The 51,690-nt window shown below is 64.5% G+C and carries 64 protein-coding genes and 1 other RNA gene (1 of these 65 running past the window's edge); 40 read left to right on the top strand and 25 right to left on the bottom strand.

What is annotated here, in order from left to right:
• The first annotated feature begins 258 nt into the window (after nucleotides 1-258).
• Together N5D30_RS08965 and N5D30_RS08960 are read left to right on the top strand one after the other, a co-directional pair.
• The gene (locus N5D30_RS08965; RefSeq protein WP_279908690.1) at nucleotides 259-1,533 is read left to right on the top strand and encodes a hypothetical protein; all 1,275 of its coding nucleotides are present in this window, start codon (nucleotides 259-261) and stop codon (nucleotides 1,531-1,533) included.
• Nucleotides 1,533-2,561 carry a tyrosine-type recombinase/integrase gene (locus N5D30_RS08960; RefSeq protein WP_279908689.1) on the top strand — a complete coding sequence of 343 codons (1,029 nt, stop codon included), beginning with the start codon at nucleotides 1,533-1,535 and terminating at the stop codon, nucleotides 2,559-2,561. Before N5D30_RS08965 ends, N5D30_RS08960 begins: the two co-directional genes overlap by 1 nt.
• Before the next feature lie 19 nt (nucleotides 2,562-2,580).
• Here N5D30_RS08960 and ssrA read toward each other — a convergent pair.
• Nucleotides 2,581-2,937: a transfer-messenger RNA gene (gene ssrA / locus N5D30_RS08955) on the bottom strand.
• Nucleotides 2,938-3,081: 144 nt separating this feature from the next.
• On the opposite strand from ssrA, the gene N5D30_RS08950 reads away from it, so the two are divergent.
• On the top strand, nucleotides 3,082-5,994 hold the full coding sequence (locus tag N5D30_RS08950) for an ATP-binding protein (protein WP_279908687.1): 2,913 nt from the start codon (nucleotides 3,082-3,084) through the stop codon (nucleotides 5,992-5,994).
• Here the strand turns inward: N5D30_RS08950 and N5D30_RS08945 are convergent, their stop codons facing one another.
• The 5 genes from N5D30_RS08945 to N5D30_RS08925 all read right to left on the bottom strand — a co-directional run bounded on the left by N5D30_RS08945 (nucleotide 5,995) and on the right by N5D30_RS08925 (nucleotide 12,749).
• Nucleotides 5,995-6,240: a hypothetical protein gene (locus N5D30_RS08945; protein ID WP_279908686.1), complete on the bottom strand. Its 246-nt coding sequence runs from the start codon at nucleotides 6,238-6,240 to the stop codon at nucleotides 5,995-5,997.
• Nucleotides 6,241-6,326: 86 nt separating this feature from the next.
• A complete protein-coding gene (locus N5D30_RS08940; RefSeq protein WP_220811125.1) occupies nucleotides 6,327-6,602 on the bottom strand; it encodes a hypothetical protein in 276 nt (91 codons plus the stop codon).
• A 203-nt stretch (nucleotides 6,603-6,805) separates the two neighbouring features.
• Nucleotides 6,806-9,622, bottom strand: a complete 2,817-nt coding sequence (locus N5D30_RS08935; protein ID WP_279908685.1) for an FAD-binding and (Fe-S)-binding domain-containing protein — start codon at nucleotides 9,620-9,622, stop codon at nucleotides 6,806-6,808.
• Between the two features lie 157 nt (nucleotides 9,623-9,779).
• Entirely contained in the window at nucleotides 9,780-10,925 is a 1,146-nt protein-coding gene (gene lldD, locus N5D30_RS08930) for an FMN-dependent L-lactate dehydrogenase LldD (RefSeq protein WP_279908684.1), read from the bottom strand.
• Nucleotides 10,926-11,063: 138 nt separating this feature from the next.
• Nucleotides 11,064-12,749 (bottom strand): lactate permease LctP family transporter, encoded by a 1,686-nt coding sequence (locus tag N5D30_RS08925; protein ID WP_220811122.1) that lies wholly within the window; start codon nucleotides 12,747-12,749, stop codon nucleotides 11,064-11,066.
• Between the two features lie 313 nt (nucleotides 12,750-13,062).
• Between N5D30_RS08925 and N5D30_RS08920 the strand changes: the two genes are divergently transcribed.
• On the top strand, nucleotides 13,063-13,830 hold the full coding sequence (locus N5D30_RS08920) for an FCD domain-containing protein (protein ID WP_279908682.1): 768 nt from the start codon (nucleotides 13,063-13,065) through the stop codon (nucleotides 13,828-13,830).
• An 84-nt stretch (nucleotides 13,831-13,914) separates the two neighbouring features.
• On the opposite strand, the gene smpB is transcribed toward N5D30_RS08920, so the two are convergent.
• Nucleotides 13,915-14,397, bottom strand: a complete 483-nt coding sequence (gene smpB, locus N5D30_RS08915) for an SsrA-binding protein SmpB (RefSeq protein WP_220811120.1) — start codon at nucleotides 14,395-14,397, stop codon at nucleotides 13,915-13,917.
• Between the two features lie 129 nt (nucleotides 14,398-14,526).
• On the opposite strand from smpB, the gene N5D30_RS08910 reads away from it, so the two are divergent.
• Nucleotides 14,527-14,961, top strand: coding sequence for a type II toxin-antitoxin system RatA family toxin (locus N5D30_RS08910; protein ID WP_279908681.1), 435 nt, complete (start codon nucleotides 14,527-14,529; stop codon nucleotides 14,959-14,961).
• Nucleotides 14,954-15,262: an RnfH family protein gene (locus N5D30_RS08905; RefSeq protein ID WP_279908680.1), complete on the top strand. Its 309-nt coding sequence runs from the start codon at nucleotides 14,954-14,956 to the stop codon at nucleotides 15,260-15,262. The genes N5D30_RS08910 and N5D30_RS08905 overlap by 8 nt, the downstream gene beginning before the upstream one ends.
• 282 nt (nucleotides 15,263-15,544) lie before the next feature.
• Here the strand turns inward: N5D30_RS08905 and N5D30_RS08900 are convergent, their stop codons facing one another.
• A complete protein-coding gene (locus tag N5D30_RS08900) occupies nucleotides 15,545-16,063 on the bottom strand; it encodes an outer membrane protein assembly factor BamE (RefSeq protein ID WP_279903377.1) in 519 nt (172 codons plus the stop codon).
• A 97-nt stretch (nucleotides 16,064-16,160) separates the two neighbouring features.
• Between N5D30_RS08900 and fur the strand changes: the two genes are divergently transcribed.
• Nucleotides 16,161-16,571, top strand: a complete 411-nt coding sequence (gene fur, locus N5D30_RS08895; RefSeq protein ID WP_220811116.1) for a ferric iron uptake transcriptional regulator — start codon at nucleotides 16,161-16,163, stop codon at nucleotides 16,569-16,571.
• A gap of 63 nt (nucleotides 16,572-16,634) precedes the next feature.
• Here fur and recN read toward each other — a convergent pair whose 3' ends face one another.
• Nucleotides 16,635-18,308 (bottom strand): DNA repair protein RecN, encoded by a 1,674-nt coding sequence (recN, locus tag N5D30_RS08890; RefSeq protein ID WP_279908679.1) that lies wholly within the window; start codon nucleotides 18,306-18,308, stop codon nucleotides 16,635-16,637.
• 116 nt (nucleotides 18,309-18,424) lie between these two features.
• Here recN and grpE point away from each other — a divergent pair, with 116 nt between their 5' ends.
• The 3 genes from grpE to dnaJ all read left to right on the top strand — a co-directional run bounded on the left by grpE (nucleotide 18,425) and on the right by dnaJ (nucleotide 22,292).
• Nucleotides 18,425-19,027: a nucleotide exchange factor GrpE gene (grpE, locus tag N5D30_RS08885; RefSeq protein ID WP_279908678.1), complete on the top strand. Its 603-nt coding sequence runs from the start codon at nucleotides 18,425-18,427 to the stop codon at nucleotides 19,025-19,027.
• A gap of 99 nt (nucleotides 19,028-19,126) precedes the next feature.
• Nucleotides 19,127-21,043 carry a molecular chaperone DnaK gene (gene dnaK, locus N5D30_RS08880; protein WP_220811113.1) on the top strand — a complete coding sequence of 639 codons (1,917 nt, stop codon included), beginning with the start codon at nucleotides 19,127-19,129 and terminating at the stop codon, nucleotides 21,041-21,043.
• Nucleotides 21,044-21,161: 118 nt separating this feature from the next.
• The gene (gene dnaJ / locus N5D30_RS08875) at nucleotides 21,162-22,292 is read left to right on the top strand and encodes a molecular chaperone DnaJ (protein ID WP_279903383.1); all 1,131 of its coding nucleotides are present in this window, start codon (nucleotides 21,162-21,164) and stop codon (nucleotides 22,290-22,292) included.
• Between the two features lie 178 nt (nucleotides 22,293-22,470).
• Here the strand turns inward: dnaJ and N5D30_RS08870 are convergent, their stop codons facing one another.
• The 14 genes from N5D30_RS08870 to N5D30_RS08805 all read right to left on the bottom strand — a co-directional run bounded on the left by N5D30_RS08870 (nucleotide 22,471) and on the right by N5D30_RS08805 (nucleotide 31,334).
• On the bottom strand, nucleotides 22,471-22,833 hold the full coding sequence (locus tag N5D30_RS08870) for a Mor transcription activator family protein (protein WP_279908677.1): 363 nt from the start codon (nucleotides 22,831-22,833) through the stop codon (nucleotides 22,471-22,473).
• Nucleotides 22,830-23,273: a regulatory protein GemA gene (locus tag N5D30_RS08865; protein WP_279908676.1), complete on the bottom strand. Its 444-nt coding sequence runs from the start codon at nucleotides 23,271-23,273 to the stop codon at nucleotides 22,830-22,832. The genes N5D30_RS08870 and N5D30_RS08865 overlap by 4 nt, the downstream gene beginning before the upstream one ends.
• On the bottom strand, nucleotides 23,270-23,485 hold the full coding sequence (locus N5D30_RS08860) for a hypothetical protein (protein ID WP_279908674.1): 216 nt from the start codon (nucleotides 23,483-23,485) through the stop codon (nucleotides 23,270-23,272). Before N5D30_RS08860 ends, N5D30_RS08865 begins: the two co-directional genes overlap by 4 nt.
• Nucleotides 23,485-23,934 (bottom strand): hypothetical protein, encoded by a 450-nt coding sequence (locus tag N5D30_RS08855; protein ID WP_279908673.1) that lies wholly within the window; start codon nucleotides 23,932-23,934, stop codon nucleotides 23,485-23,487. The genes N5D30_RS08860 and N5D30_RS08855 overlap by 1 nt, the downstream gene beginning before the upstream one ends.
• A 2-nt stretch (nucleotides 23,935-23,936) precedes the next feature.
• A complete protein-coding gene (locus N5D30_RS08850) occupies nucleotides 23,937-24,152 on the bottom strand; it encodes a hypothetical protein (RefSeq protein ID WP_279908672.1) in 216 nt (71 codons plus the stop codon).
• Nucleotides 24,153-24,154: 2 nt separating this feature from the next.
• A complete protein-coding gene (locus tag N5D30_RS08845; RefSeq protein WP_279908671.1) occupies nucleotides 24,155-24,862 on the bottom strand; it encodes a DUF2786 domain-containing protein in 708 nt (235 codons plus the stop codon).
• Nucleotides 24,862-25,383: a host-nuclease inhibitor Gam family protein gene (locus N5D30_RS08840; RefSeq protein ID WP_279908670.1), complete on the bottom strand. Its 522-nt coding sequence runs from the start codon at nucleotides 25,381-25,383 to the stop codon at nucleotides 24,862-24,864. The genes N5D30_RS08845 and N5D30_RS08840 overlap by 1 nt, the downstream gene beginning before the upstream one ends.
• A gap of 146 nt (nucleotides 25,384-25,529) precedes the next feature.
• Nucleotides 25,530-26,096: a hypothetical protein gene (locus tag N5D30_RS08835; protein ID WP_279908669.1), complete on the bottom strand. Its 567-nt coding sequence runs from the start codon at nucleotides 26,094-26,096 to the stop codon at nucleotides 25,530-25,532.
• Nucleotides 26,093-26,455 carry a hypothetical protein gene (locus N5D30_RS08830; RefSeq protein ID WP_279908668.1) on the bottom strand — a complete coding sequence of 121 codons (363 nt, stop codon included), beginning with the start codon at nucleotides 26,453-26,455 and terminating at the stop codon, nucleotides 26,093-26,095. Before N5D30_RS08830 ends, N5D30_RS08835 begins: the two co-directional genes overlap by 4 nt.
• A complete protein-coding gene (locus N5D30_RS08825; RefSeq protein ID WP_279908667.1) occupies nucleotides 26,456-27,715 on the bottom strand; it encodes an AAA family ATPase in 1,260 nt (419 codons plus the stop codon). It lies immediately after the preceding gene.
• 11 nt (nucleotides 27,716-27,726) lie between these two features.
• Nucleotides 27,727-29,502 carry an integrase gene (locus tag N5D30_RS08820; RefSeq protein WP_279908666.1) on the bottom strand — a complete coding sequence of 592 codons (1,776 nt, stop codon included), beginning with the start codon at nucleotides 29,500-29,502 and terminating at the stop codon, nucleotides 27,727-27,729.
• Nucleotides 29,503-29,528: 26 nt separating this feature from the next.
• Nucleotides 29,529-30,524 (bottom strand): hypothetical protein, encoded by a 996-nt coding sequence (locus N5D30_RS08815; RefSeq protein ID WP_279908665.1) that lies wholly within the window; start codon nucleotides 30,522-30,524, stop codon nucleotides 29,529-29,531.
• 16 nt (nucleotides 30,525-30,540) lie between these two features.
• Entirely contained in the window at nucleotides 30,541-30,858 is a 318-nt protein-coding gene (locus N5D30_RS08810) for a hypothetical protein (RefSeq protein ID WP_279908664.1), read from the bottom strand.
• On the bottom strand, nucleotides 30,855-31,334 hold the full coding sequence (locus tag N5D30_RS08805; RefSeq protein ID WP_279908663.1) for a hypothetical protein: 480 nt from the start codon (nucleotides 31,332-31,334) through the stop codon (nucleotides 30,855-30,857). Before N5D30_RS08805 ends, N5D30_RS08810 begins: the two co-directional genes overlap by 4 nt.
• A 126-nt stretch (nucleotides 31,335-31,460) precedes the next feature.
• On the opposite strand from N5D30_RS08805, the gene N5D30_RS08800 reads away from it, so the two are divergent.
• On the top strand, nucleotides 31,461-31,673 hold the full coding sequence (locus N5D30_RS08800) for a hypothetical protein (RefSeq protein ID WP_279908661.1): 213 nt from the start codon (nucleotides 31,461-31,463) through the stop codon (nucleotides 31,671-31,673).
• 84 nt (nucleotides 31,674-31,757) lie between these two features.
• Here N5D30_RS08800 and N5D30_RS08795 read toward each other — a convergent pair whose 3' ends face one another.
• The gene (locus N5D30_RS08795; RefSeq protein WP_279908660.1) at nucleotides 31,758-31,985 is read right to left on the bottom strand and encodes a DNA-binding protein; all 228 of its coding nucleotides are present in this window, start codon (nucleotides 31,983-31,985) and stop codon (nucleotides 31,758-31,760) included.
• A gap of 108 nt (nucleotides 31,986-32,093) precedes the next feature.
• Here N5D30_RS08795 and N5D30_RS26110 point away from each other — a divergent pair, with 108 nt between their 5' ends.
• From N5D30_RS26110 to N5D30_RS08665, 26 genes are all read left to right on the top strand, one after another.
• Complete coding sequence (locus tag N5D30_RS26110) at nucleotides 32,094-32,567, top strand: helix-turn-helix transcriptional regulator (protein WP_347881188.1); 474 nt, start codon at nucleotides 32,094-32,096, stop codon at nucleotides 32,565-32,567.
• 3 nt (nucleotides 32,568-32,570) lie between these two features.
• Nucleotides 32,571-33,062 (top strand): hypothetical protein, encoded by a 492-nt coding sequence (locus N5D30_RS08785; protein ID WP_279908658.1) that lies wholly within the window; start codon nucleotides 32,571-32,573, stop codon nucleotides 33,060-33,062.
• 9 nt (nucleotides 33,063-33,071) lie between these two features.
• Nucleotides 33,072-33,464, top strand: coding sequence for a hypothetical protein (locus N5D30_RS08780; RefSeq protein ID WP_279908657.1), 393 nt, complete (start codon nucleotides 33,072-33,074; stop codon nucleotides 33,462-33,464).
• 104 nt (nucleotides 33,465-33,568) lie between these two features.
• Nucleotides 33,569-33,775, top strand: a complete 207-nt coding sequence (locus tag N5D30_RS08775) for a hypothetical protein (RefSeq protein ID WP_279908656.1) — start codon at nucleotides 33,569-33,571, stop codon at nucleotides 33,773-33,775.
• Nucleotides 33,765-33,980, top strand: coding sequence for a hypothetical protein (locus N5D30_RS08770; RefSeq protein WP_279908655.1), 216 nt, complete (start codon nucleotides 33,765-33,767; stop codon nucleotides 33,978-33,980). Before N5D30_RS08775 ends, N5D30_RS08770 begins: the two co-directional genes overlap by 11 nt.
• A 143-nt stretch (nucleotides 33,981-34,123) precedes the next feature.
• Entirely contained in the window at nucleotides 34,124-34,591 is a 468-nt protein-coding gene (locus N5D30_RS08765; protein ID WP_279908654.1) for a structural protein, read from the top strand.
• On the top strand, nucleotides 34,588-34,800 hold the full coding sequence (locus N5D30_RS08760) for a hypothetical protein (protein ID WP_279908653.1): 213 nt from the start codon (nucleotides 34,588-34,590) through the stop codon (nucleotides 34,798-34,800). The genes N5D30_RS08765 and N5D30_RS08760 overlap by 4 nt, the downstream gene beginning before the upstream one ends.
• 180 nt (nucleotides 34,801-34,980) lie before the next feature.
• Entirely contained in the window at nucleotides 34,981-35,586 is a 606-nt protein-coding gene (locus tag N5D30_RS08755) for a lysis protein (RefSeq protein ID WP_279908652.1), read from the top strand.
• 5 nt (nucleotides 35,587-35,591) lie between these two features.
• Complete coding sequence (locus tag N5D30_RS08750; protein ID WP_279908651.1) at nucleotides 35,592-35,822, top strand: TraR/DksA C4-type zinc finger protein; 231 nt, start codon at nucleotides 35,592-35,594, stop codon at nucleotides 35,820-35,822.
• Entirely contained in the window at nucleotides 35,819-36,112 is a 294-nt protein-coding gene (locus N5D30_RS08745) for a DUF2730 family protein (protein ID WP_279908650.1), read from the top strand. Before N5D30_RS08750 ends, N5D30_RS08745 begins: the two co-directional genes overlap by 4 nt.
• Nucleotides 36,109-36,402 (top strand): ArsR family transcriptional regulator, encoded by a 294-nt coding sequence (locus N5D30_RS08740; RefSeq protein ID WP_279908649.1) that lies wholly within the window; start codon nucleotides 36,109-36,111, stop codon nucleotides 36,400-36,402. Before N5D30_RS08745 ends, N5D30_RS08740 begins: the two co-directional genes overlap by 4 nt.
• Before the next feature lie 2 nt (nucleotides 36,403-36,404).
• The gene (locus tag N5D30_RS08735) at nucleotides 36,405-36,950 is read left to right on the top strand and encodes a phage protein Gp27 family protein (RefSeq protein WP_279908648.1); all 546 of its coding nucleotides are present in this window, start codon (nucleotides 36,405-36,407) and stop codon (nucleotides 36,948-36,950) included.
• Nucleotides 36,947-38,566, top strand: coding sequence for a hypothetical protein (locus N5D30_RS08730; RefSeq protein WP_279908646.1), 1,620 nt, complete (start codon nucleotides 36,947-36,949; stop codon nucleotides 38,564-38,566). Before N5D30_RS08735 ends, N5D30_RS08730 begins: the two co-directional genes overlap by 4 nt.
• Nucleotides 38,563-40,065 carry a DUF935 family protein gene (locus N5D30_RS08725; protein WP_279908645.1) on the top strand — a complete coding sequence of 501 codons (1,503 nt, stop codon included), beginning with the start codon at nucleotides 38,563-38,565 and terminating at the stop codon, nucleotides 40,063-40,065. The genes N5D30_RS08730 and N5D30_RS08725 overlap by 4 nt, the downstream gene beginning before the upstream one ends.
• A gap of 1 nt (nucleotide 40,066) precedes the next feature.
• Nucleotides 40,067-40,888, top strand: a complete 822-nt coding sequence (locus N5D30_RS08720; protein ID WP_279908643.1) for a phage minor head protein — start codon at nucleotides 40,067-40,069, stop codon at nucleotides 40,886-40,888.
• Nucleotides 40,885-41,367: a phage virion morphogenesis protein gene (locus tag N5D30_RS08715; RefSeq protein WP_279908642.1), complete on the top strand. Its 483-nt coding sequence runs from the start codon at nucleotides 40,885-40,887 to the stop codon at nucleotides 41,365-41,367. The genes N5D30_RS08720 and N5D30_RS08715 overlap by 4 nt, the downstream gene beginning before the upstream one ends.
• A gap of 240 nt (nucleotides 41,368-41,607) precedes the next feature.
• Complete coding sequence (locus N5D30_RS08710) at nucleotides 41,608-42,630, top strand: peptidase (protein ID WP_279908641.1); 1,023 nt, start codon at nucleotides 41,608-41,610, stop codon at nucleotides 42,628-42,630.
• A gap of 8 nt (nucleotides 42,631-42,638) precedes the next feature.
• Nucleotides 42,639-43,007 carry a head decoration protein gene (locus tag N5D30_RS08705; RefSeq protein WP_279908640.1) on the top strand — a complete coding sequence of 123 codons (369 nt, stop codon included), beginning with the start codon at nucleotides 42,639-42,641 and terminating at the stop codon, nucleotides 43,005-43,007.
• Between the two features lie 9 nt (nucleotides 43,008-43,016).
• Nucleotides 43,017-43,997: a major capsid protein gene (locus N5D30_RS08700; RefSeq protein ID WP_279908639.1), complete on the top strand. Its 981-nt coding sequence runs from the start codon at nucleotides 43,017-43,019 to the stop codon at nucleotides 43,995-43,997.
• A 3-nt stretch (nucleotides 43,998-44,000) separates the two neighbouring features.
• Entirely contained in the window at nucleotides 44,001-44,225 is a 225-nt protein-coding gene (locus N5D30_RS08695) for a hypothetical protein (protein ID WP_279908638.1), read from the top strand.
• A gap of 8 nt (nucleotides 44,226-44,233) precedes the next feature.
• Nucleotides 44,234-44,668, top strand: coding sequence for a DUF1320 domain-containing protein (locus N5D30_RS08690; RefSeq protein WP_279908637.1), 435 nt, complete (start codon nucleotides 44,234-44,236; stop codon nucleotides 44,666-44,668).
• The gene (locus N5D30_RS08685) at nucleotides 44,665-45,135 is read left to right on the top strand and encodes a Gp37 family protein (protein ID WP_279908636.1); all 471 of its coding nucleotides are present in this window, start codon (nucleotides 44,665-44,667) and stop codon (nucleotides 45,133-45,135) included. The genes N5D30_RS08690 and N5D30_RS08685 overlap by 4 nt, the downstream gene beginning before the upstream one ends.
• The gene (locus N5D30_RS08680; protein ID WP_279908635.1) at nucleotides 45,132-45,347 is read left to right on the top strand and encodes a hypothetical protein; all 216 of its coding nucleotides are present in this window, start codon (nucleotides 45,132-45,134) and stop codon (nucleotides 45,345-45,347) included. The genes N5D30_RS08685 and N5D30_RS08680 overlap by 4 nt, the downstream gene beginning before the upstream one ends.
• Nucleotides 45,344-46,768, top strand: a complete 1,425-nt coding sequence (locus N5D30_RS08675; protein ID WP_279908634.1) for a phage tail sheath subtilisin-like domain-containing protein — start codon at nucleotides 45,344-45,346, stop codon at nucleotides 46,766-46,768. Before N5D30_RS08680 ends, N5D30_RS08675 begins: the two co-directional genes overlap by 4 nt.
• Nucleotides 46,768-47,292, top strand: coding sequence for a phage major tail tube protein (locus N5D30_RS08670; protein WP_279908633.1), 525 nt, complete (start codon nucleotides 46,768-46,770; stop codon nucleotides 47,290-47,292). The genes N5D30_RS08675 and N5D30_RS08670 overlap by 1 nt, the downstream gene beginning before the upstream one ends.
• Before the next feature lie 139 nt (nucleotides 47,293-47,431).
• Nucleotides 47,432-47,770 carry a phage tail assembly protein gene (locus tag N5D30_RS08665; protein WP_279908632.1) on the top strand — a complete coding sequence of 113 codons (339 nt, stop codon included), beginning with the start codon at nucleotides 47,432-47,434 and terminating at the stop codon, nucleotides 47,768-47,770.
• Between the two features lie 35 nt (nucleotides 47,771-47,805).
• On the opposite strand, the gene N5D30_RS08660 is transcribed toward N5D30_RS08665, so the two are convergent.
• A complete protein-coding gene (locus N5D30_RS08660; RefSeq protein WP_279908631.1) occupies nucleotides 47,806-48,144 on the bottom strand; it encodes a hypothetical protein in 339 nt (112 codons plus the stop codon).
• Here N5D30_RS08660 and N5D30_RS08655 point away from each other — a divergent pair.
• The 3 genes in view from N5D30_RS08655 to N5D30_RS08645 are tightly spaced (each overlapping or abutting the next) and all read left to right on the top strand, a layout consistent with a single transcriptional unit that may run on beyond the window.
• On the top strand, nucleotides 48,131-50,665 hold the full coding sequence (locus tag N5D30_RS08655) for a phage tail tape measure protein (RefSeq protein ID WP_279908630.1): 2,535 nt from the start codon (nucleotides 48,131-48,133) through the stop codon (nucleotides 50,663-50,665). The genes N5D30_RS08660 and N5D30_RS08655 overlap by 14 nt on opposite strands.
• Nucleotides 50,665-51,552, top strand: coding sequence for a phage tail protein (locus tag N5D30_RS08650; RefSeq protein ID WP_279908629.1), 888 nt, complete (start codon nucleotides 50,665-50,667; stop codon nucleotides 51,550-51,552). Before N5D30_RS08655 ends, N5D30_RS08650 begins: the two co-directional genes overlap by 1 nt.
• Nucleotides 51,552-51,690, top strand: the 5' portion of a protein-coding gene (locus N5D30_RS08645) for a tail protein X (RefSeq protein WP_279908628.1). 71 nt of this gene lie beyond the right edge of the window; 139 of the gene's 210 nt are visible here — the first part of the coding sequence; its start codon is at nucleotides 51,552-51,554; its stop codon lies off the right edge, out of view. The genes N5D30_RS08650 and N5D30_RS08645 overlap by 1 nt, the downstream gene beginning before the upstream one ends.

The following is a 51,690-nucleotide window of genomic DNA, read 5'->3' as shown; positions in this document are numbered from 1 at the left end:
CGAATGGCATTTCTGCCGCATCAGCGATTCATGCTACGCCGTCACCTGGGGCTGTTTCTCAGCCAGTTGGTGGTGGTGTCCGTGTGACTGTTGTGAGCGATAGCGAGTATTCGTCTCGCCCTTGGCGGTAAGCGCGCGCCGACGCGGCTCGGTTCAGAGCGGAGGCGCGCGCGCGCCGCCCGGGCGCTGACGTCCCTGTAACACGTCAGATAAACGAATGTGAAAAAGGCCAATTTGGGTCAATTAAGGAAAAAAAAGATGGTTAAGGACTTTGCTCGTCTTGGATTGAATGCTCTCCCTGATGACTGTGGTCGGGTTTTTGTTGATCCCAGCACGGCACGTATCGTTGACCTTTCTAAGGTTCGCATTCTGCGCTGTGGCGTGGATACCGTGCGCCAGTTGTATCGCGGGCTGATCCGTCCGGAAACCATGGTCCTTTTCGAGAAGCCGGGCGCCATGGTTGAGTTCGCTGGCCAGCGCTGGCATTCGGGGCGGGTGGGTAAGGATTCGGGCTACCAGTACAAGCTCCAGAATGCAGACCTGGGCTTTGTCCTTCTGGTGAAGAATTTCAACGCCAAGCTGGATGCCATTGGTCCGCACCTCAAGATTGAGGTATCGCCGCATGCTATCGATAGCCTGAGTCCCGAGCGCCTTCAGGCTCGTCTCGATTTCTATGCCGGTGAGCTGTTGACGCATGTGAATCTGAACCAGTGTGCGGTGCATTTGGCCCTGGACGTACAGGGCTGGACGCCGCCTCATGATTTGGTCGCTCGCATGCACTGTCGGGCGCGAACGCACCGGGATATTTCGGGCATCAATCAGATTGAGTGGGCGAGCAAGTCTAGCGTCTACGGACGTGGCGAAACCTCCATGTTTGGCTCTGCTGGTAGCGTCCAGCTGTGTATCTACAACAAGACCGAACAGGCCAGAGCGACCGACAAGCTGGACTATTGGGATGGTGTCTGGAAGCGCCGTGACAGCTTCGACGAAGGCGACCCGGAGAACTACAACCCCGCCCAGGATGTTTGGCGTGTCGAGCTGCGCTACCACCATTCCGTCATTCAGCAATTCGCCAGCGGCTCTGTCGATCTGCGGTCCGGCTCGATCATCGATACTCACTCATTCGACGCACTGTCGGGCCATCTGGACGGCCTGTGGCGCTACGGCTTGCGCCAGTTCAAGCTACTTGCTCGCCCTGGTTATTTTGAGCCTATCTGGACCTTGATCCGTGATGACGTGCGCGTTGATGTGGCTGCCGATTCGCTGCTGGAGGAGACGGAGTACAAGCGTCACTACAAGACGGCTCGCGGCTTCTCCGGCAAGAACGTGGAACTGTTCCTGGGTAACTTCGTCAGCCTGCTGGCAAGGGAAAGGGTGGGGGCAAAAAAGGCGTTTGACCGGCTTGTTGAGTGGGAATGCTGGCCGGTGATCCGTGACCACTATGCCGCCAAGGGAATGACCTCACGCGACCTTTACTGCCATATCCGTGACCTGTTGGCCGAACGCCATATCCGGTGGGGTAGGGCCGTCTGATGGCGATAGAGCAACTGTCTGATGGCCGTTGGCGTGTTGATGTAGAGCCAATCAAGGGCACGCGCTTTCGCAAGAAATTTAAGACCAAGGCTGAAGCTATTCGCTTTGAGGCCACGTGCCGCTCAAGGCTGATCGATACGCCTGAATGGTCGCCGAAGCCTGCTGATAGTCGTCGACTCTCGGCCTTGATCGCTTCCTGGTATGAACTGCACGGCTATGCGTTGCGTGACGGTGAGCGCAGGCGTTCGAAGCTGGATGCACTGTGCAAGGCGCTGCGCAATCCTGTTGCGGCCAAGTTATCGCCAGATGCCTATGCGCATAACAGGCGTATCCGCCTCCAGTCCGGCACGTCTGGCAAGACGCTCAATAATGAGTTGGGCTATCTGCGTTCGGTCTACAACGAACTGCGGTCACTCGGCCAGATCGACTATGCCAATCCGCTGTCCCTGGTGCGTCCGCTTCGTTTGCAGGAGCGTGAATTGTCATGGCTGACGTTTGAGCAGGTCGGTGAGTTGCTGGCGTCGATCCGGGAAGGCTGTGATAACCCGCATACTGAGCCGGTCACGCTGATATGTCTGGCAACGGGTGCTCGATGGTCAGAGGCTGAGCGGTTGCCTCCGGCGTCTCTGCGTTCTGGTGTCGTTACATTCAGTGGGACGAAAAGCGGCAAGGTGCGTGCTGTTCCTATTCGGCCCGACCTCGAAGCGCTGTTGTGCAATCATTGGAAGCGTTACGGCCAGTTCACCGGCTGCATCACGTCATTTCGGCGTGCCCTGGATCGTACGTCTATCGAGCTTCCGAAAGGCCAGGCTACTCATGCGCTACGGCACACGTTCGCCAGTCACTTTATGCAGAACGGCGGGAACATCCTCACGCTGCAGAAAATCCTGGGGCATTCCAGCCTGGCTATGACCATGCGCTATGCGCACCTGTCGCCGGATCACTTGGCGGATGCAATCCGTCTCGGGCCGCTGTCGGGCTTCGACACTTTTTCGACACTCAAAGAAAAAGCCCTTGAAAATCTCTAGGAAATTCAAGGGCTTATGTTGGTGGAGCCGGGGGGATTTGAACCCCCGTCCGCCAGCTCTCCGCTATCGGTTCTACATGCTTAGCCATCTCTACTGAGTTAACTCCGCGCGGCCCGAGTGGCAGGGCGCTTGGAGCGAGCTGCATGAGTTTTAGCCGTTACACCTGCAGCGAGCTTGGCGGCGATCCTGTTCTATCTGACTGACCAAATCTTCGGGTTTACAGGCATCCCCTAGGGTCAGCTGGCGCCCTTAGGCGGCCAGAGCGTAGTTGTCGTCGTTGGCAACTATGAAGTTGTGGCAGCGGATTTACGAGAACTGTCACCTACTCGGCATGCCCCTCAAGTTTTGCTACCGGCGTCGAATCCTAATCGGCCCCAGAACGGGTCTTGCGAGGTTGGACGCGCAGTGTACGGCAAAGGTTCATCAGCGTCGACCACCGGCTGCCGCTACAATGCCCGACCGGCACCGTCGCTCGTCGAGCCCGTGCCATCCACATCTGAGCAGATTTAGAGGACGACGGATGCCGACCGCACCGCTCAAGCCCTTGCGCCGCTGGATCTGGCGGGCCTTCCTGCAGAGTTCGCTGATTCCGCTGGTGCTGGTGGAATCGGTGCTGATCGGCGTCTATCTCTACACCAACGAATCCATCCGCGAGTCCCAGGTCGGCTATCTGCAGACCAGTGCCCTGCAGGACCTGGGCAGCGCCGTGCGCCGGGAAGGGCAGGTGATCGACGGCCGCCTGCGTGCCATCGAGACCCAGGTGGGCATCTACCGGGATGCCGTGGCCGAGGCGCTGGGTGACCAGCGTTATGCGCCGGACGAACTGGAGCGCCGGCGTCACGCGAGCACCCCGGAGGGGGTGTTCTACAGCCGCAGCGACGACGGTCGCGCCGCCTCCTTCTATTCCGCCAGGACTGCCAGCCAGGACCGCGAGAAGGCCCTGCGCCTGTCGCGGGTGGATTCGCTGATGCGTTCGATCCGCCAGGCCGACCCGCTGGTGGCGGCGGTCTACTTCAACAGCTGGGACAGCTACAACCGCATCTATCCCTACTTCGACGTGCTGCAGCAGTATCCGCACGACATGGACATCCCGAAGTACAACTTCTATTACCTGGCCGACGCTACACACAACCCCGAGCGGCGCCCGGTATGGACCGAGGTCTACCTCGACCCGGCGGGTCAGGGCTGGATGATGTCCGCCATCGCCCCGGTCTATCGCGACGACTTCCTCGAGGGCGTCGCTGGCCTGGACGTTACGGTGGGCCAGATGCTCGCCGAGATCGGCAACCTGCAGGTGCCCTGGCAGGGGTATGCGCTGCTGGTGGGGCGCGACAATGCGATCATGGCGCTGCCCGCCGCGGGCGAGAAGGATTTCGGCCTGCGCGAGCTGACCAGCTATTCCTACGCCGAGGCCGTCAGCCGCGAGGTGCTCAAGCCTGCCGACTTCAAGCTGGACCGGCAGGAAGGGCTGCGGCCGCTGCTCGACATCATGGCCACCCGGCCCCATGGCGTCGTCGAGGTGCAGTTGGGCGGGCGTGGCCAGCTGATGGCCTGGAGCGAGATTCCGCAGACCGGCTGGCGCCTGATGCTGGTGGTGGACGAGGCGAATATCTTCAGTGAGACCAACCGCCTGGCCGAGCAATACCAGATCATCGGCTATCTGCTGATCGCCGGCCTGGTGTTTTTCTACCTGTTGTTCGGCACCTGGATGTGGCTGCGCTCGCGGCGCCTGAGCGATGAACTGGCCCAGCCCATCACCGGTATCGTCGGCATGATGCGCAGTCTGGCGGTGGGCGACTACAAGCCGGCGGCGCCGCCAACGGTGATCGCCGAAATGGCCGAGATGGCGGTGGAAGTGGAGCAGACTGGCCGCCAGTTGCAGGCCAGCGACGAGAGCCGCCGGCATGCCCAGCGCACCTTGGAACTGGTGCTGGAGAGCACCACAGAGAGCCTCTGGGAGGTCGACGCGGCCAGCCTCAGCATCCGTATCAGCGAGCGCTTCGTGCGCCGCTTCGGATTGCCTACCGACTGCATGCCCTTCGCCGAATTCAACCTGCGCGTCCACCCTGACGACCTGCCCCGGGTGCGCCACCTGAGGCTGAGCATGGCCGACGAGGGGGCAGTGGATTTCTTCGAAGCCGAATACCGCTATGCCGATGCCCAGGGCCGCTACGCCTGGCTGCTGAGCCGCGGCAAGGTGATCGAGCGCGACGCCGAAGGTCGTGCGATGCGGGCGGCGGGCACGCATGTCGACATCACCCGGCTCAAGCAGGTGCAGGACGAGCTGCGTCGCACCAGCCTGGAGGCCCAGGCGGCCAGCCAGGCCAAGAGCCGCTTCCTGTCCAGCATGAGTCACGAACTGCGCACGCCGCTCAACGCTATCCACGGTTTCGCCCAGCTGATCGAGCTGGAGGCCCAGGACCGACCCGAGCGCAACCAGGAGGTGGAGTACGCCCGGGAGATCGTCCTCGCCAGCCGCCATCTGACCTCGCTGGTGGACGACATCCTCGACCTGTCCAGCATCGAGAGCCGCCAGCAGCAACTACAGCTGCAGCCGGTGGATATCGGGCCGCTGCTGCGCGGCTGCGCGGAGCTGATCCAGCCGGAGGTGCAGCAGCGCCGTCTGCAGCTGCAGGTGCAGGCCGAGGCGAACCCGCCGCTGTTCGTCATGGCCGATCCGCGGCGCCTGCGCCAGGTGCTGCTCAACCTGCTGTCCAACGCGATCAAGTACAACAGTCCGCAGGGCCTGATCCGGCTGGGCTACGAGGTGCGCTCCGGCGGAGTGCGGCTATGGGTCGACGACAGCGGTTCGGGGCTCGATGCCGAGCAGCAGTCGCAATTGTTCCAGCCGTTCCAGCGCCTGGGACGGGAGAACTCCAGCATTCCCGGCACCGGTATCGGCCTGGTGCTGTGCCGCGAGCTGGCCGAGCTGATGGGCGGCGAGATGGGCGTCACCAGCGAGGCGGGCATGGGCAGCCGTTTCTGGATCGAGTTGCCCAGCGCGGCCGAACCGCCGGTCGAAGGGGGCAGCGAAAGCACTACGGAGCCGCCGCCGTCGCGGCCCCTGGCCCGGCTGCTCTGTGTCGAGGACCATCCGGCCTGCATGAAGGTGCTGCAGGAGGGGTTGCGGGAAATGGCCGTGGTCGATGGCGCCGGCTCGGTGCGCCGCGCGTTGCTGCTGCTGGCCGAGCAGACCCCGGCGCTGGTGCTGCTGGACCTAGACCTGCCGGACGGCAACGGCCTGGAGGTACTGGCCCACATGCGCGGCGATTCGCGCCTGGCCGATGTGCCGGTGCTGGTGGTGAGCGCGGCGGTCGACGAGGAACTGCTGGCGGAAGCCCGCGCCAAGGGCGCGCAGGCCTGCCTGCTCAAGCCCGTCGATCTCCAGCAGCTACGCCAGCTGGTGCTGTCGCTGCTCGGCCGGCAGGGCTGACTACTCGCTGGCCTGGAGGAGGTTGAGCGCCTGCTCCAGCACCTTCACCGACTCCTCGTGGTTGCCGGCCTTGTGCAGTTCCTCGCCCTCGGCGCGCAGACGTTGCACTTCTGCCAGCACCTCGGGGTCGGCGGGCGGTTCGGTCTTGAGCAGTTGATCGATCCTGGCCATTTCCTGGGGGCAGTGCATGGCGTAGAGCGGGGTGCTCAGCAGCAGGGCGGCGAGCAGGATGGCGGCGTGGCGCATGATCGACCTCCAAGGATGGTGGAGGCCTGAGTATAGGCGGGGCTGGAGCGGGTAACGGCGGAGCCCGGAGGCCCCGCCGGCGCACATCAGTTGGCGCCGCCGCCTTCGCCGCCCGAGTCGGCCTTCTGCAGCAGCATCAGCGCCTGGTCGGCATTGGAGGCGCAGTCTTCGGTTCTGCCGGCGGCCTGGTCGTCCTTGGCCTTCTTGTGCAGGTCTTCGACCTGGGTTTTCAGCGGATCGGTCAGGGTCGCCTTGGTGGTGACGGCGTCGTCCAGCTTCTGCAGGTTGACGGTGCACAGGTCGTTGGCGAATACCGGCGCGGCCATCAGGGCGCAGGAAAAGAGCAGGGCAGTACGTTTCATTGAGGTGGTCCTCTTCCGTCCTATCGGGGCCCGGTGGCTCGTTCGCGGTTGGGCGAAGCGGGCGGTCCGGTCGCGACGAGCGCCCTGTCGGGGCGGCGCGTGGCGAGCCAGCGCATCCGGGATGGCAAGGGGCCCGTTGCCTCGGGCCCTGATCGATGGACTTTTACCGTCGCGCCGGGGTTCACCTTTTCTTGCGGACGGCCTCAGTGCGCGGAGGCGCGGGGGCGGGTGACGCGGTTCACCAGATACACCAGCCCGTGGTAGTCGATGCCGCTGTGGGTGGACAGGCCGATCTCGCAAGTGCGACTGGTGGAGATACCTTCCTCGCAGATCTGCACCGCGTCCTTCAGCGAGCGTAGCGAGTGGGCGTTCAGTTCCGGCGTGGTGAAGCCCTTGTCGCCGGCGAAGCCACAGCAGTGGATACCCTCGGGGATCACCACTTCCCTGGCGCAGCGCCTGGCGATGTCGATCAGCCCCTGGGCCTCGCCCAGGTGTTGGGTGGAGCAGGTCACGTGCACCGCCACCGGCTTGTCCTGCGGTGTGAATTCCAGGCGCTCGAACAGGTGCTCGCGGATGAACTTCACCGGATCGTGCAGGCGCAGCCGCGAATCGAGGCCGTCCTGGATCAGGCGCAGGGTGCAGGGGCTGGTGTCGCAGTAGATCGGGTCGAGGCCGCCGCGGCTGACCTTGAGCAGCGCGTCGACCAGCTCCTGCTTCTTGCGCTCGGCCTGTTCCGGGTAGCCCTTGGAGGCGAACGGCTGGCCGCAGCAGAGGTTGTCCGAGTCCTCGGGGAACACCACCTGGAAGCCGGCCTTTTCCAGCAGGCGGCGGGTCTTGTCGATCAGCGGCGTCTGCTCGGCGTCGGCGAAGGCTGGGCCCATGGCGCGCGAGATGCAGGCGGCGAGGTAGACCACCCGTGGCCGCGCATCGTCGCTGAACGCCGGCAGATCGAGGTTGCGCACCGGCTGCGGCATGGCCGGCGTCCACTGCGGCACGCGGCCGGCGCTGGCCTTGTGCAGCAGGGCCGAGGTTTTGCCCAGCAGCGGCGCGCCCATCAGCATGCGCGCGCCGTTGGCCACGTGCAGCAGCACGCGTGCGCCCTGCAGGGTGCGGTGGAAGTGCGCGGCCAGCCAGTCGGCGCTGCGTCCGTGTTCGGCATCGCGGGCGCGCAGCTTGCGCACCAGGTCGCCGGTGTTGATGCCCACCGGGCAGCGCTGCGAGCACAGGCCGGTGGCGGCGCAGGTATCCACGCCCTGGTAGTGGTAGGCGGCTTCCAGTTCCGTGGTGTCGATGCCGGCGCGCTTGCGCGCCTGGATGTCGCGCCAGATGACGATGCGCTGGCGCGGGGTCAGGGTCAGTCCCCGGGAGGGACAGACCGGCTCGCAGAAGCCGCACTCGATGCACTTGTCGACGATCTCGTCGGCGGCCGGCAGCGGCTTGAGGTTCTTCAGGTGGATCTGCGGATCTTCCGACAGCACCACGTCCGGGTTGAGGATGCCCAGCGGGTCGAACAGGCGCTTGATGGTCCACATCAGCTGGTAGGCCTCGCTGCCCCATTCCAGCTCGACGAAGGGCGCCATGTTGCGCCCGGTGCCGTGCTCGGCCTTGAGCGCGCCACCGAACTCCACGGCCACCAGCTGCGCCACGTCCTGCATGAAGGCCTCGTAACGTGCGACCTGCACCGGATCGTCGAAGCCCTGGGTGAAGACGAAGTGCAGATTGCCCTCCAGGGCGTGGCCGAACAGGATGGCCTCGTCGTAGCGATGCTTCTCCAGCAGCTCGATCAGGCGATTGACGCCCTCGGCCAGGCGTTCCACCGGGAAAGTGACGTCCTCGATGATCACTGTGGTGCCGGTCTGGCGCACCGCGCCGACGGCGGGGAAGGTTTCCTTGCGGATCTTCCACAGCTGGTTGTAGACGGCCGGGTCTTCGCTGAAGTCGACCTGCTTCTCCACCGGGAAGTGGGCGATGGAAGCCATGATCTGGCCGATCTGCTCGTGCAGCAGCGACTGGCTGGCGGCGCGCGATTCGATCAGCAGGGCGCAGGCGCCACCCGACAGGCTCTGCACCCACTCGGGCATGCCTTTCATGTTCTCCACCGAGCGCAGGCTGCGGCGGTCGAGCAGCTCCACCGCGGACACCGGCTGCTGCTTGAGCAGCGGCACGGCTTGGCAGCAGCTCTCCACGTCGGGGAAGACGATCAGCGCGCTGGCCTTGTGAGGGTGCTCCGGCACGGTGTCGTAGGTCACTGCGCTGATAAAGCCCAAGGTGCCTTCTGACCCGACCATCAGGTGGTTGAGGATGTCGAGCGGCTCGTCGAAGTCGACCAGCGCGTTGAGCGAGAAGCCGGTGGTGTTCTTCAGCCGGTACTTGTGGCGGATCTTGTCGGCCAGCGCGGTGTTGGCGCGGGTCTGCCGTCCCAGCTCGGCTAGGGTGTCGAGCAGCTCGCCGTGGCGGACGCGGAAAGCTTCGATGCTGGCGGCGTCCTCGCTGTCCAGCACGCTGCCGTCGGCCAGCACCACGCGCAGGCCGGCGAGGGTCTTGTAGGTGTTCTGGGCCGTGCCGCAGCACATGCCGCTGGAGTTGTTGGCGACGATGCCGCCGATCTTCGCCGCGTTGATCGAGGCCGGGTCGGGGCCGATCTTGCGTCCCAGCGGCGCCAGCCAGGCATTGGCCTGGGCGCCGATCACGCCGGGCTGCAGGCGGATCTGCGTGCCGTCTGCGCGGATGTCTTTGTGATTCCAGTTGTCGCCGAGGACGATCAGCACCGAGTCGCTGATGGCCTGGCCGGAGAGGCTGGTGCCGGCGGCGCGGAAGGTCACCGGCACGCGCTGGGCGCTGGCCAGCTCGAGCAGGCGCACCACCTCGGCCTCGGACTCGACCCGCACCACCAGCTTGGGAGTCAGCCGGTAGAAGCTGGCGTCGGTGCCGAAGGCCAGGGTCGACAACGGGTCGTCGAACAGGCGCTCGCGCGGGATCAGGCGGTGAACTTCGGCGAGGAAGGTGGCGGGCAGGCTCATTGCGTGCTCCATTTTTCACGGTAGGTGCGGGCCGCTTGTGGCGGCCCTGCTTGTTATTGTCGGCTACGCCGGACGGGCTTGCCCGCCTGGCTGCGCTGCGGCGCGGGTGTGCGTCGGCAGCGTTTCCGCGCCCGGGTAGGGCGTGGAAGGCTGGGCGTCAGACGCCCAGTTCACGCACCAGCGAGTCGCGGCTGATATCCGCGATCGACTTGGCGCCGGTCAGGACCATGGCCACGCGCATCTCCTTCTCGAACAGGTCGAGCAGGTTGCTCACCCCGGCGCCACCGGCGGCGGCCAGCGCGTAGACGAAGGCGCGGCCGAGCATCACGCCGTCGGCACCGAGGGCGAGCATGCGCACCACGTCGAGGCCGGTGCGGATGCCGGAGTCGGCGAGGATCTTCAGCTCGCCCTTCACCGCGTCGGCGATGGCCGGCAGGGCTCGGGCGCTGGACAGCACGCCGTCGAGCTGGCGGCCGCCGTGGTTGGACACTACGATGCCGTCGGCGCCGAATTTCACTGCGTCCTTGGCGTCTTCCGGATCGAGGATGCCCTTGATCACCATCGGACCTTCCCAGAATTCACGGATCCACTCCAGGTCCTTCCAGGAGATCGACGGGTCGAAGTTGGCGCCGAGCCAGCCGATGTAGTCGGCCAGGCCGGTGGGATTGCCACGGTAGGTGGAGATGTTGCCGAGGTCGTGCGGCTTGCCCAGCAGACCCACGTCCCAGGCCCAGGCCGGGTGAGTGACGGCCTGCAGCATGCGCCGCAGCGGCGCGTTGGGGCCGCTCATGCCGGAGTGGGCGTCGCGGTAGCGGGCGCCGGGGGTGGGCATGTCGACGGTGAACACCAGGGTGGTGACGCCGGCGGCCTTGGCCCGCTCCAGGGCGTTGCGCATGAAGCCACGGTCCTTCAGCACGTAGAGCTGGAACCACATCGGTCGGTCGATGGCCGGCGCCACTTCCTCGATCGGGCAGACCGAGACGGTGGACAGGGTGAAGGGGATGCCCTTGGCCGCCGCCGCCTTGGCCGCCTGCACCTCGCCGCGGCGGGCGTACATGCCGGTCAGGCCGACCGGGGCCAGGGCCACCGGCATGGCCAGCTTCTCGCCGAACAGCACGGTTTCCAGGCTCAGCTCGGACATGTTCTTCAGCACGCGCTGGCGCAGGGCGATGCCGGCCAGGTCCTCGACGTTGCGCCGCATCGTGTACTCGGCGTAGGCGCCGCCGTCGATGTAGTGGAACAGGAACGGCGGCAGCTTGCGCTGCGCGGCGGCACGGTAGTCGGTGGAGGCTGAAATGATCATGGGCGTCTCATCGTGGTGTGCTTGTCGGTGTGCGGCGGTTCGCCTCTTCCAGCGTCACCCCCGCGAAGGCGGTGACCCAGGTAAACCATGGCTGGTCTGGCTGGGCTCCCGCCTTCGCGGGAGCGACGGCTTGCGGGGTCAATGCACCAGCATGCCGGTCAGCCAATAGGCCTGGACCAGGGTGATCACGCCGACCATGGTGGCAAAGATCAGGCTGTGCTTGAGGGTGAAGCGGAACAGGTCCGATTCCTTGCCGACCATGCCGGTGGCGGCGCAGGCCACGGCGATGGATTGCGGCGAGATCATCTTGCCGGTCACGCCGCCGCTGGTGTTGGCCGCTACCAGCAGGGTGTCGTTGACCCCGATCTGGTGCGCGGTGGTGGCCTGCAGCGAGCCGAACAGGGCGTTGGACGAGGTGTCCGAGCCGGTCAGGAACACGCCCAGCCAGCCGAGGAACGGCGAGAAGAACGGGAACAGCGAGCCGGTACCGGCCAGGACCAGGGCCATGGTGGTGGACATGCCGGAGAAGTTGGTGACGAAGGCGAAGGCCAGCACCATGCCGATGGACAGGATCGGCCACTTCAGCTCGATGAAGGTTTCCTTGAAAGTGGTCAGACCAGTTTTGAGGTTGATCTTCAGGATGATCATGGAGATCAGCGCGGAGAAGAAGATCGCGGTACCGGTGGCGGAGATCGGGTCCAGCTTGAACACGGCCGGGATGGCGGTGGGGGCGGCGACGATCGGTGCGACCTTCATCACCAGCTGGTCCAGGTGCGGAATGGCGAACAGGAAGACGAAGCTCTCCAGCGCGCCACCCGGGGCGAACAGGGCCTTGAACGGCTTGAGGGTCCAGATGGTGACCAGCACGGTCAGCACCAGGAAGGGCGACCAGGCCTTGAGGATCTGGCCGAAGCTGTAGGGCGACGGGGTGGCGCCGCTCTTGCCGCCGAAACCGCCGGCCACCGCGGCACCGCCGGAAACGCCGACCACTTCGCTGTCCTCGGCGCGGCGAGGGCTCCAGACCTTGAGGAACAGGGTCAGGCTGATCAGGCTGACCAGGGCCGAGGTGATGTCCGGCAGTTCCGGGCCGATGAAGTTGGAGGTGAAGTACTGGGTGACGGCGAAGCTGCCACCGGCGACCAGCGCGGCCGGCCAGGTTTCCTTCACGCCTTTCCAGCCATCCATCATCGCCACCAGCCAGAACGGCACGATGATCGACAGCAGCGGCAGCTGGCGACCGGTCATGGCGCCGATCTTGAAGGCGTCTATGCCGGTGACCTGGCCGGCCACGGTGATCGGGATGCCCAGGGCGCCGAAGGCCACCGGCGCGGTGTTGGCGATCAGGCACAGGCCGGCGGCGTACAACGGGTTGAAGCCGAGGCCGACGAGCAGGGCGGCGGTGATCGCCACCGGCGCGCCGAAGCCGGCCGCGCCTTCGAGAAAGGCGCCGAAGGAGAAGCCGATCAGCAGCACCTGCAGGCGCTGGTCGTCGGTGATCGACAGCACCGAACTGCGGATCACCTCGAACTGGCCGCTCTTGACCGCGAGTTTGTAGAGGAACACCGCGGCGACGATGATCCAGGCGATCGGCCAGAGGCCATAGGCGAAGCCATAGCCGGCGGCAGCGAAGGCTTTTTCGGCCGGCATGCCGAAGGCGAAGATCGCCACCAGCAGCGACAGCGCCAGGGTGATGGTACCGGCGATGTGGCCCTTGAGGCGGAACACGGCCAGCGCCAGGAAGAAGAATATGATCGGAATCAGTGCGGCGAGCGCTGACAGGCCGAGGCTGCCAAGCGGGGTGTAGATCTGTTGCCAGGTTTGCATGCGGGTGGCTCCCTAATTGTTTTTGGAGGTGCCTCGGCCCGGGGAGCGTCAGGCTTTTGGCCTGGCGGCAGAGTCCGGTCCTCTCGATCCAGTTTTCGCCTTAATTGGTATTACCAATTTACAAAAGCGATGGCTCAGGGTAAAAGCCCTGCTTGTGCCATGTCAATTTGCCCGCCTTCGACTTTGGTCGGGTGGGGTGGACGAAAGACTAGGCTTGTCGGGAGGTATGGGGCTGGGTAGGCTGCCGCCGCAATCACCGCGGACAGCGAGCCGGATGCTTGCCACGCGGCAAACGAACAGGATGGAAACTGGTATGACATTCGGTCAGGTGCGACAGCGCCGTCTGTCGGACGACATCGTCAGTCACCTCGAGTCGATGATCCTCGAGGGTACGCTCAAGCCCGGCGAGCGACTGCCGGCGGAGCGGATTCTTGCCGAGCAGTTCGGCGTGTCACGTCCGTCGCTGCGCGAGGCGATCCAGAAGCTGGTGGCCAAGGGGCTGCTGATCAGCCGCCAGGGCGGCGGCAACTACGTGGCATCGGAACTGGGCTCGACCTTCAGTGATCCGCTGCTGCACCTGCTGGAAAGCAATCCAGACGCCCAGCGCGACCTGCTGGAGTTCCGCCACACGCTGGAGGGCTCCTGTGCCTACTACGCGGCGCAGCGGGCCACGCCGGTCGATCACGAACGGCTGCAGGCGGCCTTCGACGAACTGCAGCGCTGCTATGCGCCGGACAGCAAGGCCAGTCGGGCGGAGGAGGGCGCGGCCGACGCGCGCTTCCACCTGGCCATCGCCGAGGCCAGCCACAACGCAGTGCTGCTGCACACCATCCGCGGGCTGTTCGACCTGCTCAAGCACAACGTGGTGACCAATATCGGCGGCATGTACCTGCAGCGCAGCGAGACCCGTGACCGCCTGCGCGAGCAGCACCAGGCGCTGTTCGAGGCGATCATCGAGCGGCGCGCCGACGAGGCGCGCGACCTGTCGCATCACCATATCCACTACGTGCAGGAAGTGCTGGCCGAGGCGCAGCAGGAGGCCAAGCGGCTGGAGCGGGCGCAGCGGCGCCAGGGATTGTAGGGCGGGCTTGCCTGCGGGGGCTGGTCGGTAGCTTCGCGGCCAAGGCCGCTCCCGCGGAAAAAAGGGCGGATGATCCGCCCTTTTCTATTCTTCCTTGCCCTTGCTGCGCATGGCGCGCTGGACCTCTCGGTCGGCGTCGCGCTCTTTCTCGGTATGGCGCTTGTCGAAGTCCTTCTTGCCCTTGGCCAGGGCGATCTCGCATTTGATCAGGTGGGCTTTCCAGTAGATCGACAACGCCACGCAGGTGTAGCCCTTCTGCTGGACCGAGCCGAACAGCTTGTCCAGTTCGCGTTTGTTCAGCAGCAGCTTGCGGGTGCGCGTCGGGTCGGCGATGACGTGGGTGCTGGCCGTCTTCAGCGGGGTGATGTGGCATCCCATCAGCCAGGCTTCGTCGTCTTTCAGCAGGATATAGCTGTCTACCAGTTGCGCCTTGCCGGCGCGCAGGCTCTTCACTTCCCAGCCGGACAGGACCAGGCCGGCCTCGAACTTGTGCTCGATGAAGTAGTCGTGCAGCGCCTTCTTGTTAAGCGCGATGGTCCCGGTGGGGTGTTTCTTCTGTTTGGCCATAGGGCGCGCATTATAGGGAGTCGCCGCGCCCGTGGCGACAGGTACGCTTGAGGGGGCTGGTCGAATTCCGCACAATGCGCGCTCCGTGGCGCCGGCAGGCCGGCGCGGCAGTTCAGGAATCCAAGGCTGATGAGCACCCGTATCCAACGCTCGGCCCTGTTGCCCTATCCGGCGCAGGCCCTCTATGACCTGGTCAACGATGTGGCCGGCTACCCGAAGTTCCTGCCCTGGTGTTCGGCGTCGGAGGTGCTGGAGTCCAGCGAGAGCGAGATGCGCGCCACCCTGACCGTGGCCAAGGGCGGCATCAGCCAGCAGTTCACCACTCACAATCTGCTGGTGCCGAACACGTCCATCGAGATGCGTCTGGTGGAGGGGCCGTTCTCCCAGCTCAATGGCCTGTGGGAGTTCAAGGCGCTGGGCGAGAAGGCTTGCAAGATCAGCCTGGACCTGACCTTCGACTACGCCGGCCCGCTGGTCAAGGCGACCCTTGGCCCGCTGTTCACCCAGGCCGCTAACACCATGGTCGACGCCTTCTGCCAGCGGGCCAAGCAGCTCCATGGCTGAGGAGATCGCCGTCGAGGTGGTCCATGCGCTGGAGGGCCGGCAGAAGCTGCTCGGTCTCAGGGTGTCGGCCGGCACCACGGCGCGCGAGGCAGTGTTGCGTTCGGGAATGGACGCTCACTTTCCCGGTCTCGAACTGGCCCAGGTATCGCTGGGCATCTTTGGCAGGCTGCTGGCCAGGCCCGAGGAGCGGGTGCTGGAGGAGGGCGACAGGGTGGAAATCTACCGGCCCCTGATCGCCGACCCGAAGGAAGTGCGCAAGGCGCGTGCGGCACGGGCCAAGGCGGCGCGGCAGGGCGATTGAGGCTCCCGTTAGCAGTGCGCTGTGTACACCGGGGCATGGGCTGGCTCACTGGTGCGCACGGCGCACCCTACGATGGCACATACATAACGGAAGACATGGCTATGAAAAAGGCTATGTCCCCGTTAGTTGTGGCGCGCCTTGTGGGAGCGGATTCGCGAATTTCGCGGCCAATCGGAATGCCGCCCAGCTGCTCCCACAAGAGCAGGATTGCGCTACCAACACGTAACGGGGACATAGCCATGAAAAAGCCCGGCATTGGCCGGGCTTTTTCGTTGCAGCAGATTACTGCGGTTGCGGGTCCAGCGGCTCCGGGATCGGCACCGGAATCGGCTCGGCGGAGTCCACTTCGTCCTGGATCTGCTCCAGCAGTGAGCCCGGCTTGGCCGGCTCTTCCGCGGGCTGTTGAGGCTGCTGCTGATTGACGCTGGTGCTGCTGCCTTCGCCCATGATCGCCTGGTCGCGGCTGACGCCCGGCATGAAGTCGCCGGCCAGGCCGACCAGCTGGTCGTTGCCGTCGAACACCAGGCTGACGCGTTCCTGATAGCGCTGACGCCCGCCCGGCTGAATGCTGTACAGGTAGTCCCAGCGATTGGCGTGGAGGGTGTCGGTGATCATGGGGTTGCCCATGATAAACCGCACTTGCCGTTGGGTCATTCCGGGCTTCAACTGGTCTATCATGTCCTGCGTAACGACATTGCCCTGCTGGATGTCGATCTTGTAAACCCCGGGAAACGAACAGCCGGCGAGTGCGAACAGACCCACGAGGGTGAGGCTGGGCAGCAAGAGCTTGGTGTTTTGCATCGGTGGGTGACTTCCACTATCTTGGCTGGGCAAATTAAACTCCGATCATACCCGCATTAACGGGAGCTGCGAAGCAGCAACCACGAGAAAGCAGACCATGGTTGAAAACAACGAACTGCGTAAAGCCGGCCTCAAGGTCACCCTGCCCCGCGTGAAGATTCTGCAGATGCTCGATTCGGCCACCTCCGGACAGCGCCACATGAGCGCGGAGGATGTGTACAAGGCCCTGATGGACGCGGGCGAGGACGTGGGCCTGGCCACCGTCTACCGCGTACTGACCCAGTTCGAGGCTGCCGGTCTGGTCGAGCGCCACAATTTCGACGGCGGCCATGCCGTGTTCGAGCTGGCCGATGGCGGCCACCACGACCACATGGTCTGCGTGGACAGCGGTGAAGTCATCGAGTTCTTCGACCCGGAAATCGAGAAGTTGCAGAAGGACATCGTCAAGCAGCACGGTTTCGAGCTGGTCGATCACAACCTGGTGCTGTACGTGCGCAAGAAGAAGTAGGCGCAGGTTCGGCCCGGATAGAAAAAAGGCGCCCTTCGGGGCGCCTTTTTCGTTTCGGGTCTCTCAGGCCTGGGCCTTGGTCACCATCTTGCGCGCGTGGGCCAGGGATTCCTCGGTCAGGTCGACGCCGCCGAGCATGCGGGCGATTTCCTCGACCCGACCCTCCGGCGCCAGGCCGGTCACTGCCGTCTGAGTGCTTTCCTTGCCACGGGCCTTGTGCACGAACAGATGCTGGTGGCCCTGCGCGGCCACCTGGGGCAGGTGGGTCACGGTCAATACCTGGCCGCGCTCGCCGAGGCGGCGCAGCAACTGGCCGACCACCTCGGCGGTGGGGCCGCCGATGCCGACGTCGACTTCGTCGAACACCAGGGTCGGCACCCGCGAGGTCTGCGCGGTGATCACCTGGATCGCCAGGCTGATGCGTGATAGTTCCCCGCCTGAGGCGACCTTGGCCAGGGGTTTCAGCGGCTGGCCCGGGTTGGCGCTGACCAGGAACTCCACCTGCTCCAGGCCATGGGGCTGCAGTTCTTCCGCGTTGCCGGCCTGCAGCTGGATGCTGAAGCGGCCGCCAGGCATGCCCAGGGTCTGCATTTCCGCCTGGGCGGCTTCGGCCAGGCGGCTGGCGGCCTGCTGGCGCAGGGTGCTCAGCTCGGCAGCTTTTTCCTGGTAGTGGCGGGCGTAGGCGGCCAGTTCCTCGCCCAGGCGCTCCACCGCCTCGTCGTCGGCGTTGAGGCTTTCCAGTTCCTCCAGCAGGCGCTGCTGCAGTTCGGCCAGCTCGAAGGGTTGCACCCGATGCTTGCGCGCCAGGTTGTAGATGGCGTCCAGGCGCTCTTCCAGCAATTGCTGGCGCTGCGGGTCGGCGTCGAAGTGGTCGAGGAAGCGGTTCAGTTCGCCGACCGCCTCCTCCACCTGGATCTGCGCACTGGCCAGCAGGTTGGTCGCTTCGCCGAGAGCGCCAGGCTGACTGCTGAAGGCCGTGAGGCGATTGAGGCTGGCGGTGAGGGCGGAGAGCACGTTGCCGGCATCGCTCTCGCTGCACAGGTCGAGCACCTGGCGACAGGCGCCGAGCAGCTGTTCGGCATTGCTCAGGGCCTTGTGCTCCTGCTCCAGCTGTTCCAGCTCGTTGTCGCCCAGGGCCAGGTTCTCCAGTTCTTCCAACTGGTAGCTGAGCAACTGGTGGCGGGCGCGCTGCTCGTCACTGCTGGAGGAAAGGCGTTGCAGCTCCTGGCGCGTCTGACGCCAGCGCTGGGCCGCCAGCTGGACTTGGCGTGCCAGTTCCTGGCTGCCGGCGTACTCGTCGAGCAGGCGGCGGTGGGTGTCCGGCTTGAGCAGCGACTGGTGTTCGTGCTGGCTGTGGATGTCGATCAGCAGTTCGCCCAGGGCCTTGAGGTCGCCGAGCGGGCAGGGCGTGCCGTTGATGTAGCCGCGCGAGCGGCCCTCGCTGGTGATGACCCGGCGCAGGATGCACGGGCCGTCGTTGTCCAGGTCGCGCTCGGCGAGCCAGGCGCGGGCCTCGGCAATATCTTCCAGGTCGAAGCTGGCGAGGATGTCGGCCTTGTCGGCGCCGGGGCGTACCACGCCGCTGTCGCCGCGGTCGCCCAGGGCCAGGCCGAGGGCGTCGAGCATGATCGACTTGCCGGCGCCGGTCTCGCCGGTGATCACCGTCATGCCGCGTTCCAGTTCGAGATCCAGATGTTCGACGATGGCGTAGTTGTGAACGGACAGGTGCACCAGCATGGAGAGCGCTCCCAGAAAAGTTGTGCTGGCTATTTATACAGTGTTTTGTTTTGTCCCGGCAATAACCCTTGAAACCGTGCGACCGGCCCCCATATAGGCGGCAAGAAGCGCGGGCCATGACCCGCCGACGTTATAGACAGGAGGAAGCAATGGCAGACGAACAGACCCTGGACACGACGAACCCGGAAGAGCAACTGGCGCCCGAGGCGGCCGCCGGCGACGAGCTGGCTGCCCGCGTGCAGCTCCTCGAAGAGCAGCTGGCCGCGGCTCAGGACCAGTCCCTGCGCGTGGCCGCCGACCTGCAGAACGTGCGTCGTCGCGCCGAACAGGACGTGGAGAAGGCGCACAAGTTCGCCCTGGAGAAGTTCGCCAACGACCTGCTGCCGGTGGTCGACAGCCTGGAGCGCGGCCTGGAGATGAGCAGCGCCACCGACGAGGTGAGCAAGGCCATGCGCGAAGGTATCGAGCTGACCCTCAAGCTGTTCCACGACACCCTCAAGCGCTACCAGCTGGAGGCGGTCGATCCGCATGGCGCGCCGTTCAACCCGGAACACCACCAGGCGATGGCGATGGAAGAGAGCACCCATGTCGAGCCGAACACCGTGCTCAAGGTGTTCCAGAAGGGCTACCTGCTCAACGGCCGCCTGCTGCGCCCGGCCATGGTCGTGGTGAGCAAGTCGCCGACCACGCCGCCGCCCTCGATCGACGAGCAGGCTTGAAATCCGCCGGGCCACCCCCATTTCTGAGTCAAGCGTTTTATTGCTGCCGCCGCCCTAGAAACGAGGCGTCGGAAAATCCAAAGTTTCGGGAGAACATTCATGGGCAAAATCATCGGTATCGACCTGGGGACCACCAACTCCTGCGTCGCCATCCTGGAAAACGGTAACGTCAAAGTCATCGAGAACGCCGAGGGCGGTCGTACCACCCCGTCGATCATCGCCTACACCAACGACGGCGAGATTTTGGTCGGCCAGTCCGCCAAGCGTCAGGCGGTGACCAACCCGCACAACACTCTGTACGCGGTGAAGCGTCTGATCGGCCGCCGCTTCGACGAAGAAGTCGTGCAGAAAGACATCAAGATGGTCCCCTACAAGATCGCCAAGGCCGACAACGGTGACGCCTGGGTCGAAGTGAAGGGCCAGAAGATGGCGCCGCCGCAGATTTCCGCGGAAGTGCTGAAGAAGATGAAGAAGACCGCCGAGGACTACCTGGGCGAGGCCGTGACCGAGGCGGTGATCACCGTGCCGGCCTACTTCAACGACAGCCAGCGCCAGGCCACCAAGGACGCCGGCCGCATCGCCGGCCTGGACGTCAAGCGCATCATCAACGAACCGACTGCCGCGGCCCTGGCCTACGGCATGGACAAGGCCAAGGGCGACCACACCGTGATCGTCTATGACCTGGGTGGCGGTACCTTCGACGTGTCGGTGATTGAGATCGCCGAAGTCGACGGCGAGCACCAGTTCGAGGTTCTGGCCACCAACGGCGACACCTTCCTCGGTGGTGAGGACTTCGACCTGCGCCTGATCGACTATCTCGTCGACGAGTTCAAGAAAGAGTCCGGCATCGACCTGAAGGGCGATCCGCTGGCCATGCAGCGCCTGAAGGAAGCCGGCGAGAAGGCCAAGATCGAGCTGTCCTCGGCCCAGCAGACCGACGTCAACCTGCCGTACATCACTGCAGACCAGACCGGTCCGAAGCACCTCAACGTGAAGATTTCCCGCGCCAAGCTGGAAGCCCTGGTCGAAGACCTGGTCGCCCGTACCATCGAGCCGTGCCGCATCGCCCTGAAGGACTCCGGTCTGGATGTCGGTGGCATCGACGAAGTGATCTTGGTCGGCGGCCAGACCCGCATGCCGCTGGTGCAGCAGAAGGTCGCCGAGTTCTTCGGCAAGGAAGCGCGCAAGGACGTCAACCCGGACGAAGCCGTGGCCATCGGTGCCGCCATCCAGGGCGCCGTGCTGGCCGGTGACGTGAAGGACGTGCTGCTGCTCGACGTATCCCCGCTGACCCTAGGTATCGAGACCATGGGTGGCGTGATGACCGCGCTGATCGAGAAGAACACCACCATCCCGACCAAGAAGTCGCAGGTGTTCTCCACCGCCGACGACAACCAGAGCGCCGTGACCATCCACGTGCTGCAGGGCGAGCGCAAGCAGGCCGCGCAGAACAAGTCGCTGGGCAAGTTCGACCTGGCCGAGATCCCGCCGGCTCCGCGCGGCGTGCCGCAGATCGAGGTGACCTTCGACATCGACGCCAACGGCATCCTGCACGTAGGCGCCAAGGACAAGGCCACCGGCAAGCAGCAGTCCATCGTCATCAAGGCCAACTCCGGCCTGTCCGACGACGAGATCGAGCGCATGGTGCGTGACGCCGAGGCCAACGCCGAGGAAGACCGCAAGTTCGAGGAACTGGCCGCGGCCCGCAACCAGGGCGACGGCCTGGTCCACGCCACCCGCAAGATGCTGACCGAGGCCGGCGACAAGGCCACTGCCGACGAGAAGGCGGCTATCGAGAAGGCCATCGGCGACCTGGAAGCCGCGCTGAAGGGCGATGACAAGGCCGAGATCGAAGCCAAGATCAACGCCTTGTCCGAGGCCACCACGCCGCTGGCGCAGAAGATGTACGCCGAGCAGCCGCAACCGGGCGCTGCCGCCCAGGGCGCGGATGAGGCCAAGGACGCCGGCGACGACGTGGTCGATGCCGAGTTCGAAGAGGTCAAGGACAACAAGTAAGCTCCCGCTTACTGAGGTGCCAGCCGGCCGGGCCTTGCCCGGTCGGCGATTCTCCGCGCGGGGGCTTGCTCCCGCGTTGGCGTGTCTGGAGCCTGGGAATCAAAGGTGTTGAGGATTTATGGCCAAACGTGACTATTACGAAGTGCTCGGTGTGGAGCGCGGCGCCAGCGAGGCGGACCTGAAGAAGGCCTATCGCCGCCTGGCGATGAAGCATCACCCTGACCGCAACCCGGACGACAAGGCCGCGGAAGAGAAATTCAAGGAGGCCAACGAGGCCTACGAAGTGCTCTCCGATGCGGCCAAGCGCTCGGCCTACGACCAGTACGGCCATGCCGGCGTCGATCCGAGCATGGGCGGCGGTGGCGGCTTCGGCGCAGGCGGAGCGAACTTCTCCGACATCTTCGGCGATGTGTTCAGCGACTTCTTCGGCGGCAGCCGTGGCGGCGGTTCGCGTGGCGGTGCCCAGCGCGGCAGCGACCTGCGCTACACCCTCGAGCTGGATCTGGAAGAGGCGGTGCGCGGCACCACCGTGACCATCCGCGTGCCGACCCTGGTCGGCTGCAAGACCTGCGACGGCAGCGGCGCCAAGAAGGGCACCAGCCCGGTGACCTGCACCACCTGCGGCGGCATCGGCCAGGTGCGCATGCAGCAGGGCTTCTTCTCGGTGCAGCAGACCTGCCCGCGCTGCCATGGCAGCGGCAAGATGATCACCGACCCCTGCGGCAGCTGCCACGGCCAGGGGCGTGTGGAAGAGAGCAAGACCCTGTCGGTCAAGGTGCCGGCCGGTGTCGATACCGGCGACCGCATCCGCCTCTCCGGCGAAGGCGAGGCGGGCTCCCATGGCGGGCCGGCCGGCGACCTGTATGTGGTGGTCAATGTGCGCGAGCACCCGATCTTCCAGCGTGACGGCAAGCATCTGTACTGCGAGGTGCCGATCAGCTTCGCCGACGCGGCGCTGGGCGGCGAGCTGGAAGTGCCGACCCTGGACGGCCGGGTCAAGCTGAAGATTCCGGAAGGCACCCAGACCGGCAAGCTGTTCCGCCTGCGCGGCAAGGGCGTGGCCCCGGTGCGTGGTGGCGGTGCCGGCGACCTGATGTGCCGGGTAGCGGTGGAAACCCCGGTCAACCTGGACAAGCGCCAGCGCGAGCTGCTGGAAGAGTTCCGCAAGTCGCTGGAAGGCGACAGCTCTCACTCGCCCAAGGCCAGCGGCTGGTTCGAAGGCATGAAGCGTTTCTTCGGCGATCTCTAGGAGCCGCCTACGGTCTGCTGTGCGTCGGCCAGGTGTCGTTGAAAACTGAGAGGGAACGATATAAACCCAGGGGGAGTAGTGAGAAAACCGGGATGGGGCGGGATGGGCTGGGCCGAAGTGGGACGGGCAGAATCCAACGGGGTTTGAAATAGAGCAAGGGGGCAACATCCCCCCTTGCTTAGTCCGCCTCGCCGTGGTCGGGCGCAAAGAGGTCTCCCTGGTCCCGCTTGATAATGGCCTCTCGAATCCGTTTCACGATCCGGTACGTGGCCTGAATCGACAGCCCATACTTCGCGGCTACCTCGGCATGATTGCGACCGTTGCAGGCATCGTACAGCTGCTGGTTGCGCTGAGAGATGATGATGGCCGGCGACTTGGGGAAGTACGCCAGTTGTCCGCCCCACAGGTTAGCGAATAGCACGATTATCTCCGTTGCAACGATCTCCGCCTGTTCGTCAGGCAAGTCCAGCAGCTCAGTGAGTAGCTGGGCGGTCGGTGCCAGGCTGTCGCTGAGAATATCATTTGCACGCGGGCCGCTCATGATTCCCCCTCGGCGCGTTGGCGCCACTTCTTGAGGCTCTCGATCACCTGGCTGGCCTGGGCGCTGCTGAGCCACTGCAGCGCCGCTACACCGGTCATGGTCGCCACGAACTTGGCCAGGGCCTCCTCCGAGGGATCGTGTACCGCGCCTTGTCCATGCAGCTCCAGCCAGAGCGAGCGGATTTTCTTGGATTGCGGGTCAGCGGCCAGCGGCCGCTTCCCCTTCTTGTTTGGACGGACTTTGAATCCCTTCTGCTTGAGCTGCTCCAGAACCCGGTAGAGGTTCGGAACGGTCAGGTCGGCGCTCGATGTGGCGCCGCCCATCCCTTTCATGCCAGCCAGCATCAGGCGGTAGGTTTCGTCATCCATGCCCAGCTCGCGGCGGCCGACGTGAATCAGCTTGATCAGCCTGGCACGGTTCGGATTGGGCGCGGCGTTCATCGTGTGCCCCCGTTATCGTTGTAAACGGGCGTCGTGCGCACGTTGATGACGAACGGCTCGGGTGTCTCTCGCATCTGGTGGCCGATCTCCTGTACTCGGCCGCCCCGCGCCAGGAACGCCTCTACCTGGTCGGCCAGCAACGCGCTGGCGGCCGCCTTGGCCTCGTTGTCGCGGCGCGGCGGCTCGCCGGCCGTTGTGTGGTAGCGCTCCATCACGGAACCTCCTTGGGCATGATCCGCCAGCGGCTGTATACCCCCGACTCGTGATCCCCTGGTTGGCCCGGCAGCCGCTCGGCATCCTCGAACTGGCCGAGGAACAGCTTACGACCGAGGTTGAGCACCGCCTCTCTGTCGCTCGACGTACAGGAGGCGCGTTTGCCTTTTACCGTGGCGGTCATGTAGGCGTCGCTCGGCCTGCGCACGACGATGTCGATAGGCGCCAGCTGGATAACATGGGCGACCGGGTACTTGATGCTGCCGGAGCCGTGCCCACCGTACTCAACTGCAGCACCGACCTTCAGCGCGGCCAGATTGGTGACGGTCATACGGCACCAGAGATCAGCCTGGTACGGACCGCAGTCGATAACCTTGCCGGCCTCGTCAGTGATCCACCAGAGGAGGTCCTGGCCGTGGTCCTGGAACTCAATCAGTGTTCTGGCCATGGTCAGTGCGCCCCCTTCGGCATGAGGCAGCGGACGCCTTCCAGGATCATGCCGACCGAGTCCAGCTCGTCGCCCGAGATGGCTACCAGGATCAGCTCACGCCCGGAGTCCAGACTCAGGTGTACAAGATCGAAGGCGTTGGCGGCTTCGTCTTCCGCCTTCTGGATCACCTGGGCCAGGGTGGTTTGCTCGAAGTTGCATTGGCTTATCAGGCTCATGACTAGACCCCGTGTGTCAGGCGGGCGGTAGGCTTGTGGCCCACCGCGTGGTGGAGCTGGGCGGACTTGCCGGCCAGATAACCAGCCTTGGCGGCGCCTTCGTCGCGGGCTTTCAGCTTGCGGCGCTTCATCTCGAACTTGCCCAGGTCGGGGTGATGCTTCGCCATGTATGCCTGGATGGCATCGGCGACGCTGTCATCGACCCCCGCGAACTCGTCGACCTTGCGGTACACCGCGTCGATCCATCCGTTTGCGAAGTGGTCACCACGGGCGACCTTCGTCGACCGCTTGCAGCGCTTGTTATTCGGCGACTTCAAGAACTCGCGGCGGGCTTTCTGCAGCTGTCGCTCCAGCACCTGATAGGCGTAGCCGGTCAGCTCCGGCGCCGCCGAGCAGCCGACGAAGATGAACGCGCCAACAACATCGAAGTGCGGCATCAGCTTCGAGGTGATGATCATCTTGGTTCCGAACGCATGGGCGCACACCTGGGCCAAGCGCACCCGCCAGGCCGGTGGCGGGCCTTCGGAGCCGGCCTCAATGGTGACCTCGCAGGCCATGCTGGCGAGCACGTCGCCCATCTCCAGGCTATGAGCGTCCATCAGCTTGCGGGCCTGACGCAGTGCGATCTCGGCCTCGTTGGCGTTCGCGGTCTTCGATTTCGCGATCTCCATGCACTTCTTGATCTTGTCGAGGATGCGGTCCTGGTCCATCACCGCACCTCCTGCTCGAACGGCACAATGGCGAAGTCTTCGATGCCGCTGTTGATGGTGATGCCGGCGACGCCGCGCACAGCATCCGGCTCGTTGAGCATGGCCTCCTTGTTGATCTCCTCCTTGGGCCGGATAAAGCGATTCAGGCCAAGGCGCTTGAGCGCGTCCAGGACCGCATCCACACCGCGCACGGTCACGGACGGCGGGCGAATACGCCATTGCACCTCGCCCGTGATGAGGTTGGCCGACTTCACCTTGCCGTTGTTGGTCAGCTCTGCGCGGTGAGCCTCGCACCAGGATTGCACCCCCTTCTGCAGGGACTGCAGGCGCTTCTTCAGCTCCTCGATTCGGCCAGAGTGCTGGTCAGTGATAGCGCCGATGGCGTCGTTCATCGCCGCTTCAACGCGGGTAAGGTCTCGCTGCAGGTCGCCGATGGTCTTGATGTCGGCAATCACTTCTTCTTTGGTTTGAGGCACGTACAGCTGGGCCGCTGCCTTCAGGCGGCCGGGCTTCTTAGCCATTGTTCTGATCCTCGACAGGAGAGAACGTCTTGCAGCCGCAGCGCGGGCAGACGTTGTCGGAAAGGGCCGGTGTTTTCGGGCAAGGGACTGAGCGCAGCTCGGCGTGGGTACCGACCCAGCGGCAGCGGCGGCATTTGAGGCGACGGTCAGGCATCGGCCTTCTCCTCCGTATCGATCCAGCCCTGCTTGCCCTGCATCGTGGAGAGGTTGTATTCCCGCTGTGCTATGGCCTGAATGGACTCGACGCTCTTGTCCTCGTAGCAACCGGCTGCCAACTCCCCGACGAAGTTCTCCAGGGGATGCAGCTCGGCCAGGGCGTGGGCGGCGGACCACGCGATGACCTTGCCTCCAAATGCTTCACGGGGTACGACCTGGATGTCTGCGCCCTCAATCACCAGCGTGTCGAAGCGCTTTTCCAGGTCCAGATCGAGCTGCGCCTCCAAGCCACGCAACGACGAATCATCCACCTCCTGGCCCGCCACTTCCCCACGACGATTCCCCGCCATGAGAGCCGCGACCGCAGCCTCTGAGAGAGTGGCCACCAGGATTACGCCGCCGAGCATCAGCGCCGGGATGGCTGCAGTAGCGGCAGTGATCTCGGCTTGTTCGCTCCCCATAAAGGCCAAGACGATGGTGCTGGCCGAGAGGCCGAGGCAGCACAGCGTGAGGTACAGGCAGGCCCGGCCTACCAGCTTGGGCATTTCCAGATTCATTGATCCTGCTCCTTCATAACGGTGAACCACACCACGTCGACGCCACGGATCGTGACCGTGTGGCGGGCCATCAAGCTGCCTGGGAAGCCCTTGGTGCGAGCGGCGCGGATTTCGTGGGCAAATGCACGCGACAGCAGTTCGGCGTGTTCCTCCTCGATCACCATGCAGTTGTCCGGGAAATTCCAGCCGTCCAGCGGGATGCCAGCGGCGCGGAGATCGCGGTGCAGTTGGTTGAAGCGGGCAAGCGCGGGCAGGAACTGCTCGTCCAGGATGCTGAGTGGAGGCTTGCTGAGCGGAGGCTTATTGGCCGGCGCCGGAGCGCTGACCAGTTGCAGACGAGAGGTTGGGGTGTTGACCATTCAGACCACCTCGTCGCGCAGGGACTCGACCACCAGCGCCGCAGTGACCTTGGTTTCGTGCAGGCGCACGGCCAGATTCATGGCGCCACTGACCAGGTTGTTTACCGCCAGCGGGTAGCACAGGGACTTCGTCTCCCTTTCGCGGGTACGGCCCCGGCCCACGTCCACCGACATGCGCAGGCGGTTGCGGATTTCGTCGAAAGCGTCCGGCCCGAAGACGCTCAGGTAATCCACTTCGATGCGCTCGAACTTGTGCTTGAGGTAAGCCTCAACCTGGTTGTCCAGTGGCTTGAGGCGGATCAGCTCGCAGCGCTGCACCACCTCACGCACCGCCGGGTTGTACTCACTGAGCTTGTCACCCAGCTCGGTCTGGCCGACCAGGATGAACGCCAGCAACTTCTTGAAGCCGGCCTGCAGCTCGTAGAAGCGTTTCAGGTGCTTCAACGTGGTGATGGGCAGGCTATGCGCCTCCTCGATGATCACCACATGCCGCCGCCCGGCCTGGGCGCTGGCCAGCAGCAGCTCGTGCATTTGTCGCGAGCGGTCCTCCTGGCTGCGGCGCGGCTTAACGCTGGGGTCGATGCAGCGGATGATCGCGCCGGTAATGTCCAGGGCCTTGAGGGTCTTGCCCTTGACGTTGTCGTCCTCGACGCCCAGGACATAGGGCTCGATCACGGTGATTGGCTCGCGGGTCTTGATGATCCACTCCACCAGGTCCTGGCGCAGGGTGGACTTCCCCGCCCCGGACTCGCCCACCACCGCAAGCATGCCGCCGTGCTTTGCAGTCTGGCGGATCGCCTGGCGCACATAACGAATATCGTCCGACAGGAACACGTCAGCCTCCTCCTGCATCTCGTCCGTGAACGGATCGCGAGGCAGCTGGAAGTGCGCCTTGGCCTGGCCGGTCAAAGTGTTTTTTCGTAGTAGCATGTAGTCGCTCTCATTGCTGTTGGCATTGCTGGGCACCGACGCAGCTCGGCCCGCCAAGACCGCTGCGTCGGTTTCTTTCATTTCAAACAGGTCACGGATGTCCTCGTCGTTCGCGCCTTTGGCGAACAACAGCTCCTTGATCTTTCGCTCCAGCGGCTCGCGCGACAGGGTCTTGGGCCATTGGCCGTGGTTGACCAGTTGCGCGATAGTCGACTGGCTGAGCGGCTCCCCGTTGTCCTTCTCCAGGCTCGCCGCGAGCTGGCTCTGGCTGATGTTCAATCGCCAGAGAACAGTCTTCAGCTTCATCCGTGTTGTGTTTGCTTGCTGCATGACACTCGCTCCTAGACGGCCCGCAGGCCACCGACATTGGCGACCGGAGGAACAGCAACCGGCCGGGTGAAACGATCAATCAGGCTCTGCACCTGGTCCTCTGGCACGCCTTCCTTGAATGAGGTGCGCAGCCAGGTGTTTTCTTCCTGGGTCAAGTTGCGGCCGAGCGCGTCAGATACGCGCAGCAGCGCCTGCAGGGTGGTGAGTAACGGCGCATCGGTGCGCAAGTGCTCGGGCGTGCCGATCTCGCTGCCCGCGCGCGGCAGGTAGGTCGGGTGCTCGATCTGCTGAAGGTGTCCGTGGCTGTCCAGCTGGCCGCCGAAGGGGGTGACCTGCTTGGCCCGTGCGGACTTCGCGTCCTGCTCCGGGTAGGCCAGTGCATCCATACTTTTGCCGGCCCGCTCGATGGCCGTCTCCGGCTGCGCCTTGTATTCCTGGCCAGGAATCGCAGCGTCCAGGCGCTGGCCGAAAACGTCGAAGTCGCGGATGGGCTCCAGGCGGTATGTCAGGGTCTCGCCGTCATATCGCGGCGCTTCGACCTGAATCGCGCAGTCGCCGTAGGCCAAGCCGCGTACAACCACCTTGCCGCCCACCACGATGCCGTCCAGGCCGCGCATGCTGTAGCTCATTGGGCCATCGGCGTTCTGGTGCTTGAACTGGATGGTCAGGTCGGACTTAACGGTGCGCTCCTGCTCGCGGCTGGTCATCAGCGCGCGGCACACCTCCACCGGCGGCAGCAGGCGTAGGTGTTCGGCGCGGATCAGTTGCCAGAGGTCATAGCGGGCCACCGGCTCGGACAGGCCGGCGCGACGCAGGCGCGTGTCCTGATGCGGAATCAGGTTGGCGTTATACGCCTCGGCCCACGCCTGAGCGGCAGCATTCAACTCGTCGATATCGTTGACCGGCTGGAACCGGAGCCGGCTTTCAAACTGAGTCTCGACGATGTTGTTACCACCCTCGACGCCACCCTTGGCGCGAGCGTTGCCAGCCTCATGCTCAAGCGGAGTCACCTCCAGGTGCTTGAGCAGATTCTTGATCGCGCTGCTGGTGTTGGCAGAGCCCTTGTCCCATAGCATGAACTGAGGAACGCCATGCAGCAGGCGCCCATCCTGCTTGCCCCAGGCGTACATCAGGAACTCGAACAGGGTGTGCTGATTCTCGCCGGCTGCCTCGAAGTAGCGCACGGTCAGCGCACCGCTGGCCGCTTCGTACTTCACGTACCGCCACACTTTCAGCTTCACCTTGGCGAAGTTTTCCAGCTTGTTCTTGTAGAACTCGCTGTCGCGCATGATGTGCTGACGGCCCTTGAGGTAGTACACCAGGCACAGGGACGGGTCGACCTGGTGCAGGTAGTTCGGATGCGGCGCCCGCAGGTGCTGCACCGGGCTGGCATTGCGCTGGCTGGCCACGTTCAGGTTGCGCGCTGACATCAGGCGGTTCAGATGGGCGCTGCTGACGCCCAGGTGAATGCCGTTCTGCTCCAGGATCGAACGCGCTGTAGTCGTGAACAGTGTTTGCTTGCCGTTCTCCCGCACACTCTCGCGCTGGACCGCGCCGAGCATCTCAAGCGACTCTTTTGCCACCGAGGTGGAGCCCTTGTCGGAGCGGGTCTTGCGACCCGCTGACCAGCCGCACTCGGTCTTCAGCTGGCGGTAAATGGTTGCCGGAGCCCAGCCCAGGAAGTTCTGAGCCGCAGCCATCAGCGGGCCACGTTGACCGTGGCCGGCAGCGTCCAGCTTGCGCGCCAACTCGCCCAGGTAATCGCGGATATCTGGTGTGATTGCCATAGCGTCGCCCACTCCCTTGGTGACCATCAGGCCAGCTCTACTTCCAGCGGCAGCTGGTGTTGCAGCGCGCGTTCCAGCTCCGGGCCGAAGCGGTTGAGCAGCTCGTTACGGGCGGCGGCGATCAGGCGGGCACCGCGGTTGATCGAGTCGTGCAGCTCGACCAGCACAGCGGTCAGCTCAACCGGCATCTCGGCCGGCATTTCCGGGTCGTAGTTGGGTTGGCTAGAAAGCTCGCCGATCCAGAAGGCGTCCAGCGCTTCGACGGCTTGCAGGTGGCGCCCGGCGGCTTCGTCGATGATCGACTGGCGCTTGGCAATCTCGATCTGGAAAGGGGCGACCTTGTCGGACCAGGGCGCGGTGCGGAGCTGAGTGCGCTCCAGCTCCAGCTTGGTATCGCGCAGCTTCTTGCTGGTGTCCGCCTCCACCTTGGACAGGGCGTCATAGTCGCCCTGGACGTCCGCCAACTTCTTCTCCAGCTCGGACTTCTCGGCGGCGTGCTTGCCGATGATCTCCTCGGCCAGCTCGACGAAGGACTCCTTGTCGCCCGTCTTGGCGACCTCGATCAGAGCGGCCTTCTGATCCTCGGGCAGCCGCCGGTACTGCCGCAGCTCGCGATAGCCGATGCCCATGCGGGACATGGATTCGAGGGCTTCCTCACCGAAGGCGCGGAGATTCTGGATGTCCAGGTCGGCCTTCTCTACGGAGATTCCGAGAAGGTTGCAGAACTCTTCCCAAGTGCCGGTAAAGTCGTAACCGTTAGGACTTTTCTTCCCCTTGAGAGCCCTGTAGAGCTTGTTTTCCTTGACGAAGGCCAGCTTGGAAGTCGTAACGGTTACGGAAAATTTGGCGAAGGCATCGGCCATCTGCGCCTGCCCAAGCAACTGGTTGACCAGGTCGCGCTCGTCCTGCAGCCCCTGGGCGATAGTGCCCAGCATGCTCAGGGCGCCAGCTTCTTCCTGAAAGGCTTCGTTGTTGGTCTCGGGCAGCGGGGTCGCTGCCGGGGTGCTCGCTTTGCGGGGCATGTACTACTTCCTTTGGTCAGTTGGGAATGCGGGTGTAGCGGCTGCGGCGCTCGTCCAGCTCGCGCTGAGCTTTCTGCAGCGCCTGGTCGAAGGCGAACGCCACCTGGGGCAGCTTCGGGCCGAGCATCCAGCGCTTGTCGTCGTAAACGCTGCGCTCGGCCAGGCCGGCGGTGCGCAGGTTCTCCAGGGCGCGCAGGGCGTTGTCTGGCGTGCAGTCGGCAGCCTCAGCCACCTCTTTCAGTGTCATGCCCCGAAACTCGTTGCCGGCCAGGGCCAGCAGGACGCGCAGCACTCGCTGCACCTGCTCGGATGTGTATTTGTCGTCGCTGCTCATTGCTGCTCTCCCAGTTCAAGCTGCGGGTTGGCGTGCTGCTGCACATTGCCGCGATGCCACGCCAGTTCCTCCAGGGCGTTCTGCAGGGCGGCCAGGGTGTCCGGTGCGTCGGCCTTGCCGGTGTAGAAGGCCAGCAGGGTGCCGGTGGTCCCGGTGAGGATTTCCTGCAAGCGCTGGGTGTCCTGGGTCGTGGCGGCACGACCGGTCGGTACGTCGATCAGTACCTTGCCCGCCGTGGAGGCAAGCCAGCGACTGACCAGGTTGATGCCGCAGGCGCGTTCGTAGACCGGGACAAGCACCATCGGCATGCGCCCGTTGGCCAGCCACTTGTAGAGGGCCGAGTGGTCTGGCAGCCCCATGCGTTCAGCGATGCGCTCCACGCTCAGGTTTTGGCGCTCGCGCGCATGTTCCTTGCACCACTCCAGCGCCTGGCGCAGAGAGGAAGGCTGGGCGTGCTTCCAGTTCCGGCGCCTCATTGGAAGCGCTCCAGCACAAGCCCGGAGCGGCCGTCCAAACAAAAAACGGCTTTGGCAATTGGCAATGGCATTGCGCCATGCACAATGGTTTCAGGTAAATTGACCGGCGGAACAGGTACTATCCCGATGGACGAGCAAGAGCGATTAGACAGGCAGGCCGGGAGTCTCGCGGCCCTGGAGGGTGCCTTTGCAGTGCTTGTAGAGCACCTGGCTATGGCCGGAGTGGTGAAGACGACCGCGCTCATTGCCGACCTCCGTCGACTGTCGGAGCTGCCGGGCAAGGACGCTGACATTCAGCGGGCAGAGCACCGCCTGCTTCGGATGCTGGAGAAGATGTAGGCCGCTTGCCGTTGGCCGACAGGCTTTCAGCCTGGAGCCTGGCCAGAGCAAGTAGCGCCTGTTTGCCGATGGTCATGACGGGCCTCAAGCAGCTGCAGACTGAGGGGTTTTCTTGGGGTCAGCCTTGAGGCCGAGCGCGACTGCGGCCTGGTGGGCCTCTCCACGCATCCCTTTGCGCTTACCGCGCAGCAGGTCGAAAACGGTGAAACGGTTGAAGCCTTGCTCCTTGCTCCACTCGGCAATGCAGATGCCGTGAGTGACGAACCAGGCGCGGGCCTGTTTCGGAGTTGATGGATACGGAGGATTGTTCATTGCGCTCGCTTCCGTGGTAGTTCGTGTATTGGCTGGGTATATCGTGTTCAGGCGTGGTGATATTGGGACTGATTGGGTACACAGTCAAGTCCCTGATTGGGGATATTTATGATTGAGCTGGATCTACTCGCCGTGGGGGCGCGTCTGCGAGAAGTGAGGGGCAACCTGAGTCAGACTGATTTCGGGGCAAGGTTGGGCTTGGAACGCAAGTCGGTTTCTCGGTACGAATCCGGCGAGCGGGCACCAGACGCCCTGGCACTCCTAGCCCTTATGCGGGAGTTCGGGGCCGACCCCATGTGGGTTCTGACCGGTGAGGGCGAGCGCCCCCAGTTGGCGAGAGATGAAATGGAGCTGCTTAGTCTTTATCGGGGGGCTTCTATTCAGTTGAGGGCGGCAGCAGTCGCGGCACTCTCATCTGGAGCTGCGGCAGCGAAGATGCACAAGCAAACAGCTGGTGTAGAGCCGCAACCGAAGAGAGCCAAAAAGCAGGTATTTCGCGGAAGTGTTGGCCAGGTGGTAGAAGGCTCCATCACCAATGAGGCTGGCGTGTCATTCAATTTCGGAGTCGACAAGAAGGAGTGAGCCATGAGTCAAGATTTCCATGGCGATGTAGGCCAAGTGGCCGCAAGGAACATCATTAACAGAGGGGGTAACACCCATCTGGAATTGAATATTCACGGCAACAATTACGGCTCCATTACTGTAGGTGGCGGGGGTGGAAGTGGCGGCGGCAGTAACGAAAGCGGACGGCCAATACATCAGTGGTCAGTTCCAGAGTTAAAGGAAGCCCTGGCTCGTTATCGGTCTCAATGGTGGAGCGGCTTTCGTGGCTATTGGATCAACCCGCCGTGCTTGCTGACGTTGACTCTCGCCTCTGCCATGGCGGGTAGTCTATTCGCAGGCATATTGCCTATTCGAGACCCTCATTCCATGTGGGCAATAGTGGCGCCCTGCGCTCTGGTGATGCTGGGTTTGGGGTATTGGCTTACCCGTATCCGGCGCATTGAAGGTCGTGTTATGGCGGAGAGCCAGGCCGCGATTGACTTCATTCGTACCGAACTGCGGAAGCGGCGGTAGGAGCACATCATGGACGAGAAAAAGATGACTAAGCCCATTCTCTTTGCCTGGCTGTTGATGCTTGCGGGCTGTGGCAACCCGGATACTGTCTTTGAGGTATCAACCGACAATGAGCTGGTGAATAACTCATTGCCGAAGATTCGCCAGGCCTGTCCTGGACTAGATGCCTATAGCTCTGAGTTCGTGAACATTAGGGTTCAAGATAACTATCGGACCACCATTGCTTTCGATATTCCCAAGTCGGCAAAGCTGCCCCCTTACTTCATGGCTGAAGGACATAGTTGCTATGTCGAGATTGGGGGCGATGGTGCAGAGGTATTTGTCGAAAAGGGCGCTTGTAAGTCGGTCTGCCTGAACCGCTCTCAAGTGCCCGAGGGGCAGTTGGTGTTACCGCTGGGTTGAGTTCCGACGGGCGGCACGTTGTTCCTATTGCAGAATAGGAACAATGTGCCTAAATTAAACCCATGCCAGCCACAACGGCGAGGCGCTAAAAAGGGAATGCAGTCATGAAAATTACCAACGACACCACCACCTACGAAGTAGCCGAGCTGATGGGTTCGGAGGCTGACGAACTGGATGGACGCATCATGCTGGGGCTGCTGAGCCGCGAAGGCGTTGTAGATACTGATGAACTGGGCGAGGCCCAATGGCTGGGCCTGATCGACGAGTCTCAGAAAGTGCGCCGCGAGCAATTCGAAAGCGATGAAGCCTGACGCCTCCAATCACAATCCAGACCCGCGCTATCTGCGCGGGCTCTTGGAGATAGCTGGCATATCGCAGAGGCAGGCAGCGCAGTTGATAGGGATCAGCGCCCGTGCCATGCGTTACTACCTAAGCGACGAAGCCAGCGACAGCTACCGCGCGGCGCCATATACAGTTCAGTTCGCCCTGGAGTGCTTGGCGAGGCAGTCAGCTTGACAGACCTTATGCCTCAGTCACTCTTGCATCCGCTTACCGAGTATCTTTAAACCCGATTAAAAGCCTTCCTGCCGCACGGCGCCGATTATGGCGCCGTGTTCGTTTCCGGCGCCTGACCTGGCGCCGAACAGGCAGGAGGCACAATGCGACTAGGCACCCCACGCGGCATCCGCAACAACAACCCCGGCAACATCGAGCGTAACGCTACGCGCTGGCAGGGCATGGCCCTGGCCCAGCCCGACGAGCGCTTCATCACCTTCACCCATCCCGTTTGGGGCATTCGTGCGATTGCGCGCGTCCTGATCACCTACCAGGACAAGCACAACTTGCGCCGGGTGGACAGCATCATCCGGCGCTGGGCGCCACCACCCGAGAATGACACCGCCGCCTACGTCGCGTCGGTGAACCAGCAGCTGGGCATTCAGCCGGGCCAGCGCATCGACGTGTACGACTACCACACTATGCTCGCGCTGGTGCGCGCCATCATCCGCCACGAGAACGGCGCTGGTCCGCTGCCGGGCGGCAACTGGTACGGCGACGCGCTGCTGGCCGAGGGGCTGCTGCTGGCCGGCATCATGCCCGGCGTGCGCCACGGCGAGGTGCCGGCATGACTCTGATCGAGAACTGGCGCCGCTGTTACGCGCTGTACAGCGTGCAGCTCGCCGCCCTAATCGCGCTCTTGGGGTTCCTTCAGGCAACCGTCCTGCCCATGTGGCAGGCCCAACTGCCGCCAGCCTGGTACGCGGGGGCCAACTCCCTGCTTGCCGTCCTGCTGTTCATCGTGCGCCTGATCAAACAGGGGCCGGAGGTGAGCCCGTGATGCGGCGAATCCTCGGCGGGGCACTGTCGGTGATGGCGTCCTGGTTCAGTCCCCGGCGTATGTGGGTGCCTCCGCTGTACTGCCTGCGGGAATGGCCTCGGGCAAGGTCGGGTAAGACCGGCGTGGCCGCAGCTCGCCGAGCTGCCCGCAAGGCACGCCGCCGCCGGAGGCAGCGCCGCCATGGCCGTTGATCTGCGCCGTTATCTGTTCCTCCTAGTTGTGCTCGCCTGGGTGGTCTCCGTGCTGTTCGCCTTGTCGGCTGGCAACCGAGCCGGCGAGCGCACGGCGCGCGAGGCCGGCGAGAAGGCCCTCGGCAAGCTGCGAGAGCAGCACTCCGAACAGCGCGCCCAAGTGGCCGAACAGAACCTGCTCACCTTCCAGCAGCAAGTAGCCCGCGCCAACGCGGCCGAGGAACTCTGGCTGCGGTCGCAGCAGGAGCTGGCCGACCTTCAACTTCAGCTCCAGGAGCGAATCCCTCATGTCACGACCGTTTACCGGCCGGCGCCTGCTGCCGAGCCTGTGCCTATCCCTCGCTGTGTGTTCACTGCTGGCTGGGTGCGCGACTTCAACCTTGCCCTCACCAGAGCCGGTATGCCCGCCGCCGCCGGAGGTGCCGGTGCCCCCCTCGCTGCTGCAGCCACCGAGCCCGCCCCCGGTTCTGCGGCCGAACTACTGGAAAGCGGGGTCACCCCAGCGGACATCCTGGCCTACGCCCAGGACTACGGCCGCTGGGCCAGGGACAACCTGGCCCGTTTTCATGCCCTGCAATCGCTGCACAAGGACTGACGCAAATGGATCTAGCTGATAGGGCGCAAGACAACGACTTCAACGAGGCCGCCTTGGAGGCCGCGCTGGAGGCTCGCGAGTCGAGACTTCAGCGCCACTCCGGGCCTTCGGCGTACCGCTGCGATGAATGCGGCGATGCGATCCCCGAAGCGCGGCGGCAAGCGGCGCCTGGCACCGAGCACTGCACCGAATGTGCTGACTTCCTGGACCAGCTGAGCAAGCGGGTGATGCGATGAACCTGAACGAATTGAGCTTCGGCTTTCAGACGGTGCAATGGCTCGTCCTGACCGTGCTCGGCCTCTACACCTGGCTCACCAACCGCCAGGCGGCCAGCTCGAAGGAGCTGCTTGAGCTGCGCACCCGCATCGTTGCCTTGGAAGAGCGCATCCGGCACCTGCCGGACCACGCCGCGATTACTGAGCTGGTCGGCGATATGAAAGCGGTCCGCGCCGAGCTGCAGGGCATGCAAGCCATCGCCCGCTCGGTGGACCGCATCAACGATTACCTGCTGCGAGAGAAAGCATGAGCCAATATGCCGAATTCCTGCGCCAGGACATGCGCCTGGTGCTCCTGCGCCTCCTGGAAGAGATGCCGGCCTACCGTGCGAACAGCTCGGTGCTGAACGCGGCTCTGGACAACTTCGGGCATAGCGTCAGCCGCGACGTGGTGAAGACCGAACTGCACTGGCTGTCCGAGCAAGGCGCCGTTTCCCTGGATGACATCGGCCCGGTGCTGGTTGCCACCCTGACCGAGCGCGGCCATGACATCGCGGCCGGGAAGGCTCGCGTTCCAGGCATCAAGCGGCCGGGGGCCTGACCATGTCCAGGTCGTCGATCAACCGCCTGCCTCAAGTGGTCAAGGCCTACATCCAGAAGCTGCTGCGCGAAGACCGGATGACGCTCGACGAGATGCTGGCGGACATCCGCGCCCGCTTTCCCAACGAGAAGGCGCCGAGCCGCAGCGCGCTCGGCCGCTTCAAGGTGGGCTTCGAGGAGCTGAACGAGAAGTCCCGTCTTTTCCAGCAGCAGGCCGAGGCTTTCGTCGGCGCGCTGGGAGAGGACTCCAACGACAAGACCGGCGCGCTCCTGGTCGAGGCCGTTTCCACGTTGACCTACCAGGCCGCCATGGGCGCCCACGAAAACGACGATGTCACCATCAAGGAAGTCGCCGCCCTGGCCAGGGCGGCGAAGGCCACCATGGAGGCGCGAAACCTCAGTATCCGTGAGCGTCAAGCTATCGAGAAGGCTGCGCGCGAGAGATTGCTCCAGGAGCAGGCTGCCGAGTTGGATGCGACCGTCCAGGCCGGAGGGCTTTCCGATGAGCAGGCCATGTTCTGGCGTAAAAAGTTCTTGGGGGTCCAATGACCGCCCCGGTCGTCAAACCGTCATCGAGCACACTCCGGGTTGTCGAGTGGGACGAGTTGCCGCCAACCGCGCGCTCTATCCCGTTCGGCTTCAACCCGCTGGCGGAAGGCATCCTCATGGCTCACCAGGCCAGCTGGCTGGCCATCCAGGCTCAGATCAAGCTCTGTGAGAAGGGGCGCCGGACCGGCATCACTTTTGCCGAAGCCTTGGACTCGGTGATCACGGCCGCTTCCCGCAAGAGCGCGGGCGGCATGGACGTGTTCTACATCGGCGACACGAAAGAGAAGGGCCTGGAGTTCATCGGCTACTGCGCGAAGTTCTCGCGCGTGATCGCAGAGGCACAGGCTTCCGGCGTCAGCGAGATCGAGGAGTTTCTGTTCGACGACCAGGACGAGAGCGGCAACACCCGCCAGATCAACGCTTACCGCATCCGCTACGCATCCGGCTTCAAGATCGTCGCCCTATCCAGCAACCCTGCAAGCCTGCGCGGCTTGCAGGGCAAGGTGATCATCGACGAAGCCGCGTTCCACCGCGACGTGTCGGCCGTGCTCGATGCGGCGACCGCGCTGCTGATTTGGGGCGGTCGAATCGTCATCATCAGCTCGCACAACGGCAAGGCCAACGCCTTCAACGGCATGGCCAAGGATATTCGCGAGGGGCGCTACGGCGATGACGCCAAGGTGTACCGGGCCACCTTCGACGATGCCGTGGCGAACGGGCTTTATGAGCGCGTCTGCTTCATGAAGGGCGAGCAGCCGACAGAAGAAGGCAAGGAAGCCTGGTACAAGAAAATCCGCAACGCCTACGGCCCGCGCAAGGCGCAGATGCGCGAGGAACTCGACGCCATCCCGCGCGACGGCAACGGCGTGTGTGTACCTGGGGTGTGGATCGAGGACGCCATGCGCGCCGGTCGGCCAGTGCTGCGCCTGGCTCTGGATGACGATTTCACCCTGCAGGAGGTAACCCGCCGCGATGCCTTCGTCCAGGACTGGATCGAGCACAACCTGGCTCCCGTTATGCGCCAGCTCGACCCCGGCCTGCGCTTCTATTACGGCCACGACTACGCGCGCCACAGGGACTTCTCCATCGGCGCGCCAATGTCCGTGGATCAATCGCGCCACCGGGATGTGCCCTTCGTGGTTGAGATGCACAAGGTGCCTGCCCGCCAGCAGAAGCTGGTGGTGTTCTACATCCTGCGCCACTTGCCACGATTCATGGGCGCCGCCTTCGACGCCTCGGGCAATGGCGAAACGCTGGCTGAGGATGTTGCCGACGAGTTCGGCCGCAACCGCATCCACCAGGTGAAGTTGTCGCGCGCCTTCTACGGCGCCTGGATGCCCAAGTTCGTGGAGCTGTTCGAAGACGAGGCGATCAGCGTCCCGAAAGACGACAACCTGCAGCAGGACGTTCGGGCCATCGAGATGGTCGACGGCGTCCCGATGATTGCGAAAGCCCGCGCGAAGGACTTGAAAGACCCCGACCTTTACCGCCACGGCGACTTCGCGGGCGCCGGCATGCTCGCCAACTTCGCCACCCTGGAATCGCCCTCCACACCGACCCGCGCCAGATCCCGCCGCCGCCGTGCGGCACGAGCAATCACCCGAGGTTATGCATGAGCCGCCCCCGTGGTCTGTGGGTCAGCCCCACCGAGTTCGTTTCCTTCTCCGATGCCAAGCGGGACAAGCTGGCCAGCCAGCACGTCGCCACGCGCGGACGCTTCCAAGGCGGATTCGCCGGGCTCAACCTACCGAACCCCGACCCGATCCTGAAGGCCCAGGGGAAGGACATTGCAACCTATCGTGATCTGCGTGCCCATCCGCGCATCGGCGGCAACATTCGCCGCCGCAAGTCGGCGGTGCTCGCCCTGGAGCGAGACCTCCGGCGCGGCGACGCACCCGTGCGTGTCGAGCGCTTCATCCGCGATTGGCTGGCCGACCTGGACCTTGATCGCCTGCTGCGCGAGCTGCTCGATGCACCGCTGTACGGCTATCAGCCGGTCGAAATGATGTGGCGGCCGGTGGGCATGTTCACCGTGCCCGAGGACCTGGTCGGCAAGCCGGCCGAGTGGTTCCGCTACGACCAGGACAATCGCCTGCGATTCATGGCGCGCGACGCCGGCCAGGAAGGCGAACTGTGTGACCCTGGCCGTTTCATCGTGGCCCGCCAGGACGCGACCTACGCCAACCCCTACGGCTTCCCCGACCTGTCCATGTGCTTCTGGTCGGTTGTCTTCATGCGCGCCGGCCTGAAGTTCTGGATGCAGTTCACCGAGAAGTACGGCTCGCCCTGGGTCGTGGGCAAGCACCCACGGGGGGCGACTGACGAGGAAACCAACCTGCTGCTCGACAGCCTGGAGGGGATGGTCCAGGACGCCGTGGCCGCGATCCCGGACGATTCGAGCGTGGAAATCCTCGAAGCGGCCGGCAAGGGCGCGTCGGCCGACAGCTACCGCGAGTTCCTGACCTACTGCCGCAGCGACATCAACGTCGCCCTGCTGGGCCAGGACCAGACCACCGAAGCGAACAGCAACCGGGCCAGCGCCACCGCCGGCCTGGAAGTGACCGAGGACATTCGCGACGGTGACAAAGGCATTGTCGCTGCTGCAATGAATGCGGCGATTCGACTTGTCGTTGACGTGAACTTCGGCGAGCACGTCGCGGCGCCGCTCTACGAGCTGTGGGAACAGCAGGAGATCGACAAGACGCTGGCCGAGCGCGACAAGTCGCTGACCGAATCTGGTGTCACGTTCACCCCGCAGTACTGGCTGCGCACCTACAACCTGGAGCCCGGCGACATCGTCGAGCAGCCGCAGTTGCCGGCACCGCCCCCCGAGTTCTCCGAGTCTGCGGTGGTACGACCGCTGCTCGACCAAGTCGCCCTGGATCAGGCTATCGAGAGCCTGACCGCCGAGCAGCTGCAGCAGCAGGCCGAGCAGGCGCTGCTGCCGGTGATCGAGGCGCTGCAGCAAGGGCGGGACGAAGCCGAGGCGCTCGGCCTGCTGGCCGAGATCAGTCCGAACGCGGGCACCGATGCCCTGCGCGAGTCCCTGGCCCGGCTCATGTTCCTTGCCGAGACCTGGGGCAAGCTGAGCGCGGCCGACGAGTTGGAGGCCTGACATGCCGAAGCCAGTGAACGCGGCGGACCTCAAGGCCATCTTCGGCCTGGAGCCGAAGGCGGCTATCGAGTACCTCAAGGGCAAGGGGTACTCGATCACTTGGAGCTGGCAGGAGATGCTGGACGAGGCCCATGCGCGCAGCTTCACCGTTGCGAAGGCCATGAACCTTGACCTGCTCTCGGACATCCGCGCCGCCCTGGAGAAAGCCCTGCAGGACGGCCAGACGCTGAAGCAATTCGTTGCTGACCTGCAGCCCGTCCTGGAGTCGCAGGGCTGGTGGGGCAAGCAGGTGATCGTCGACAGCCAGGGCGGCGCCGAGCTGGTCCAGCTCGGCAGCCCTCGGCGGCTGAAGACCATCTACCAGACCAATCTGCAGAGCGCCTTCATGGCCGGCCGGCAGGCGGCCATGGAGGCCAGCGCGGATACCCATCCCTACTGGCGTTATGTCGCGGTGATGGACAGCAAGACGCGGCCCAGCCATGCCGCACTCAACGGCAAGGTCTACCGCCACGACGACCCGATCTGGCAGGCGATCCTCCCGCCGAATGGCTTCAACTGCAGGTGCAGGGTTACGCCGCTGAGCGAGGCCGCAATCAAGCGCCGAGGCTTGACGGTCGAGAGCAGCGAGGGCCAGGTCACCACGGCCACGGTCGAGATCGGCACGGACAAACGAACGGGCGAGATTCGCTCCGCCCAGGTAACTCGCGTCCGCACCACCGATGCGAGCGGCCGCCCGGTGACCTTCAGTGTCGACCCCGGCTTCAACTTCGCACCAGGTCGCGGGCTGGCCGAGGCCCTCAAGCGCAAGGAGGCAACGCGATGATCGAGGTCGAGCTGGATCATGCTCGCCTGCAGGACGCACTGCGTCGCGTCGAGTGGGCCGTGGGCGATACCGCACCACTGATGCGGGCTGTGGCCGTCGAGCTGGGCTCGATCACCGAGGAGAACCTGGAGGCCGAGGGGCAGTCCGGCATCGACTGGCCGGCGCTGTCAGAGGTGACCACCTCGATACGTGAAGCCGCAGGCACCTGGCCTGGCCAGATGCTGCAGGTGAGTGCCGCCGGCCTGGCCGCGTCGGTCACCACGCACGCGGACGACACCAGCGCACTGGTCGGCAGTAACAAGCCCTATGCCGCGATGATGCACTTCGGTGGAGAGCAGGCCGAGTTTCCAAACCTGTGGGGAGATATTCCAGCGCGCCCCTATCTGCCAATGGACGCAGACGGCAACCTGCAGCCCGAGGCCGAGGAGTCCATCCTCGATCTCGCGCTTTCGCACCTCGAAAGGGCCGCCCGCCTGTAAGGCCCCTAAGCGGCGTTTTCGCATCTTGGGCGCGGCGGGTCATCGCCTTTGCATGCGGAACGCGCTTTGCGGGGGCCGTAAAGGCTTTATAAAGCGCGCTTACCGCTCCGCTTAACCTCATCTTTGATCGGATCGCCTTCTGCGGCCCGATCCACCCCCAGCGCATTCTTTAAACCCGATTAAAAGTCTTGCCGGCTTCGGCCGGGCAGGCTGTGCCCATCACGTCACCAAGGCACGGCCATGAAACTGATTCCCTTCTTCCGCGCAGGCGCCCACACCGACAACCAGGGCCGCCGGATCGAGTTCACCGAGACGGCCCTGGCTGCGGCCATCGCCGGCTACGACCCGAAGCTGCATCGCGCGCCGCTGGTGATCGGTCATCCCCGAGACAACGGCCCGGCCTTCGGCTGGGTGCAGAGCCTGGGCCGCAACGACAAGGGCGAGGCGACGGCCGTACCGGAGCAGCTGCACAGCGACTTTGCCGAGGGCGTCGCCGATGGGCGCTGGTATCCGCGCTCGGCATCCTGGTATGCCCCCACCGATCCGCGCAACCCCAAGCCCGGCATCTACTACCTGCGCCACATCGGTTTCCTTGGCGCGCAGCCTCCCGCGATCAAGGGCCTGTCCGACATCGAGTTCGACGACGGCGACGACGTTCTGGAGATCGAGTTCAGCGACTTCGCACACGAAACGTCTGCCAGCCTGTGGCGCCGTCTGCGCGACTGGTTCATCGGCGAGCGCGGGCTGGAAGCCGCCGACCAGGTGATCCCGAGCTGGCAGATCGAGACGCTCAGCGAGGCCGCCCGACTGCCCGCCGAGCCGCGCCCCGCCTTCAACGAACCCACCCCCACCCCCACCGAGGAAAACGCCGTGTCCCCTGAAGAAGCCGCCGCCCTGGAGGCGGAAAACAAGCGCCTGTCCGCCGAACTGGCCAGCCGACAACAGGCCGACCGCGAAGCCACCCAGGCCGAGACCCACGCCGCCAGCGTGGCCTTCGCCGAGCAGCTCGTCGCCAAGGGCATGAAGCCGGTACACACCGCCGCCGTAGTCGCCGCGCTGGACTTCGCGGAGTCCAGCGACACCCCGCTGGAGTTCGGCGAAGGCGAAGACCGTCAGCCGCTGGCCGAGGGCCTGAAGGCGATCTTCGCCGAGCTGGCCGGCGGCGTGAGCTTCTCCGAGCAGGCCGCCCGCGAGCGGGCCGGCAAGCCGTCCACTACCACCAACCCCCTGCTGGCTGACGCTGAAGCCCGCTCCACCCGATAGGAGGCGCCATGCCTACTTACACCCCCCGCAAGACATTGGGCGACCTGCTCCTGGTTGAAGTTGCCCCCGGCTGGACCAAGGGCAAAGGCACCTTGCTGGCCGGCACCAACTACGCCTTCGGCCAGGTGCTCGCCAAGGTCAACGGCAAGTACCAGGTGCTCGACCCGGCCGGCAGCGCCGCTGCCAAGAAAGCGGTGGCCGTGCTGGGCGAGGCGGTCGACGCCACGGCGGCCGATGCGGTCGGCGTCACCATCGAGCGTGGCGCGGTGGTCGAGGTGACCGAGCTGGCCTGGCCGGCCGGCATCACCGAAGCGCAGAAGAACACCGCCCTGGATGAACTCACCGCGCTCGGCATCGTGCCCCGCGCCAGCCTGTAAGGACCCGCCATGAACCTGCAAGACCTATTCACAGTCGCGACACTGACCGACTCCGTCAACAAGTTGCCGGGCAGCCCTGGTAAGGCTGGCGCGCTCGGTATCTTTGATGAAAAAGGCGTAACCACTACCTCGGTGGTGGTAGACGAGCGCGCTGGGCGCCTGGTGCTGGTGCCAAACACCTCGCGCGACGACGATCCGACCCCGATCAAGGGTGGTGACCGCAAGCGCCGCACCTTCGAGACACTTCACTTGCCGCTGTCGCGGCCCTTGTCTCCGAGCCAGCTGCAGAACGTCGCGGGCTTTGGCTCCGAGCAGCCGATCAACGCCCAAGCCTCGGTGATCAACGACCACCTGGAAGAGATGAAGAAGAGCATCGACGCCACCCGCGAACATCTGCGGATCGGTGCGATGTGCGGCAAGCTGCTCGATTCCAACGGCTCGGTGGTGTACGACCTGTACGAAGAGTTCGGAGTGACTCAGAAGAAGACCACCGTCAACCTCAGTAGCCCAAGCACCGATGTACGCAAGGCCTGTCTGGGCGCCAAGCGCCACGCCGAAAGCAAGCTCGGTGGGGTGATTGTGAACGGCTTCGTTTCGTTCTGTGGCCCCGATTGGTTCGACGCCTTCACCGATCACGACAAGGTCAAGGCGGCGTTTGCCGGCTATCAGGAAGCTCAGGACCGCCTGGGCGGCGATACCCGCTCGGGCTTCACCTTCGGCGGCATCACCTTCATCGAGTACGACGTCACCGTCAGCGGTCGTCGCTTCATCCCTGCGGACGTGGCCCAGGTGTTCCCCAAGGCGAAGGGGGTATTCCGCATGTTCAACGCTCCGGCCAACTACAACGAGACGGCCAATACCCTGGGCAAGCCGTTCTATAGCAAGGCCGAGGAACGCCGGATGGGCAAGGGCTGGGATGTGGAAGTGCAGGCCAACCCGTTGGCGCTCTGCCTGTTCCCCGAAGCCCTGGTCGAACTGAAGGCGGGCTGAGATATGGAGAATCAGCATCGCCAGATCGCGGGCTATCGCGAACTCAGCCAGACCGAAATCGACCGCATGAACGAAGTGAAGGCCAAGGCCGAGGAGGTCGGCGAGCTGATTGATCAGCTCGCTGCCACCGATGGGCTTGATCAGCGCTGGGTCGGTATTGCTCGCACTCACCTGCAACAGGGCTTCATGGCGGCCGTTCGCGCCATCGCCCAGCCGACCACGTTCTGAGGTTCACCATGCGCTACTGCACCCGCCAGGACATCGGCTCGGCCATCCCGGAGAGGACGCTGTTGCACCTCTCCAACGATGACCCCGCCGCCGAGCTGCCCAATGAGGCGGTGATCGAGGACGGCGTCCGCCAGGCCGAGGAACTGGTGGACGGCTACCTGCGGGGCCGCTACTCCCTGCCGCTCGACCCTGTGCCGACTGTTTTGCGGGATGCAGTGGTGTACCTCACCCGCCACTGGCTGTATCAGCGCCGCCCCGAAGGGGCGCTGCCGGACGCGGTGAAGGACAGCTACAAGAACACCGTCAAGCTGCTGGAGAGCATCCGCGATGGCGTGGTCACCGTGGGCATGCCCTCGGGCCAGGCCGCACCGGAGCCGGGCGAGATTCGCGTCCGGGCTAGGCGCCAGCAGTTTGGCGACGATCTCTGGAGCCGCTACGAATGAGCCAGACCCTGGCCCTGCTCAATGCGGTTATCCAGCGCCTGCAGGAGCGCTTCGGGCGCGAGCTGGCTGTCGAGCTGTTTCCAGAGAACCCGAAGAACTACCGCCTCAACCACTCCATCGGCGCGGTGCTCGTCGCCTTCGGCAGCTCGAAGTTCGGCGGCTCCCAAGCCCTCGACGCGGTGCTCCAGGAGCGAAACCTGGTGCTACCCCTGACCCTGATGTTCCGTGATCTCCACGGGGCAAAGGGGGCTGTCGCCCACCTGGACAGCATCCGCGAGGAACTGTCGGGGTGGACCCCGCCGAACTGCGACCAGTCCATGGCGCCCATCGACGAGGTTTTCAACGGCCAGATCGCGGGCGTCTGGCAGTACACCCAGCGCTATGCAACCCGAGCCACCCAACTGCAGCGCGACGGCCACGAGGAAGGGCCGCCGCTGGTAATCGCTGATTTTGAGGAGGTGCCATGACGCCCGCCCGCTTCACCTACACCGGCCCGGCCGGCGGCGTCGAGTTGCGCCTGCCAGACGGCACGCTACTGGAGCGTCAGCTCCAGGACGGGCATCCCGTCGAGCTGCCGGCCGACCATGAGTACACCCGCACCCTACTGGCGCTCAGCCGCCTGCAGGCCCTGCCCGAGCCGGCGGCCCCGGCGCGCAAGAAAAGGAGCACCGCCAAGTGAGCGCGAACTACCTTCACGGCATCGAGACCACGGAAATTGAGCGTGGCATGCGGCAAATTCGGCAGGTGAAAAGCGCCGTCATTGCCATCCTCGGCACCGCCCCGGCCGGGCCGGTCAACACCCCTGTGCTGTCGCTGAATGAGCGTGACGCGGCGGCGTTCGGCCCGGACATCGAGGGCTTCAGCCTGCCGCGCTACCTGGACAGCTTGTATCAAGCCGGCGCCGGTACGGTCGTTGTCATCAACGTCCTGAACCCGGCGACGCACCGTACCGTGGTGCCGGCCCAGGACATGACCTTTGCAGCTGACGGCACCCTGCAGCTGCCCAAGGGCGCGGTCCTGGCCGTTGAAGTCAAGTCCAGGGACGGCTCCACTACCTATGCTGCGACGGATTACGTCCTGGAGCCATTGACCGGCAAGGTCGTGCGCACCACCGCCAGTACCATTCCGGCCAGCGGCGAGGTGTCGGTGGCGTTCACTTACGCAGACCCGAGCAAGGTCACTGCCGGCGACATCATCGGCGACGTGGACGCGGCGGGCCTGCGTACCGGTATCAAAGCCCTCGGCGACTGTTTCAACCTGTTCGGCCTGGAGCCAAAAATCCTGATCGCGCCGGACTTCTCGTCGCTCTCCAGCGTGTCGGCCGAGCTGACGGCCGCCACCAGCCGGCACCAGGCCGTGGCGTACATCGACGCGCCAATCGGCGCGACTCCGGCCCAGGTCATTGCAGGTCGTGGCCCGGCCGGCGCCATCGCCTTCAACACCAGCTCCGACCGCGTCCGCCTGTGCTATCCGCACGTCAAGGTTTACGACGCACGGACGAACCAGGAGCGCCTTGAACCGCTGTCCGTCCGTGCCGCAGCACTGCGCGCTAAGGTCGATCTCGATCTTGGCTACTGGTGGTCCAGCTCGAACCAGGAGCTGCTCGGCGTGCTCGGTCTGGAGCGCCCGCTGACGGCCCGGATCGACGACCCGAACAGCGAAGTGAACCTGCTGAACGAAGTTGGCGTGACCACTGTGTTCAACAGCTTCGGGACGGGCTTCCGCCTGTGGGGCAACCGCACGGCTGCCTGGCCGACAGTGACCCACATGCGCAACTTCGAGAACGTGCGGCGCACCAAGGACCTGATCGACGAGTCGATCCGCTTCAGCTCGCTGCAGTTCCAGGACCGCCCCGTCACCCAGGCGCTGATCGACAGCATCGTCGAGAGCGTCAACGGCTTCGGCCGCAAGCTGATCGGAGACGACGCCCTGCTGGGCTTCGAGTGCTGGTATGACCCGGCGCGCAACCCGAAAGCTGACGTCCAGGCCGGGCACCTGGTGTTCAACTACAAGCTGACCGTGCCGCCGCCCTTCGAGCGCGGCACCTACGAAACCGAGATCACCGACGAGTACCTGGTGAACCTCAAGGGGGCTAACTGATGGCTGGTTTTAGCGCACACCGCATCACCAACGGTGCGATTTACATGGACGGTAACTCGTTCTTTGCCAAAAACGAGGAGATCGAGCTGGGCAGCGTGAAGGCGGTGATGTCCGACTTCCAGGGTATGGGGATGGTTGGGCTGATCGAATTGCCTGACGGCATCGACAAACTGACGGGCAAGATCATCTGGAACAGCAAGTACGCCGATGCAGCGAAGAAAACCGCCACGCCGCTCCGCATGGTGCAGCTGCAGTGTCGGAGCAGCGTCGAGGTCTACAACAGTCAAGGCAAGGTAAAAGAGATCCCGCTGGTGACGTTCTTGACGGTGCAGTTCACCGAGTACCAGCTCGGGAATCACAAGCCGCGAGAGAACGCCAAATACGAATCTCCCTTCAGTGCCACCTACGTGCGCCAGATTCTAGATGGAGAGGACATCCTGGAGCTGGACTACCTGGCCAACATCTACAAGGTAGGCGGCATCGATCAGCTGGACCAGTACCGCCAGAACCTCGGCCTTTCCTAATCACGCAGGCGGCATGGAAGCCTGACACGGACGTCATCTCGCCCCGCCCTGTGCGGGGCTTTCTTTAAACCCGATTAAAAGCCCTGTGCAATGCAGGGCGGCATGCTCAGGGCTCACAACACAACCCGGAGCAAATCCCATGGCTGACGCCCTGCGCATCACTCTCAAATTCCCCGTCCAGTCTCCCGCTGGAAACACCATTACCCATCTGCCAATCCAGCGTCTGAAGCGCAAGGACCTCATGTTCGCGCAGCAGAATTTCGAGGGGGACGCCGCTATCGAGAATTACCTGGTGTCGCGGATGGTTGGGCTGACGATTGAGGACTTGGCCGAACTGGACCTCGCAGATTCCAACCAGGTAAACGAGGTGTTTCGGGAGGTGGTGGGCGGCGGAGACGGCTCTAAAGTCCTGGGACGAGGCGCTGCTACTGGTGTTGCGCTTGCAGCCAAGCGAGATAGCAAACCTGGAAATGAGTGACTACTGGCGCTGGTGCAAAGTGTGCGAGCGGGAGATCAACCGCCGACTCGAACTCGCCGAGCAGATGAACCGGCGATAGCAACAAGCCCGGCCAGCACTCCAGCAACGAGAGCGCCGCCCGCCGCAACGGGGGCGGCGATCAGGGCCAGCAGCGGCAGGCCCAGGCAGAACGCGACCACGGCACCCAGCAGAGAGAAGTTCGCCAGGCACGCCCAGGCGAGCGCGCCTACGCCCCCGGTCATGACCAGGGCGTAGAGGGTGCGGGCGGTGCGGGTAGCGACGATTTCAAACATGCTTGCAGAGTAGCAAAAAACTATGGCGACGGGTAATGAGGTCCTGGTCGGGCTCAAGATCGGCGCGGTGGTCAGCGGCACGCTGCACTCCGCGTTCGGCTCCGCACGCTCGACCGTGCAGCAGCTCGGCCGTGCGACCGAGGGCCTGACCCGCCAGCAGAAGGAGCTGGCAAGCAGCATCCAGCGCGGCCTTGGCACACTGGCCCCCAGCTCGCTCGCAGCGCTGAATCGGGACTATGAGCGTGTCGGCCGCACCATCGACACCCTGCGGCTCAAGCAGGAGAAGTTGACCGCCAGCATCGCGCGGGGCCAAGTGCTCAAAGAGCGCCGCGCTGAGCTGCGCGGCGAGATGATGGAAACGGTCGGCACCGCTGCTGCCCTGGGCGCCCCCCTTGTGCTGGCCGGCCGCACGGCCATGGAGTTCAGGGACCGGACCAACGACATCGCCATCACTGGCGGCTGGAGCGCAGCCGAGGAGGAGCAGCTCGGCGCGACGCTGCGCACCCAGGCACTGAAGTGGAACCAGACGCAAATGGAGATGGCGGCCGGCACGCAGGTGCTGATCGCTGGGGGCATCTCCAGCCTCACCGAGCTGGAGGCCTATGCGCCTGTGATGGCGAAAACCGCAACCGCCACGCGCGCCAGCATGGATGACCTGGGCTCGGTTGCGATTGCGCTCAACGACAATCTGAAGATCGGCGCCAGCGGCCTGGAGCGCTCGATGAATATGCTTGCCTTCGCGGGCAAGAGCGGCCAGTTCGAGCTGGCCGACATGGCGCGCTGGCTGCCGCAGTTGACGCCGCAATTCGCCGCCCTGGGCGTGACCGGCGAGCGTGCTGTTGCCGAGATCGGCGCATCTCTGCAGATCGCCAGGCGTGGTGCAGGCACCAATGACGAGGCCGCCAACAACTTCAAGAACTTCCTGTCGAAGCTGACCGCTAAGGACACACTCAAGGCGTTCGAGGGGGCGGGCATCGACCTGCAGGCCAGCATGAAGGGGCTGGTCGAAGATGGCCTGACGCCGGTCCAGGCGATGCTGGAGACGGTGACGAAGTACGTGGGCAGCAAAGGGCCGGCGGCGGCTGCAGAGTTCCAGGCGGCCATGGAACTGAAGGACGACGCCGAGCGCCAGTCCGCGCTCGACCGGCTGAACGAGGCCTACAAGCTGGGCGAGCTGTTCGCCGACCAGCAGGTGCTGTCGTTCCTGCGTCCGGCCCTGGCAAACCGCGCCGATCTCGCCGCGATCCAGCGCGGCAGCTTGGACGCAGCCGACAAAGGCGTGCTCGATGACGACCTGGCGCGCCGGATGCAGAGTCCAAAGGAGCAGGTCAAGGCGTTGACCAACAACCTGTCCGAGTTGGGCATCGCGGTCGGCAGCGTGCTGTTGCCCCCGATGATCGAACTGACGCAGGCCGCCATTCCCGTTGTGCAGACGTTCGCCACTTGGGCGGCCGAGAACCCTGGCCTGGTGAAAGGTATCGTCGGGGTGGTCGGCGGGCTCCTGGTCGGCAAGATGGCGTTCCTGGGCATGGCCTACGGCGTCAACCTTGCCATCTCGCCGATTGTGGCGATGACCACCACTATCACCAGCCTGTCCGCGAAGTGGACGATGCTGCAGGCCCTCTGGCACGCGGGCAAGTTCGCGCCGCTGGTCACTGGCCTTGGGAAGGGAGTGGCTGGCCTGCGCTGGATGGGTGGCGCGCTGGTGACCACCGGCCGCTACGGCGCGTTGTTCCTGCGCGGCACCCTCATGGCCTTCGTCGCACCTCTGGCGCAGATGGGTAAGGGCGCGCTGTTCCTCGGGAAAGTGCTGGGCGGGTCCCTGCTGAATGGTATCCGCCTGGCGGGCCATGCCGTGCTCTGGCTCGGCCGGGCGCTACTGCTGAATCCTATCGGCCTCGCGATCACGGCCATCGCGCTGGGCGCTTACCTGATCTACCGGAACTGGTCGCCGATCAAAACCTTTTTCGTTGGCCTCTGGAGCGAGATCAAGGCCGGATTCAATGGCGGCTTGAGCGGCATCCTGGAGCTGATCATCAACTTCTCTCCGCTGGGTCTGTTCCACCGGGCGATGGCAGGTGTGCTGGGATATTTCGGGGTCGAGCTACCCGGCAAGTTCACCGAGTTCGGGCGCCTGATGGTGACCGGCCTGGTGACCGGCATCACCGGCATGGCCGGCGCGCTGAAAGACAGCGTGGTCGGTATGGGCGAGTCCGTGAAAGGCTGGTTCGCCGAGCGGCTGGACATCCACTCGCCGTCCCGTGTGTTCGTCGACTATGGCGCGAACATCGCCCAGGGCGCCGCCATCGGTATCAGCGGGCAGACCGCGCTGGTGCGCAACGCCGCCTTGGGAATGGCGATGGCCACCGCCGTTCCGCTGGCCCCGCCGGACATGTCCAACGTCAGCCGCGCCGCGATGCAGGGCGGCGGCATTGCGGCCCCGATGACCATCCACTACAGCCCAACCATCAACGTGCAGGGCGGCGAGGACGTACAGGCGGCGGTTGAGCGTGGCCTGCGAATTTCCGAACGGGAGTTCGCGCGGATGATGGACGACTACCAACGCAACCAAGCCCGCCGCAGCTACGGAGACCACGCCTGATGTTCGCGCTTCTCGGAGACATAGAGTTCGAGCTGGCCGGCGGCCTGGTCGGCATGGAATGGCGCGAGACCAGCGATTGGGCCGAGCACGCGCGTATTGCCGGCAAGCCATTGTTGGAATGGGTCGGCGACGGCTTGGCTGAGTACTCCCTGGAGATCCAATTTCACCCCATGCTGGGTGACCCGGAAGTGCGCCGAAAGGAGCTGAAGAAAGCCAAGGATGAGCACCAGCCCCTCAAGTTGGTGCTCGGCAACGGCGAATACCCCGGCGCGTATGTCATCACGGACATGAGCGTCAGCCCCCGGCGCTCGATGGGCGACGGCCGGCTGTTCTCCGGGTCGATCCGCATCACCCTGCGCGAGTTCGTGGGCGCGCTCCAGGATCAGGCCAGCCCGCGCGGGCTGATTCCGGCCGGGCTGGCCGGCACCAACATGGCTGCGCTGGCTTCGCCTGACGTGCAGGCGACGCCGACCGCGCCCGCTTCTGTTGCTCGCCAAGTCCTGGAGCATGCTCGATCCGCCGCGACCGTGTTGCGCTCGGGCCTGGAACTCTACGAGGCCGCCCAGGTACTGCGCAGCAATCCGGCCGCAGTGCTCGGGCGCGTGCCCCGGCTGCTCGATGCGACCCGCGCTGTGCTGGCGCCGCTGGGCGACTACGCCGACGCCGCCGGGGTGCTGGATGGCGGCGGCGACTTGGTCAGCGCTGCGAGCGGCGCTCTAGCCGACGTGCTGACCGCGCGCTCCTGGTTGTCACCCATCAATGCCGGCAACGTCCTGGAGCGCGTCGAGGCAGCAGGCGGTGCGCTCGAACGTGCCGCCGGCCGGCTCGGTGAAGTCGACGTGCCGCTGGCCCAACTGGCGGCCGCCGTAGTGACGAGGAGAGCCTGATGCACATCGAGCACATCAGCAGGGACGGCGAGCGCTGGGATCAGATCGCCCAGGAGTACTACGGCGACCCGCTGCGCTATGCGCCGCTGATCGCAGCAAATCCGGGCCTTGCCATTGAGCCGGTGCTACCCGCTGGCA

Origin of the sequence: Pseudomonas sp. GD03875, assembly GCF_029840585.1 — a bacterium.
GTDB classification, from domain to species: domain Bacteria; phylum Pseudomonadota; class Gammaproteobacteria; order Pseudomonadales; family Pseudomonadaceae; genus Aquipseudomonas; species Aquipseudomonas paralcaligenes.
Note: the sequence above shows the minus strand (reverse complement) of the source record. Positions and strands in the feature narration are given on the sequence as shown.

Coding starts and splice junctions, on each gene's coding strand:
- N5D30_RS08965 (WP_279908690.1), top strand. CDS start 259: ATGGTTAAGGACTTTGCTCGTCTTGGATTGAATGCTCTCCCTGATGAC.
- N5D30_RS08960 (WP_279908689.1), top strand. CDS start 1,533: ATGGCGATAGAGCAACTGTCTGATGGCCGTTGGCGTGTTGATGTAGAG.
- N5D30_RS08950 (WP_279908687.1), top strand. CDS start 3,082: ATGCCGACCGCACCGCTCAAGCCCTTGCGCCGCTGGATCTGGCGGGCC.
- N5D30_RS08945 (WP_279908686.1), bottom strand. CDS start 6,240: ATGCGCCACGCCGCCATCCTGCTCGCCGCCCTGCTGCTGAGCACCCCG.
- N5D30_RS08940 (WP_220811125.1), bottom strand. CDS start 6,602: ATGAAACGTACTGCCCTGCTCTTTTCCTGCGCCCTGATGGCCGCGCCG.
- N5D30_RS08935 (WP_279908685.1), bottom strand. CDS start 9,622: ATGAGCCTGCCCGCCACCTTCCTCGCCGAAGTTCACCGCCTGATCCCG.
- lldD (WP_279908684.1), bottom strand. CDS start 10,925: ATGATCATTTCAGCCTCCACCGACTACCGTGCCGCCGCGCAGCGCAAG.
- N5D30_RS08925 (WP_220811122.1), bottom strand. CDS start 12,749: ATGCAAACCTGGCAACAGATCTACACCCCGCTTGGCAGCCTCGGCCTG.
- N5D30_RS08920 (WP_279908682.1), top strand. CDS start 13,063: ATGACATTCGGTCAGGTGCGACAGCGCCGTCTGTCGGACGACATCGTC.
- smpB (WP_220811120.1), bottom strand. CDS start 14,397: ATGGCCAAACAGAAGAAACACCCCACCGGGACCATCGCGCTTAACAAG.
- N5D30_RS08910 (WP_279908681.1), top strand. CDS start 14,527: ATGAGCACCCGTATCCAACGCTCGGCCCTGTTGCCCTATCCGGCGCAG.
- N5D30_RS08905 (WP_279908680.1), top strand. CDS start 14,954: ATGGCTGAGGAGATCGCCGTCGAGGTGGTCCATGCGCTGGAGGGCCGG.
- N5D30_RS08900 (WP_279903377.1), bottom strand. CDS start 16,063: ATGCAAAACACCAAGCTCTTGCTGCCCAGCCTCACCCTCGTGGGTCTG.
- fur (WP_220811116.1), top strand. CDS start 16,161: ATGGTTGAAAACAACGAACTGCGTAAAGCCGGCCTCAAGGTCACCCTG.
- recN (WP_279908679.1), bottom strand. CDS start 18,308: ATGCTGGTGCACCTGTCCGTTCACAACTACGCCATCGTCGAACATCTG.
- grpE (WP_279908678.1), top strand. CDS start 18,425: ATGACCCGCCGACGTTATAGACAGGAGGAAGCAATGGCAGACGAACAG.
- dnaK (WP_220811113.1), top strand. CDS start 19,127: ATGGGCAAAATCATCGGTATCGACCTGGGGACCACCAACTCCTGCGTC.
- dnaJ (WP_279903383.1), top strand. CDS start 21,162: ATGGCCAAACGTGACTATTACGAAGTGCTCGGTGTGGAGCGCGGCGCC.
- N5D30_RS08870 (WP_279908677.1), bottom strand. CDS start 22,833: ATGAGCGGCCCGCGTGCAAATGATATTCTCAGCGACAGCCTGGCACCG.
- N5D30_RS08865 (WP_279908676.1), bottom strand. CDS start 23,273: ATGAACGCCGCGCCCAATCCGAACCGTGCCAGGCTGATCAAGCTGATT.
- N5D30_RS08860 (WP_279908674.1), bottom strand. CDS start 23,485: ATGGAGCGCTACCACACAACGGCCGGCGAGCCGCCGCGCCGCGACAAC.
- N5D30_RS08855 (WP_279908673.1), bottom strand. CDS start 23,934: ATGGCCAGAACACTGATTGAGTTCCAGGACCACGGCCAGGACCTCCTC.
- N5D30_RS08850 (WP_279908672.1), bottom strand. CDS start 24,152: ATGAGCCTGATAAGCCAATGCAACTTCGAGCAAACCACCCTGGCCCAG.
- N5D30_RS08845 (WP_279908671.1), bottom strand. CDS start 24,862: ATGGACCAGGACCGCATCCTCGACAAGATCAAGAAGTGCATGGAGATC.
- N5D30_RS08840 (WP_279908670.1), bottom strand. CDS start 25,383: ATGGCTAAGAAGCCCGGCCGCCTGAAGGCAGCGGCCCAGCTGTACGTG.
- N5D30_RS08835 (WP_279908669.1), bottom strand. CDS start 26,096: ATGAATCTGGAAATGCCCAAGCTGGTAGGCCGGGCCTGCCTGTACCTC.
- N5D30_RS08830 (WP_279908668.1), bottom strand. CDS start 26,455: ATGGTCAACACCCCAACCTCTCGTCTGCAACTGGTCAGCGCTCCGGCG.
- N5D30_RS08825 (WP_279908667.1), bottom strand. CDS start 27,715: ATGCAGCAAGCAAACACAACACGGATGAAGCTGAAGACTGTTCTCTGG.
- N5D30_RS08820 (WP_279908666.1), bottom strand. CDS start 29,502: ATGGCAATCACACCAGATATCCGCGATTACCTGGGCGAGTTGGCGCGC.
- N5D30_RS08815 (WP_279908665.1), bottom strand. CDS start 30,524: ATGCCCCGCAAAGCGAGCACCCCGGCAGCGACCCCGCTGCCCGAGACC.
- N5D30_RS08810 (WP_279908664.1), bottom strand. CDS start 30,858: ATGAGCAGCGACGACAAATACACATCCGAGCAGGTGCAGCGAGTGCTG.
- N5D30_RS08805 (WP_279908663.1), bottom strand. CDS start 31,334: ATGAGGCGCCGGAACTGGAAGCACGCCCAGCCTTCCTCTCTGCGCCAG.
- N5D30_RS08800 (WP_279908661.1), top strand. CDS start 31,461: ATGGACGAGCAAGAGCGATTAGACAGGCAGGCCGGGAGTCTCGCGGCC.
- N5D30_RS08795 (WP_279908660.1), bottom strand. CDS start 31,985: ATGAACAATCCTCCGTATCCATCAACTCCGAAACAGGCCCGCGCCTGG.
- N5D30_RS26110 (WP_347881188.1), top strand. CDS start 32,094: ATGATTGAGCTGGATCTACTCGCCGTGGGGGCGCGTCTGCGAGAAGTG.
- N5D30_RS08785 (WP_279908658.1), top strand. CDS start 32,571: ATGAGTCAAGATTTCCATGGCGATGTAGGCCAAGTGGCCGCAAGGAAC.
- N5D30_RS08780 (WP_279908657.1), top strand. CDS start 33,072: ATGGACGAGAAAAAGATGACTAAGCCCATTCTCTTTGCCTGGCTGTTG.
- N5D30_RS08775 (WP_279908656.1), top strand. CDS start 33,569: ATGAAAATTACCAACGACACCACCACCTACGAAGTAGCCGAGCTGATG.
- N5D30_RS08770 (WP_279908655.1), top strand. CDS start 33,765: ATGAAGCCTGACGCCTCCAATCACAATCCAGACCCGCGCTATCTGCGC.
- N5D30_RS08765 (WP_279908654.1), top strand. CDS start 34,124: ATGCGACTAGGCACCCCACGCGGCATCCGCAACAACAACCCCGGCAAC.
- N5D30_RS08760 (WP_279908653.1), top strand. CDS start 34,588: ATGACTCTGATCGAGAACTGGCGCCGCTGTTACGCGCTGTACAGCGTG.
- N5D30_RS08755 (WP_279908652.1), top strand. CDS start 34,981: ATGGCCGTTGATCTGCGCCGTTATCTGTTCCTCCTAGTTGTGCTCGCC.
- N5D30_RS08750 (WP_279908651.1), top strand. CDS start 35,592: ATGGATCTAGCTGATAGGGCGCAAGACAACGACTTCAACGAGGCCGCC.
- N5D30_RS08745 (WP_279908650.1), top strand. CDS start 35,819: ATGAACCTGAACGAATTGAGCTTCGGCTTTCAGACGGTGCAATGGCTC.
- N5D30_RS08740 (WP_279908649.1), top strand. CDS start 36,109: ATGAGCCAATATGCCGAATTCCTGCGCCAGGACATGCGCCTGGTGCTC.
- N5D30_RS08735 (WP_279908648.1), top strand. CDS start 36,405: ATGTCCAGGTCGTCGATCAACCGCCTGCCTCAAGTGGTCAAGGCCTAC.
- N5D30_RS08730 (WP_279908646.1), top strand. CDS start 36,947: ATGACCGCCCCGGTCGTCAAACCGTCATCGAGCACACTCCGGGTTGTC.
- N5D30_RS08725 (WP_279908645.1), top strand. CDS start 38,563: ATGAGCCGCCCCCGTGGTCTGTGGGTCAGCCCCACCGAGTTCGTTTCC.
- N5D30_RS08720 (WP_279908643.1), top strand. CDS start 40,067: ATGCCGAAGCCAGTGAACGCGGCGGACCTCAAGGCCATCTTCGGCCTG.
- N5D30_RS08715 (WP_279908642.1), top strand. CDS start 40,885: ATGATCGAGGTCGAGCTGGATCATGCTCGCCTGCAGGACGCACTGCGT.
- N5D30_RS08710 (WP_279908641.1), top strand. CDS start 41,608: ATGAAACTGATTCCCTTCTTCCGCGCAGGCGCCCACACCGACAACCAG.
- N5D30_RS08705 (WP_279908640.1), top strand. CDS start 42,639: ATGCCTACTTACACCCCCCGCAAGACATTGGGCGACCTGCTCCTGGTT.
- N5D30_RS08700 (WP_279908639.1), top strand. CDS start 43,017: ATGAACCTGCAAGACCTATTCACAGTCGCGACACTGACCGACTCCGTC.
- N5D30_RS08695 (WP_279908638.1), top strand. CDS start 44,001: ATGGAGAATCAGCATCGCCAGATCGCGGGCTATCGCGAACTCAGCCAG.
- N5D30_RS08690 (WP_279908637.1), top strand. CDS start 44,234: ATGCGCTACTGCACCCGCCAGGACATCGGCTCGGCCATCCCGGAGAGG.
- N5D30_RS08685 (WP_279908636.1), top strand. CDS start 44,665: ATGAGCCAGACCCTGGCCCTGCTCAATGCGGTTATCCAGCGCCTGCAG.
- N5D30_RS08680 (WP_279908635.1), top strand. CDS start 45,132: ATGACGCCCGCCCGCTTCACCTACACCGGCCCGGCCGGCGGCGTCGAG.
- N5D30_RS08670 (WP_279908633.1), top strand. CDS start 46,768: ATGGCTGGTTTTAGCGCACACCGCATCACCAACGGTGCGATTTACATG.
- N5D30_RS08665 (WP_279908632.1), top strand. CDS start 47,432: ATGGCTGACGCCCTGCGCATCACTCTCAAATTCCCCGTCCAGTCTCCC.
- N5D30_RS08650 (WP_279908629.1), top strand. CDS start 50,665: ATGTTCGCGCTTCTCGGAGACATAGAGTTCGAGCTGGCCGGCGGCCTG.